Source organism: Microbacterium sp. LWO14-1.2 (genome assembly GCF_038397715.1).
In the GTDB taxonomy this organism is placed as follows: Bacteria; Actinomycetota; Actinomycetes; order Actinomycetales; family Microbacteriaceae; genus Microbacterium.
Genome location: NZ_CP151633.1, coordinates 728127 through 783912, shown reverse-complemented (window position 1 = coordinate 783912; position 55786 = coordinate 728127). Strand labels below are relative to the sequence as shown.

The 55786-nt window shown below is 70.7% G+C and carries 50 protein-coding genes (1 of these 50 running past the window's edge); 23 read left to right on the top strand and 27 right to left on the bottom strand.

All coding sequences use genetic code 11. From position 1 onward, the window contains the following. Positions 1-134: 134 nt before the first annotated feature. From paaB to MRBLWO14_RS03810, 3 genes are all read right to left on the bottom strand, one after another. Positions 135-440 (bottom strand): 1,2-phenylacetyl-CoA epoxidase subunit PaaB, encoded by a 306-nt coding sequence (gene paaB / locus MRBLWO14_RS03820; RefSeq protein ID WP_251586091.1) that lies wholly within the window; start codon positions 438-440, stop codon positions 135-137. After that, entirely contained in the window at positions 440-1414 is a 975-nt protein-coding gene (paaA, locus tag MRBLWO14_RS03815) for a 1,2-phenylacetyl-CoA epoxidase subunit PaaA (RefSeq protein WP_341935137.1), read from the bottom strand. Before paaA ends, paaB begins: the two co-directional genes overlap by 1 nt. A 118-nt stretch (positions 1415-1532) precedes the next feature. After that, a complete protein-coding gene (locus tag MRBLWO14_RS03810) occupies positions 1533-1952 on the bottom strand; it encodes a pilus assembly protein CpaE (protein WP_341935136.1) in 420 nt (139 codons plus the stop codon). A 155-nt stretch (positions 1953-2107) separates the two neighbouring features. On the opposite strand from MRBLWO14_RS03810, the gene MRBLWO14_RS03805 reads away from it, so the two are divergent. After that, on the top strand, positions 2108-4264 hold the full coding sequence (locus MRBLWO14_RS03805) for a DEAD/DEAH box helicase (protein WP_341935135.1): 2157 nt from the start codon (positions 2108-2110) through the stop codon (positions 4262-4264). A gap of 139 nt (positions 4265-4403) precedes the next feature. On the opposite strand, the gene MRBLWO14_RS03800 is transcribed toward MRBLWO14_RS03805, so the two are convergent. Further along, positions 4404-5171 (bottom strand): IclR family transcriptional regulator, encoded by a 768-nt coding sequence (locus MRBLWO14_RS03800; RefSeq protein ID WP_341935134.1) that lies wholly within the window; start codon positions 5169-5171, stop codon positions 4404-4406. 177 nt (positions 5172-5348) lie between these two features. Here MRBLWO14_RS03800 and dhaK point away from each other — a divergent pair, with 177 nt between their 5' ends. The 6 genes from dhaK (at position 5349) to MRBLWO14_RS03770 (ending at position 12201) form a co-directional block, all read left to right on the top strand. Continuing rightward, positions 5349-6350: a dihydroxyacetone kinase subunit DhaK gene (dhaK, locus tag MRBLWO14_RS03795; RefSeq protein ID WP_341935133.1), complete on the top strand. Its 1002-nt coding sequence runs from the start codon at positions 5349-5351 to the stop codon at positions 6348-6350. Continuing rightward, positions 6347-6991, top strand: a complete 645-nt coding sequence (gene dhaL, locus MRBLWO14_RS03790) for a dihydroxyacetone kinase subunit DhaL (protein ID WP_341935132.1) — start codon at positions 6347-6349, stop codon at positions 6989-6991. Before dhaK ends, dhaL begins: the two co-directional genes overlap by 4 nt. Next, a complete protein-coding gene (ptsP, locus tag MRBLWO14_RS03785) occupies positions 6991-9561 on the top strand; it encodes a phosphoenolpyruvate--protein phosphotransferase (protein WP_341935131.1) in 2571 nt (856 codons plus the stop codon). The genes dhaL and ptsP overlap by 1 nt, the downstream gene beginning before the upstream one ends. Before the next feature lie 145 nt (positions 9562-9706). Continuing rightward, on the top strand, positions 9707-10084 hold the full coding sequence (paaI, locus tag MRBLWO14_RS03780; RefSeq protein ID WP_341936157.1) for a hydroxyphenylacetyl-CoA thioesterase PaaI: 378 nt from the start codon (positions 9707-9709) through the stop codon (positions 10082-10084). A gap of 124 nt (positions 10085-10208) precedes the next feature. Next, on the top strand, positions 10209-11462 hold the full coding sequence (gene paaK / locus MRBLWO14_RS03775) for a phenylacetate--CoA ligase PaaK (protein WP_341935130.1): 1254 nt from the start codon (positions 10209-10211) through the stop codon (positions 11460-11462). A gap of 139 nt (positions 11463-11601) precedes the next feature. Continuing rightward, a complete protein-coding gene (locus MRBLWO14_RS03770; protein ID WP_341935129.1) occupies positions 11602-12201 on the top strand; it encodes a TetR/AcrR family transcriptional regulator in 600 nt (199 codons plus the stop codon). Between the two features lie 138 nt (positions 12202-12339). Here MRBLWO14_RS03770 and paaZ read toward each other — a convergent pair whose 3' ends face one another. From paaZ to pdhA, 8 genes are all read right to left on the bottom strand, one after another. Next, complete coding sequence (paaZ, locus tag MRBLWO14_RS03765; protein WP_341935128.1) at positions 12340-14421, bottom strand: phenylacetic acid degradation bifunctional protein PaaZ; 2082 nt, start codon at positions 14419-14421, stop codon at positions 12340-12342. 46 nt (positions 14422-14467) lie between these two features. After that, complete coding sequence (locus MRBLWO14_RS03760) at positions 14468-15334, bottom strand: 3-hydroxyacyl-CoA dehydrogenase family protein (RefSeq protein WP_341936156.1); 867 nt, start codon at positions 15332-15334, stop codon at positions 14468-14470. Between the two features lie 41 nt (positions 15335-15375). Further along, positions 15376-16152: an enoyl-CoA hydratase/isomerase family protein gene (locus MRBLWO14_RS03755; protein WP_341935127.1), complete on the bottom strand. Its 777-nt coding sequence runs from the start codon at positions 16150-16152 to the stop codon at positions 15376-15378. Next, positions 16152-17336, bottom strand: a complete 1185-nt coding sequence (locus tag MRBLWO14_RS03750; protein WP_341935126.1) for an acetyl-CoA C-acyltransferase — start codon at positions 17334-17336, stop codon at positions 16152-16154. The genes MRBLWO14_RS03755 and MRBLWO14_RS03750 overlap by 1 nt, the downstream gene beginning before the upstream one ends. A gap of 110 nt (positions 17337-17446) precedes the next feature. Next, positions 17447-18766: an MFS transporter gene (locus MRBLWO14_RS03745; protein ID WP_341935125.1), complete on the bottom strand. Its 1320-nt coding sequence runs from the start codon at positions 18764-18766 to the stop codon at positions 17447-17449. A 137-nt stretch (positions 18767-18903) separates the two neighbouring features. After that, positions 18904-20334 carry a dihydrolipoamide acetyltransferase family protein gene (locus MRBLWO14_RS03740; RefSeq protein ID WP_341935124.1) on the bottom strand — a complete coding sequence of 477 codons (1431 nt, stop codon included), beginning with the start codon at positions 20332-20334 and terminating at the stop codon, positions 18904-18906. Beyond that, positions 20331-21359 carry an alpha-ketoacid dehydrogenase subunit beta gene (locus MRBLWO14_RS03735; RefSeq protein WP_341935123.1) on the bottom strand — a complete coding sequence of 343 codons (1029 nt, stop codon included), beginning with the start codon at positions 21357-21359 and terminating at the stop codon, positions 20331-20333. Before MRBLWO14_RS03735 ends, MRBLWO14_RS03740 begins: the two co-directional genes overlap by 4 nt. After that, on the bottom strand, positions 21356-22477 hold the full coding sequence (pdhA, locus tag MRBLWO14_RS03730; protein ID WP_341935122.1) for a pyruvate dehydrogenase (acetyl-transferring) E1 component subunit alpha: 1122 nt from the start codon (positions 22475-22477) through the stop codon (positions 21356-21358). Before pdhA ends, MRBLWO14_RS03735 begins: the two co-directional genes overlap by 4 nt. A gap of 151 nt (positions 22478-22628) precedes the next feature. Here pdhA and MRBLWO14_RS03725 point away from each other — a divergent pair, with 151 nt between their 5' ends. After that, positions 22629-23066, top strand: a complete 438-nt coding sequence (locus tag MRBLWO14_RS03725; protein WP_341935121.1) for an Lrp/AsnC family transcriptional regulator — start codon at positions 22629-22631, stop codon at positions 23064-23066. 105 nt (positions 23067-23171) lie between these two features. Here MRBLWO14_RS03725 and MRBLWO14_RS03720 read toward each other — a convergent pair whose 3' ends face one another. Both MRBLWO14_RS03720 and MRBLWO14_RS03715 read right to left on the bottom strand, forming a co-directional pair. Further along, complete coding sequence (locus tag MRBLWO14_RS03720) at positions 23172-24722, bottom strand: DUF222 domain-containing protein (RefSeq protein WP_341935120.1); 1551 nt, start codon at positions 24720-24722, stop codon at positions 23172-23174. 126 nt (positions 24723-24848) lie between these two features. Beyond that, positions 24849-25502: an HAD-IA family hydrolase gene (locus MRBLWO14_RS03715; protein WP_341935119.1), complete on the bottom strand. Its 654-nt coding sequence runs from the start codon at positions 25500-25502 to the stop codon at positions 24849-24851. An 81-nt stretch (positions 25503-25583) separates the two neighbouring features. Between MRBLWO14_RS03715 and MRBLWO14_RS03710 the strand changes: the two genes are divergently transcribed. Next, on the top strand, positions 25584-26768 hold the full coding sequence (locus MRBLWO14_RS03710; RefSeq protein WP_341935118.1) for a DUF998 domain-containing protein: 1185 nt from the start codon (positions 25584-25586) through the stop codon (positions 26766-26768). Between the two features lie 69 nt (positions 26769-26837). Here MRBLWO14_RS03710 and MRBLWO14_RS03705 read toward each other — a convergent pair whose 3' ends face one another. Continuing rightward, on the bottom strand, positions 26838-27698 hold the full coding sequence (locus MRBLWO14_RS03705; protein WP_341935117.1) for a MurR/RpiR family transcriptional regulator: 861 nt from the start codon (positions 27696-27698) through the stop codon (positions 26838-26840). Positions 27699-27764: 66 nt separating this feature from the next. Between MRBLWO14_RS03705 and MRBLWO14_RS03700 the strand changes: the two genes are divergently transcribed. The 5 genes from MRBLWO14_RS03700 (at position 27765) to MRBLWO14_RS03680 (ending at position 33169) form a co-directional block, all read left to right on the top strand. Continuing rightward, positions 27765-28673 carry a BadF/BadG/BcrA/BcrD ATPase family protein gene (locus MRBLWO14_RS03700; protein ID WP_341935116.1) on the top strand — a complete coding sequence of 303 codons (909 nt, stop codon included), beginning with the start codon at positions 27765-27767 and terminating at the stop codon, positions 28671-28673. Positions 28674-28806: 133 nt separating this feature from the next. Continuing rightward, on the top strand, positions 28807-29745 hold the full coding sequence (gene murQ, locus MRBLWO14_RS03695; RefSeq protein ID WP_341935115.1) for an N-acetylmuramic acid 6-phosphate etherase: 939 nt from the start codon (positions 28807-28809) through the stop codon (positions 29743-29745). 62 nt (positions 29746-29807) lie between these two features. Further along, positions 29808-30350: a hypothetical protein gene (locus MRBLWO14_RS03690; RefSeq protein WP_341935114.1), complete on the top strand. Its 543-nt coding sequence runs from the start codon at positions 29808-29810 to the stop codon at positions 30348-30350. Positions 30351-30520: 170 nt separating this feature from the next. Beyond that, positions 30521-31969, top strand: coding sequence for a glyceraldehyde-3-phosphate dehydrogenase (locus MRBLWO14_RS03685; protein WP_341935113.1), 1449 nt, complete (start codon positions 30521-30523; stop codon positions 31967-31969). A 144-nt stretch (positions 31970-32113) separates the two neighbouring features. Continuing rightward, positions 32114-33169 carry a winged helix DNA-binding domain-containing protein gene (locus MRBLWO14_RS03680; RefSeq protein ID WP_341935112.1) on the top strand — a complete coding sequence of 352 codons (1056 nt, stop codon included), beginning with the start codon at positions 32114-32116 and terminating at the stop codon, positions 33167-33169. Between the two features lie 86 nt (positions 33170-33255). Here MRBLWO14_RS03680 and MRBLWO14_RS03675 read toward each other — a convergent pair whose 3' ends face one another. After that, entirely contained in the window at positions 33256-34698 is a 1443-nt protein-coding gene (locus MRBLWO14_RS03675) for a helix-turn-helix domain-containing protein (RefSeq protein ID WP_341935111.1), read from the bottom strand. A 110-nt stretch (positions 34699-34808) separates the two neighbouring features. Between MRBLWO14_RS03675 and MRBLWO14_RS03670 the strand changes: the two genes are divergently transcribed. Then, positions 34809-36671: a phosphoenolpyruvate carboxykinase (GTP) gene (locus MRBLWO14_RS03670; RefSeq protein WP_341935110.1), complete on the top strand. Its 1863-nt coding sequence runs from the start codon at positions 34809-34811 to the stop codon at positions 36669-36671. A 215-nt stretch (positions 36672-36886) separates the two neighbouring features. On the opposite strand, the gene MRBLWO14_RS03665 is transcribed toward MRBLWO14_RS03670, so the two are convergent. Both MRBLWO14_RS03665 and MRBLWO14_RS03660 read right to left on the bottom strand, forming a co-directional pair. After that, entirely contained in the window at positions 36887-38770 is a 1884-nt protein-coding gene (locus tag MRBLWO14_RS03665; protein ID WP_341935109.1) for an ABC transporter ATP-binding protein, read from the bottom strand. 86 nt (positions 38771-38856) lie between these two features. Beyond that, positions 38857-39063: an AsnC family protein gene (locus tag MRBLWO14_RS03660; protein ID WP_341935108.1), complete on the bottom strand. Its 207-nt coding sequence runs from the start codon at positions 39061-39063 to the stop codon at positions 38857-38859. 108 nt (positions 39064-39171) lie between these two features. On the opposite strand from MRBLWO14_RS03660, the gene MRBLWO14_RS03655 reads away from it, so the two are divergent. Both MRBLWO14_RS03655 and MRBLWO14_RS03650 read left to right on the top strand, forming a co-directional pair. Beyond that, on the top strand, positions 39172-39798 hold the full coding sequence (locus MRBLWO14_RS03655; protein ID WP_341935107.1) for an HAD-IA family hydrolase: 627 nt from the start codon (positions 39172-39174) through the stop codon (positions 39796-39798). A 52-nt stretch (positions 39799-39850) separates the two neighbouring features. Next, positions 39851-40882: a S66 peptidase family protein gene (locus tag MRBLWO14_RS03650; protein WP_341935106.1), complete on the top strand. Its 1032-nt coding sequence runs from the start codon at positions 39851-39853 to the stop codon at positions 40880-40882. Positions 40883-40947: 65 nt separating this feature from the next. Here MRBLWO14_RS03650 and MRBLWO14_RS03645 read toward each other — a convergent pair whose 3' ends face one another. Then, on the bottom strand, positions 40948-42408 hold the full coding sequence (locus MRBLWO14_RS03645) for an MFS transporter (protein WP_341935105.1): 1461 nt from the start codon (positions 42406-42408) through the stop codon (positions 40948-40950). 141 nt (positions 42409-42549) lie between these two features. Here MRBLWO14_RS03645 and MRBLWO14_RS03640 point away from each other — a divergent pair, with 141 nt between their 5' ends. Both MRBLWO14_RS03640 and MRBLWO14_RS03635 read left to right on the top strand, forming a co-directional pair. Next, positions 42550-43047, top strand: a complete 498-nt coding sequence (locus MRBLWO14_RS03640; protein WP_341935104.1) for a metallophosphoesterase — start codon at positions 42550-42552, stop codon at positions 43045-43047. Then, positions 43044-43538: a GAF domain-containing protein gene (locus MRBLWO14_RS03635; protein WP_341935103.1), complete on the top strand. Its 495-nt coding sequence runs from the start codon at positions 43044-43046 to the stop codon at positions 43536-43538. Before MRBLWO14_RS03640 ends, MRBLWO14_RS03635 begins: the two co-directional genes overlap by 4 nt. A 118-nt stretch (positions 43539-43656) precedes the next feature. Here MRBLWO14_RS03635 and MRBLWO14_RS03630 read toward each other — a convergent pair whose 3' ends face one another. The 7 genes from MRBLWO14_RS03630 to MRBLWO14_RS03600 form a co-directional block, all read right to left on the bottom strand. Beyond that, positions 43657-44010, bottom strand: coding sequence for a Fe-S protein (locus MRBLWO14_RS03630; protein ID WP_341935102.1), 354 nt, complete (start codon positions 44008-44010; stop codon positions 43657-43659). A 53-nt stretch (positions 44011-44063) separates the two neighbouring features. Further along, entirely contained in the window at positions 44064-44540 is a 477-nt protein-coding gene (gene ribH, locus MRBLWO14_RS03625; RefSeq protein WP_341935101.1) for a 6,7-dimethyl-8-ribityllumazine synthase, read from the bottom strand. Next, positions 44537-45805, bottom strand: a complete 1269-nt coding sequence (gene ribA, locus MRBLWO14_RS03620) for a GTP cyclohydrolase II (RefSeq protein WP_341935100.1) — start codon at positions 45803-45805, stop codon at positions 44537-44539. Before ribA ends, ribH begins: the two co-directional genes overlap by 4 nt. Then, on the bottom strand, positions 45802-46431 hold the full coding sequence (locus MRBLWO14_RS03615; protein ID WP_341935099.1) for a riboflavin synthase: 630 nt from the start codon (positions 46429-46431) through the stop codon (positions 45802-45804). Before MRBLWO14_RS03615 ends, ribA begins: the two co-directional genes overlap by 4 nt. Next, a complete protein-coding gene (gene ribD, locus MRBLWO14_RS03610) occupies positions 46431-47513 on the bottom strand; it encodes a bifunctional diaminohydroxyphosphoribosylaminopyrimidine deaminase/5-amino-6-(5-phosphoribosylamino)uracil reductase RibD (RefSeq protein ID WP_341935098.1) in 1083 nt (360 codons plus the stop codon). The genes MRBLWO14_RS03615 and ribD overlap by 1 nt, the downstream gene beginning before the upstream one ends. Before the next feature lie 417 nt (positions 47514-47930). Beyond that, positions 47931-48794, bottom strand: coding sequence for a DNA-formamidopyrimidine glycosylase family protein (locus MRBLWO14_RS03605; RefSeq protein ID WP_341935097.1), 864 nt, complete (start codon positions 48792-48794; stop codon positions 47931-47933). A 46-nt stretch (positions 48795-48840) separates the two neighbouring features. Continuing rightward, on the bottom strand, positions 48841-49407 hold the full coding sequence (locus MRBLWO14_RS03600; protein WP_341935096.1) for a GNAT family protein: 567 nt from the start codon (positions 49405-49407) through the stop codon (positions 48841-48843). Between the two features lie 188 nt (positions 49408-49595). Between MRBLWO14_RS03600 and mfd the strand changes: the two genes are divergently transcribed. Further along, a complete protein-coding gene (mfd, locus tag MRBLWO14_RS03595; protein ID WP_341935095.1) occupies positions 49596-53159 on the top strand; it encodes a transcription-repair coupling factor in 3564 nt (1187 codons plus the stop codon). Between the two features lie 36 nt (positions 53160-53195). On the opposite strand, the gene MRBLWO14_RS03590 is transcribed toward mfd, so the two are convergent. Next, positions 53196-54077, bottom strand: a complete 882-nt coding sequence (locus MRBLWO14_RS03590) for an SDR family oxidoreductase (RefSeq protein WP_341935094.1) — start codon at positions 54075-54077, stop codon at positions 53196-53198. 173 nt (positions 54078-54250) lie between these two features. On the opposite strand from MRBLWO14_RS03590, the gene MRBLWO14_RS03585 reads away from it, so the two are divergent. The 3 genes in view from MRBLWO14_RS03585 to MRBLWO14_RS03575 are tightly spaced (at most 39 nt apart) and all read left to right on the top strand, a layout consistent with a single transcriptional unit that may run on beyond the window. Next, entirely contained in the window at positions 54251-54412 is a 162-nt protein-coding gene (locus MRBLWO14_RS03585) for a hypothetical protein (RefSeq protein WP_341935093.1), read from the top strand. Between the two features lie 39 nt (positions 54413-54451). Beyond that, positions 54452-55072 carry a gamma carbonic anhydrase family protein gene (locus tag MRBLWO14_RS03580; RefSeq protein ID WP_341935092.1) on the top strand — a complete coding sequence of 207 codons (621 nt, stop codon included), beginning with the start codon at positions 54452-54454 and terminating at the stop codon, positions 55070-55072. Continuing rightward, a protein-coding gene (locus MRBLWO14_RS03575) for an aminotransferase (RefSeq protein ID WP_341935091.1) crosses the window boundary here: on the top strand, positions 55069-55786 show its 5' portion. 2228 nt of this gene lie beyond the right edge of the window; only the first 718 of its 2946 coding nucleotides appear in the window; the start codon lies at positions 55069-55071; its stop codon lies off the right edge, out of view. Before MRBLWO14_RS03580 ends, MRBLWO14_RS03575 begins: the two co-directional genes overlap by 4 nt.

Here is a 55786-nt window from a genome sequence, read left to right as displayed (position 1 = left end):
GTGGATGTCGTCGTGGTGCGCTTCGTCTCGCTCCGCTCGCTCGTCGACCGACACGTCTCCGTGGACGTCATCGTGGTGAGTTTCGTCTCTCTCCGCTCGCTCGACGACCGGGAGGGTGGCGTCCGGTTCCGTGCTCACAGGTGCGGCACCCCCTCGGACGCCGTGTAGTACACGGCGTGCCGGTAGTTCTTGCCCGCGGCGCTCTCGAAGTACGCGCCCTTCGCGTCGGGGTCGCTCGTGGTGATCGCGTCGGCGGGAACCGCCCAGATCGACACGCCCTCGCCGCGCCGCGTGTAGAGATCGCGCGCGTTGCGGATCGCCATGTCGGCATCGGGGGCGTGCAGCGAGCCGACGTGCACGTGGCTGAGTCCGCGGTTCGCCCGCACGAAGACCTCCCAGAGAGGCCAGGGCTCGTGCTCGTCGTGCCCGGGGGTCGCCATCATGCCACCGCGCGATCTGCTGCGGCCTGCTTGCGGGCGTACTCCGCTGCGGCCTCCCGCACCCACGCGCCCTCCTCGTGGGCGGTGCGGCGTCGTTCGAGACGCTCGGCGTTGCAGGGACCGTTACCGCGCAGGACCTCGAAGAACTCGTCCCAGTCGATCTCGCCCATGTCGTAGCGCCCCGCCTCCTCGTTCCACCGGAGCTCGGGGTCGGGCAGCGTGACGCCGAGGATCTCGGCCTGCGGCACCAGCATCCCGATGAATCGCTGCCGGAGCTCGTCGTTCGAGAAGCGCTTGATCTTCCACGCCATGGACTGCGCGGAGTTGGGGGACTGGTCGTCGGGCGGGCCGAACATGGCGAGGCTCGGCCAGTACCAGCGGTTCACGGCATCCTGCGCCATCCGGCGTTGCTCGTCGGTGCCGCGCATGAGCGACAGGAGGATCTCGAAGCCCTGGCGCTGGTGGAACGACTCCTCTTTGCAGATGCGCACCATGGCGCGGCCGTACGGGCCGTAGGACGCACGGCACAGCGGCACCTGGTTGCAGATGGCCGCTCCGTCGACGAGCCATCCGATGGCGCCCATGTCGGCCCAGGTCGGCGTGGGGTAGTTGAAGATCGAGGAGTACTTCGCCTTGCCGCTGATGAGCTGGTCCATCATGGCGTCGCGCGTGATGCCGAGCGTCTGCGCGGCGGAGTAGAGGTAGAGGCCGTGGCCGGCTTCGTCCTGCACCTTCGCCATGAGGATCGCCTTGCGCTTCAGGCTCGGGGCGCGGGTGATCCAGTTGCCCTCGGGCTGCATGCCGATGATCTCGGAGTGCGCGTGCTGGGAGATCTGACGGATGAGGGTCTTGCGATAGGCGTCCGGCATCCAGTCGCGGGGTTCGATGCGCTGCTCGTTCGCGATGAGCTCGTCGAACAGGCGCTGGTGATCGGACGTCTCCTCGATGAGGGAGAGGTCTGCGGGGCTGGTCATCATCGACTCCTCCGTGCGACGGGCCTGACGATCGCTCTTTACTGACCGATCGTTAGGTTATTCTGACACACGGTGGCGATGTCTTCAAGACGGCCGCTGTCCGAGCGCCCGGGTGCGCTCAGCGAGAGCGCGAGACGAGTTCGAGGAGCGCTCGCCCGTACGCCTCGGCCGGCTCGGGATGCTCGAACGACCGCGCCTCGCCGGCGATCTCGACGTCGACGCGGAACGAGTCCTCGAGACGCACCAGCGCACGGAAGGTCCCGCGCAGCAGCTGCCGGAGCTGATCCTCGCGCGGCAGCCAGACGGCGTCGGCGAGCGTCACGGCGTCGAGCGCCCACTCGGTCGTGCCGTTGAAGGCGAGGTCGGTGCCGCTCGGCGTCTGCCGCGCCTCGATCGTCATCGCGCTGACGGTGAAGACGTCGGCCTCGGCTTCGAGCTCGATCTCGTCTGGCAGATCGAGCTGGAAGCGGTCGCCCTCGGCGGGGTGCCAGCCCAGCCCGGCGTCTCGGAGGCGGACGGCGAGTTCGCGGGAGATCATGTCCTCACGCTACCGGCGTTGCCGGAGGCTGGCTCCGCTGTGGGCAGCTGCTGCCGGTCCGGGCAGCTGCTGCCGCTGCGGCCGGTGGACACCGGGATGGATCCCCTGTAGACGGACGGACGGCGGATGTCCGACGCCTCGGGCAGAGTGGAGGCATGACTTCCCCCGCCGACACCGCGTACCCGACCGTGTCGAGCGACGGCATCCGAGATCAGGCGCTCGCCGCGCTCCGCGAGCTGGTCGGTCGTTCCGACGCCGACTTCCACGACGGGCAGTTCGAGGCCGTCGAGGCGCTGGTCGACGGGCGTCGCCGCGCGCTGGTCGTGCAGCGGACGGGATGGGGCAAGTCGGCGGTGTACTTCGTCGCGACGCTGCTGCTGCGACGCCAGGGCGCCGGGCCGACCGTGCTGGTGTCGCCGCTGCTCGCGCTGATGCGCGACCAGATCGCCGCGGCGGAGCGCGCGGGGGTGCGGGCGGTCGCGATCAATTCGACCAACGCGCATGAGTGGAGCGACGTGCTCGCACAGCTCGACCGCGACGAGGTCGACGTGCTGCTGGTGTCGCCGGAACGGCTGAACAATCCGTCGTTCCGCGAGCAGCAGGTTCCGACGCTGGTGCAGCGCATCGGCATGCTCGTCGTCGACGAGGCGCACTGCATCAGCGACTGGGGTCATGACTTCCGTCCCGACTACCGGCGGCTGCGCGACCTCATCGCGCAGATGCCGACGGGAGTCCCCGTGCTGGCGACCACAGCGACGGCGAACAGTCGCGTCGTGGCCGACGTGGCCGAGCAGCTCGGCAGCCTGACGCACGGTTCTCTTCCCGACGCGTCTCCGTCCGAGCCGGTCCTGACGATCCGCGGGCCGCTCGCCCGCACCTCGCTGCGCCTGGGCGTGCTGCGGCTGCGCGACTCCGCGAGTCGGCTGGCGTGGCTGCTCAGCCATCTCGACGATCTGCCGGGGTCGGGCATCATCTACACGCTCACGGTCGCCGCGGCGGTCGACACCGCGCGACTCCTGCGTGAGCACGGGCACGACGTGCGCGCGTACACGGGACAGACGGATGCCGAGGAGCGCGAGGAGTCCGAGGGGATGCTGAAGCGCAACGAGGTGAAGGCCCTCGTCGCGACGAGCGCCCTGGGGATGGGCTTCGACAAGCCCGACCTCGGCTTCGTCGTGCATCTTGGAGCGCCCTCGTCGCCCGTGGCCTACTACCAGCAGGTCGGGCGCGCCGGACGAGCGAGTGACAGCGCCGACGTGCTGCTGCTGCCCGGTGTCGAGGACCGCGACATCTGGCATTATTTCGCGACGGCCTCGATGCCGGATCGCGAGCGTGCCGAGCGCGTGATCGGTGCGCTCGGCGACGTGCCGATCTCGACACCGGCGCTCGAGGCGATGGTCGACATCCGCCGTACGCCGCTCGAATTGCTGCTCAAGGTGCTCGACGTCGACGGGGCGGTGCGGAAGGTGCAGGGCGGCTGGATCGCCACGGGCGAGCCGTGGACGTACGACGCCGCCCGGTACGAGCGGATCGCGGCGGAGCGCGTGGCCGAGCAGCAGCACATGCTCGACTACGAGCAGACCGACGGGTGCCGCATGGAGTTCCTGCAGCGGGCGCTCGACGACGACACAGCGGCGCCGTGCGGCAGATGCGACAACTGCGCGGGGGTGTGGTTCCCGCAGGAGATCGCCACGCAGGCCGGGGCCCAGGCGGCCGAGTCGCTCGACCGAGTCGGGGTGCCGATCGAGCCGCGGCGCGCCTGGCCGACCGGCGCCGACCGGCTCGACGTCCCCGTGCGCGGGCGGATCGCCGCCGAGGAGCAGGCGGACGAAGGTCGAGCGCTCGCGCGCCTGACGGACCTCGGGTGGGGCGGTGCCCTGCGTCAGGTGTTCGCCGCCGGTGCTCCCGACGCCGCGGTCACGCCGCAGCTGCTCGACGCCTGCATCCGTGTGCTCGCCCGCTGGGAGTGGGGTGAGCGGCCGGTCGCCGTGGTGGCCATGCCGTCACGGTCGCGTCCGCTGCTCGTCGACTCGCTCGCTCGGGGCCTGGCCGAGGTCGGTCGTCTCCCGTATCTCGGCGCGCTCGAACCGGTCGGCGGTGGGCCGAGCGGCCAGGCCGGAGGGAACAGCGTGTTCCGCCTCGCCGGCCTCTGGGGCCGACTCAGCGCCGAGCATCTCGACATGCCGTCGGGCCCGGTCCTCCTCGTCGACGACCTCGTCGACAGCCGATGGACCGTGACCGTGGCGGCGCGTGAGCTGCGTCGCGCGGGTGCGACGGCGGTGCTTCCGTTCGCGTTGGCGCTGCGCGGTTGAGTCCGTGACGGTGGCGGCGCGTGAGCTGCGTCGCGCGGGTGCGACGGCGGTGCTTCCGTTCGCGTTGGCGCTGCGCGGTTGAACCCGAGCCGGTGCGGCGCACACGCCGGCATCCCTCGTCTTCTCTGCTCGACCGTCGCTATTCCTCGACGGGGGCGAGGCGCGGCGGCCAGTTGGTGGCGCCGAGCTCGCGGGAGATGTTGCGGGCGGTCTCGCGCAGCGCGTCGAGCACGCTGTCTGACGCCGGCGCCTGCGATGTCGGCATCACCACCGCCACCGCTGCGACGATCTCGTTCGACGCGTCGGCGACGGGCGCCGCGACTGACGCCTCGCCCAGGACTGCTTCGTCGGCCTCGACGGCGGACGCCCGTTCGGCGATCGCGGGCAGCTCCAGGGTGAGGCGTGCGATGTCGGTGATCGTGTCGCCGGTGAGGCTGCGGAGGGGCTGCTCGAAGACGGTGCGCTGGAATCCGGCGTCGTACGCGAGCAGCACCTTGCCCATGGCGGAGGCGTGCGCAGGGATGGCGACGCCTGTCTCGAGCATCTGTCGGCTGTCGTCGGGGCGCAGGTCGTGGTGGATCACCAGCACCTCGTGGAAGTGCGGGGCGCCGAGTCGTACCGGAAGGTTGGTGCGGCGTGCGAGCTCCTGCGTCCAGCGCATGGCCCGTGCGCGCACATCGAGGGTGTCGAGATACACGTTGCTGAGACGCAGCAGCGTCGGCCCGAGCATGTAGCGCTGGCCGCCGCGCTCCTTGGCGACGAGGCCGTGCTCCCGCAGCGACTTGACGATGCCGTGCACGGTCGACGGCGGCAGTTCGAGGGCCGCCGCGAGGTCGGTGATGCCGAGGTGTCGGGCGCCCTGCAGCAGCTCCAGCACCTTCGCGGCTCGATCGATCGCTTGGATCATCCCGTTCGCTCCGTTCCGCAGGCGACGTCCGTGTGTCGTCCTGTCGCGGGTTCTGCCTGGATCATCCGTCCTCCTCTCCCTTGACATGAGGACTCTGCCCGAGCATATTCGACATTGACGAATAACTTTCCGATTTTGTCGGGAAGATCGTGCGGCCGAGATCAAGGGAGATCCACCATGAAGAAGCTCATCAACGCTCCGGAAGACGTGCTCGTCGAGTCGCTGAGAGGAGTGGCGCTCGCGCATCCCGAACTCTCGGTCGATCTCGAGACGCACGTCATCACCCGCGCGACGCCCAAGGCGCAGGGCAAGGTCGCAGTGGTCTCGGGCGGTGGCTCCGGGCACGAACCGCTGCACGGAGGCTTCGTCGGCGAAGGCATGCTCGACGCCGCCGTCGCGGGCGAGATCTTCACCTCGCCGACACCCGACCGCGTGCAGGCGGCGACCAAGGCCGTTGACCGGGGCGCGGGAGTGCTGCACATCGTGAAGAACTACACCGGCGACGTGCTCAACTTCGAGATGGCAGCCGAGCTCGCGTCGATGGACGGCATCGAGGTCGGCACTGTGATCGTCGACGACGACGTCGCCGTGCAGGACTCGCTGTACACCGCCGGCCGGCGTGGCGTCGGTCTCACCGTGCTGCTCGAGAAGCTCGTCGGCGCTGCCGCCGAGGAGGGCCAGGATCTCGCGTCGGTCGTCGACCTCGCCCGGCGCATCAACGGTCAGGGGCGCTCGATGGGAATGGCGCTCACTAGTTGCACCGTCCCCGCCGCGGGCAAGCCGACGTTCGATCTGCCCGACGATCAGATGGAGATCGGCATCGGCATCCACGGCGAGCCCGGTCGTCACCGCGAGCCCCTCGCCCCGGCATCCGAAATCGCCCGTCAGCTGGTCGAGCCGATCGTCGCCGACCTCGACCGCACCGGGCCCGCGATCGTCATGGTGAACGGCATGGGGGCGACGCCGCAGATCGAGCTGTATCTGATGTACGCCGAGGTCGCCGCCCTGCTGGAGAAGGCGGGAGTGCAGATCGTGCGGAACCTCGTCGGCAACTACATCACCTCCCTCGACATGGCCGGGTGCTCCGTGACGGTGCTGGCCGCGGACGACGAGCTCCTGCGGCTCTGGGACGCTCCGGTGAACACCCCCGGACTCCGGTGGGGGGGTGTGACCCGATGACCGACACGATCGACACGGCGACGCTCGTCGACTGGATCACCCGCTTCCGCGACGCGGTCACTGAGAAGCGCGAGTGGCTCACGGAACTCGACTCGGCGATCGGCGACGCCGACCACGGGGCGAACATGGCACGGGGAATGGCAGCGGTGGTCGAGAAGCTCGACGCCGGTGCGCCCGCCACCGTGGATGAGCTGCTCAAGAGCGTGGGGATGACCCTCGTCAGCTCGGTCGGAGGGGCGAGCGGCCCGCTCTACGGCACGCTGTTCCTGCGGATGGGCATGACGGCGGGCGCCGTGACAGAGCTCGACGCCGCGGGTCTCGCTGCCGCACTGCGCGCGGGGCTCGACGGCATCGTCGCCCGTGGCAAGGCCGAAGCGGGCGACAAGACGCTGTTCGACGCGATGTCTCCGGCCGTGGATGCGCTCGACGCGGGTGTCGCGCGCGGTGCAGGACTCGCCGATGCCGCGGCTGCGGCGGCCACCGCCGCTGCTGCGGGTCGAGACGCCACACTCCCGCTCGTCGCACGCAAGGGGCGGGCGAGCTACCTGGGGGAGCGGAGCGCCGGTCACCTCGATCCGGGCGCCGCGTCGGTGACGCTCCTGTTCGACGCCCTGGCCGCCGCGATCGCCGGCTCGTCCTGATGATCGGCGTCGTCGCCGTCTCCCACAGCGCTCGGCTCGGGGAGGCGGCCCTCGAGCTTGCCCTGCAGATGGTCCCCTCGGGCGGCGCGCAGGTGCGCGTCGCAGCCGGAGCCGGGACGGATGCCGACGGCTCGCCCGTGCTCGGCACCGACGCCGTCGCTGTCGCGGCGGCGATCGACGAGCTCGCGGAGGACTGCGACGGCGTGCTCGTGCTCATGGATCTCGGCTCGGCCGTGCTGAGCGCGGAGCTCGCGCTCGAGCTCCGCGCCAGCGACGTTCCCGTCCGGTTGGCGCCCGCGCCTTTCGTCGAGGGTCTGCTCGCCGCGGTGGTGTCGGCGTCGGCCGGGGGCGAGTTGGATGCCGTCGCCGCCGAAGCCGCGGGGGCGCTCGCCGCCAAGACGGGGCAGCTGGGCGACGACCTCGCGTCGGCCGCCGACGCGGCCTCGGCCGCGGCCCCCGACGCGGCGCCGGGCCCAGCGCCGGGCGCGGACTCCGATGCGGCCCCGGGCGCGGACTCCCGACGCTCCGCATTCAGCCGCACTGTCCGGGTGCGCAACGCCCTCGGCATCCATGCGCGTCCCGCCGCGCTGATCGCCGAGGCGTCGGCCGGGGCGGTCGTGCGGCTGCGGCGGCTGCCCGACGGCCCCGAGGCCTCGGCGGCGAGTCTGTCGCGCCTGCTCGTGCTCGGGGCGCGTCATGGCGATGAGGTCGAGCTGACGGCGGACGGTCCGGGGGCCGAGGCCGCACTCGACCGGGTCGCTGCGCTGTTCGACGACGGGTTCGGGGAGGGCACTTCTTGCGCATCCGCATCCGAACCCGCCGAGCCGCCGGCGTCCACGAGGTCCGACCCCTCCGTCTCCGCCACCTCCGCGCCCGACCCGAGCTCCACGACCGTCGCTCCGGGGGCCGTGCTACGGGGTCGGGGTGTGAGTCCGGGCGTCGTCTCCGCGCCGGTCGTGCTGCTCGGCGCACCGCTCGTCGAACCCGACGGTGCGGTGACCGTCGCGCCGGCCGACCGGGCCGCCGCGGTGTCGGCGATCGAGTGGGCGGCGGTCGCCGTCGCCGACCAGCTGCGCCGTCGCACCGACGCTGCGAGCGGTGAGTCGCGGGCGATCCTCGACGCGTCGCGTCTGCTGGCCTCCGACCCCGAGCTGGTCGCCGAGGCGACCGCGCTCGTCCAGGCGAAGGGCCGCACCGCTCCCCGCGCTGTCTGGGAGGTGGGCAGTGCGCACGCGCGAAAGCTCGCGGCCCTCGGCGGCCGGATGGCCGAGCGGGTCGCGGACGTGCTCGACGTCCGCGACCGGATCATCGCCGAGATCCTCGACGTGGATCTGCCAGGCGTGCCGGAGCGCGACGAGCCGTTCGTGCTCGTCGCACGCGATCTCGCGCCGGCCGACACCGCTGCTCTCGATGGAGGCAACTGCGTCGCCCTCGTCACGGAGGACGGCGGTCCGACCTCCCACACAGCGATCATCGCGCGCTCGCTCGGACTGCCGGCGGTGGTCGCCGCAGCGGGAGCCACCGGCATCCCGGCGGACTCCGTCGTGCTCGTCGACGGCGACCGGGGGACGATCGAGGTCGAGCCGTCCGCCGAGGTGGTCGAAGCGGCGCGGGCGGCATCTGCGGTGATCGCCTTCGACGGTCGCGGCGCTCTCGCCGACGGGGAAGTGCTCCCGCTCCTCGCCAACGTGGGCGGCGCCGCCGACGCGGAGACCGCAGCCGCAGCCCGCGCTGAGGGGGTCGGGCTGTTCCGCACCGAGTTCTGCTTCCTCGACCGCGCTGACGCGCCGAGCGTCGACGAGCAGGTGGCCGCGTACCGCGCGGTGCTCCGGCCGTTCGCGGGGTGCCGAGTCGTGGTGCGCACGCTGGATGCCGGGAGCGACAAGCCCCTGCCGTTCACCGATCCACAGCCCGAGGAGAATCCCGCGCTCGGTGTGCGGGGGCTCCGTCTCGCCCGGCGTTCGCCGCAGCTGCTCGACGACCAGCTGCGGGCGCTTGCCGCCGCCGCTCGGCAGGAGTCCGCGCACGTCGAAGTGATGGCGCCCATGGTGGCGACCGTCGCCGAGGCGCGGGGCTTCGTCGAGCGCTGTCGCTCGGCCGGCCTCGAGCGGGTGGGCGTCATGATCGAGACGCCGTCGGCGGCTCTCCTCGCCGCCGAGCTGTTCGCCGTCGTCGATTTCGTGAGCATCGGCACGAACGACCTGGCGCAGTACACGATGGCCGCCGATCGTCTTCTCGGTGAGCTGGGTGATCTCAACGACCCGTGGCAGCCCGCCGTGCTGCGGCTCATCCACGCCGTGGGGCAGGCGGGCCGCGCCGCGGGCAAGCCGGTGGGCGTGTGCGGAGAGGCCGCGGGCGACCCGGCGCTGGCTCCGGTGCTCGTGGGATGCGGGGTGACGTCTCTCTCGATGTCGTCCCGCGGGCTGGGGCGTGTGGCGGCGGCGCTTGCGGCGGTCACGCACGAGGACTGCCGTCGGGCGGCGGAGGCCGCGTGCTCGGCATCCGGGGCGGAGGAGGCCCGGGCTGCGGCCCGCCGCGTGCTCGCGAATCCGGAGAATCCTCTTTACTAACCGATCGTTCAGTTAGTATGGTCGGGTCGGATGCTGCGGCATCCGGCTCGACGAGGAGGTCGACATGGCAGAGACGCGCACCGCTGAGCAGACCGTGGCAGGGGCACCGCCCGTCCCGGGACCCGATCTGCCGCCGAACCGGGCGATGATGCAGCGCGATCGCGCGTCGGCATCCCTCGGCCTGGTCGTCGTGCGAGACGATCCCGGTCACGCGGTCGTGTCGATGCTCGTGCGCGACGACATGACCAACGGATTCCGCATCACGCACGGCGGGTTCGTGTTCGCCCTCGCCGACACGGCGTTCGCGATCGCCTGCAACGAGGACGACCGGGTGACGGTCGCCGCGGGTGCCGACATCTCGTTCCTCAAGCCGACGGCGGCCGGTCAGACCCTGACCGCGACCGCCGTGCGACGCTCCCGATCGGGGCGCTCCGGCATCTACGACGTGACCGTCGTCGATGAGCTCGGCGACACGGTCGCCGAGTTCCGTGGGCGCTCGCGCACCACCTCGCAGGCCTTCTGACCCGTCCCTCTGATCCCCGCCCGGAGCACTCATGTCGATGACGACCGAACCCGCCACCGGATCATCCGCGTCCGCGACTTCCGTCCGTCCGCCATCCGCGGATGAGCTCGACGCCGAGGAGCGCATGAGCCGTCCCGAGATCGAGCAGCTGCAGCTGGCCAGGCTGCAGCAGACGGTTCGGCACGCCTACACCAACGTGCCGCTCTATCGGCGCACCTTCGACGAGGCGGGCGTGCATCCCGATGACATCCGCACGCTCGCGGACGTCCAGCGGCTGCCGTTCACGACGAAGGCGGATCTGCGCGAGACCTATCCCTTCGGCATGTTCGCGGTGCCGATGAGCGACGTCGCCCGCATCCACGCGTCCAGCGGAACGACGGGGCGTCCCACGGTGGTGGGGTACACGTCCGGCGACCTCGACCGCTGGGGCACGCTGGTGGCGCGGTCGCTGCGCGCGGCCGGTATCCGGCGCGGCATGAAGGTGCACAACGCCTACGGGTACGGGCTGTTCACGGGCGGCCTCGGCGCGCACGCCGGTATCGAGGCGCTCGGTGCGACCGTCATCCCGGTCTCGGGCGGGCAGACCGCGCGGCAGGTGCAGCTGATCCGCGACTTCGAGCCGGATGCGATCCTGTGCACGCCCAGCTACCTGCTGACCATCGCCGATGCGATGGTGGCGCAGGGCATCGATCCGCGGTCGACGTCGCTGAAGGTGGCGGTGCTGGGAGCCGAGCCGTGGACGAACGAGATGCGGCGCGAGCTCGAGCAGCGGCTCGACATCGACGCTCTCGACATCTACGGGCTGAGCGAGGTCATGGGTCCGGGGGTCGGCAGCGAGTGCCTGGAGGGCAAGGACGGACCGCACCTGTGGGAGGACCACTTCCTGCCCGAGGTCATCGATGCCGAGACCGGCGCCGTGCTGCCCGACGGCGAGCTCGGCGAACTCGTGTTCACGTCTCTGACGAAGGAGGCCTTCCCGGTCATCCGGTATCGCACGCGCGACCTCACCCGGCTGCTCCCCGGCACAGCGCGGCCGGGGATGCGGCGCATGGAGAAGGTCACCGGGCGCAACGACGACATGATCATCGTGCGGGGCGTCAATCTCTTCCCGACGCAGATCGAGGAGCTCGTGCTCGGCATCGAGCAGCTGACGCCGCACTTCATCCTCGAACTCACCAAGGACGGGCGGATGGATGCTCTCACGGTGCGCATCGAGCGTCATCCCGAGCTGTCGGTCGAGACGTGCGAGAGCGCCGCGGAGGTTCTCGCTCAGCGCATCAAGGTCTTCATCGGGTCGACGGTCGCCGTGCGCCTCGAAGAGCCTGGCGCGCTGCCGCGCAGCGAGGGGAAGTACAAGCGGGTCTACGACCTGCGCTGAGCGTCTGGATGTGTGCCCGGCGCGCTGCCGCGCAGCGAGGGGAAGTACAAGCGGGTCTACGATCTGCGCTGAACGTCTGGATGTGTGCCCGCCGTGCGCTTCGCGCCTGATCGGTCCGCGGGTGGGAGACTGAGTCGTGATGTCCGAGATGCAGAGTGCGCGACGCGGTCGCCCCGGTTATGACCAGCAGGGGATCCTCGCCGTCGCGGTGGCCGCGTTCAACGAGTACGGATACGACGCGACGTCGATCGGCATGCTCGCCGAGCGCCTCGGGCTGTCGAAGTCCGCGATCTACCACCACTTCGGTTCGAAGGACGAGATCCTCGATCGGGCGCTGGATTCGGCGCTGAGCAGTCTCGAGGCTGTGGTCGAGGAGCCGACGGCAGGGGCGAGCTCGGCGGCCGACCGACTGGAGCAGGTGCTGAGGGGCGCGGTGCACGTGCTCGTCGACCAGCTGCCTGCTGTGACCCTCCTGCTGCGAGTGCGGGGCAACACCGAGGTCGAGCGCACGGCGCTGTCACGTCGGCGCACTTTCGACCGTCGGATCACGGCGCTCGTGACGGCCGCGCAGGACGAGGGGGCTCTGCGCGACGACATCGATGCGAGCGTGGCGTCGCGCCTCACGTTCGGGATGATCAACTCGATCGTGGAGTGGTACCGCCCCGGCGGGCGGGAGGGCGCCGACCGCCTGGCCGACGACGTGGTCGCGATCGCGCTCGACGGTCTGCGCAAGCGCTGACCGGGAACCAGCGCCGGCGAGCGCTGACCGGGAACCAGCGCCGGCACGCGCTGACCGTCGACAGCGCCGGCGAGCGCTGACCGGAACCCAGCGCCGTCTCCGCAGAGACCGGCACTGCGTCTCGTACTCCGCCGCCGCTTACGCTGCGTCCCGCTCCTTCGCGACGAGGGTCAACACGTCGTAGGTGGCGACGATCTCGTCATCCTGGTTCTTGAGCACGGCGTCCCATCGCACCTCGCCGTACTCGTCGGTCTCGCGAGGGGTGATCTGCTTGGCGGTGAGCTCGACGCGGATCTCATCGCCCGGCGACACGGGCGTCACGAACCGCAGGTTCTCGAGGCCGGAGTTCGCGAGCACGGGGCCGGGTGCGGGGTCGACGAAGAGTCCGGCGGCCCACGACACCAGCAGGTATCCGTGCGCCACGCGTCCGGGGAAGAAGGGGTTGGCGGCGGCGGAGGCCTCGTCCATGTGGGCGTAGAAGGTGTCGCCGGTGAACGCCGCGAACGTCTCGATGTCGTCGAGCGTCACGGTGCGGGAAGCGCTGGCGACCTGGTCGCCGATGTGCAGCTCGGCGAGCGACTTGCGGAACGGATGCACGCCGTCGCTGTCCTGGTACGGACGCGCTGCCGCACCCTGGTGCCACACTCCGGTGAGGGCGGTCATCATCGCGGGCGACCCCTGCACGGCGGTGCGCTGCATGTGGTGCAGCACGGCACGGATGCCGCCCAGCTCCTCGCCGCCGCCGGCGCGGCCCGGCCCGCCGTGGACGAGGTTCGGCAGCGGGGAGCCATGACCGGTCGAGCTGCGGGCGTCGTCGCGGTCGAGGAACAGGACTCGGCCGTTGTACGCGGCGATGCCCGATGCCAGCGTCACGGCCACCTCGGGGTCGTGCGTGGCGACGCTGGTGACGAGCGAGCCGCCGCCGCGGGCGACCAGCGCGCTGGCCTCGTCGAGCGAGTCGTAGCCGATGATGCTCGACACCGGGCCGAACGCCTCGATCTCGTTCACGGCGTCGCTCTCGGCATCCGGGAAGCGCAGGAGCATGGGCGAGACGAACGCTCCGTCGGGAGCTGCGCCCTCACTGCCGTCGGCGCGGCGCACGGTCGGGGCGTCGGTCGACCCGACCACGAGCTCGCCGCCGCCCGCGCGCAGACGCTCGACCTGACGCAGCACCTCGTCACGCTGTGCGGTGGAGGCGAGCGGGCCCATGGTCACGCCCTCGGCACGGGGGTCGCCGATGACGATGCGCTCGGCGAGCCGGGTGCGCACGGCGCCGATCACGTCGTCGACGAGCTCCGTCGGAACGATCGCCCGGCGGATCGCGGTGCACTTCTGTCCGGCCTTGCTCGTCATCTCGGCGACGAGCTGACGCACGTAGGCCTCGAACTCGGGGGTGCCGCTGACGGCATCGGTTCCGAGGACCGAGGCGTTGATCGAGTCGGTCTCGCTGGTGAACCGCACGCCGCCCGTCTGCACGGCGTCGTGAGCGCGGAGGCGCTCGGCGGTCGAGGCGGAACCGGTGAAGGCGACGAGGTCGCCGAGCCGCAGATCGTCGAACAGGGTCGGCACGCTGCCGGAGACGAGCTGCAGCGATCCCTCGGGGAGCAGGCCGGACTCGACCATGATCCGCACCATGGCCTCGGTGAGGTAGCCGGTCGGCGTCGCGGGCTTCACGACCGTGGGCACTCCGGCGAGGAACGCGGGGGCGAACTTCTCGAGCGACCCCCAGACGGGGAAGTTGAAGGCATTGATCTGCACGGCCGCTCCACGCAGGCGCGTGTAGATGTGCCGCCCGATGAACGACCCGTCTCGGGAAAGGTTCTCGACCGGGCCGTCGACGTACACCTTCGCGTTCGGCAGCTCGCGGCGGCCCTTGCTGGAGTAGGCGAAGAGCACGCCGATACCGCCGTCGATGTCCACCCAGGAGTCCTGCGAGGTCGCGCCGGTGCGGCTGGAGATCTCGTACAGCTCGGACTTGCGCTCGGTGAGCGCGAGGGCGAGCTGCTTGAGCCGCACGGCGCGCTGGTGGAAGGTGAGCTCGCCGAGGGAGTCCTGGCCGGTGCTCCGCGCGTACGCGAGGGCGGCGCCGAGGTCGAGTCCGTCGGTCGAGACGCGGGTGACGACCTCGCCGGTCGACGCGTCGCGGACCTCTGCGGCGTCGGTCGCATCCGTGGGGGTCCACCACGCGCCCTGCACGTAGCTGGGCAGGATGTCGGTCATCTCTCGTCCTTCCGTCGGGTCTGTCGTCGTCCGTCGCGTCTGCTCATCACTCGTCCCACTCGTAGAAGCCGCGGCCGGTCTTGCGGCCGAGGTGCCCGTCGGCGACCAGACGGCGCAGCAGGGCGGGCGGTGCGAAGCGCTCGCCGAGGTGGGCGGCGAGGTATTCGGCGATGCCGAGGCGCACGTCGAGCCCGACGATGTCCGTGAGGCGCAATGGCCCGACCGGATGCTTGTAGCCGAGCGTCATGGCGGCGTCGATGTCGTCGGGGGAGGCGACGCCCTCCTCGACCATGCGGATCGCCTCGAGTCCCAGAGCGACGCCGAGGCGCGACGACGCGAAGCCGGGGGCGTCGGCGACGACGATGGGCGTCTTGCCGATCGACTGGACCCATTCGCGGGCCGCGTCGACGAGCGGGGGAGCGGTGGCCGCGCCTCGCACGATCTCGACGAGGGTGGAGGCGGGCACGGGGTTGAAGAAGTGCATCCCGAGGAAGCGCGCGGGGCGGTCGAGGGTCGCCGCCAGCTCGTCGATCGAGATCGACGAGGTGTTCGAGGCGATGGCCGCGTCCGGGGCGATCTGCGCTTCGACCCGGGTGAGGGCGTCGACCTTGAGAGAGATGTCCTCGGGCACGGCCTCGACGACGAGCTCGCACGTGGCGAATCCGGCGATGTCGGCCGTGGACGAGAACCGCGCGCGATACGCCTCGGAGGTCTCGCTCGCGGAGCCGCGCGCGATCGACGCCTCGAGTGAGGTCACGACGCGATCGGATGCCGCGCGCGCGGCCTCCTCGTCACGTTCGACGACGATCACGTGCGAGCCGGCGAGAAGAAACGCATGCGCGATACCTGCGCCCATGCGTCCGCCGCCGATCACTCCGACGTGTGCGGGGGCGTGCGTGCTGCCTGCTCTCATGCGTCCGTCGCCGAGCACTCCGACGTCTGCGCGTGCGGCGGTCATACCCGTTCTCCTTCGTGCGTCCTGCGTCTGCGTTCGAGGAAGTCGGTCATGCGCCGGAACTTCTCGGGGCTCTCGAACAGCTCCGCCTGCGCCTCGAGATCGACGGACGGATGCCGGTCGCGCGGTGCGCGGAACACACGTTTGGTCGCGATCGTCGCTGCGCGATCGTTCCGGGCGATGCGGTCGGCGATCGCGTGGGCCGCCGTGAGCAGGTCGCTGCTGTCGTGCAGCGACGAGACGAGGCCGATGCGCAGCGCTTCCTCGGCCGTGACGGTGCGGCCGGTGAGCAGCAGTTCGGTCGCGCGCGCGTCGCCGACGATCTCCTTGAGTCGCCAGCTCGCTCCGGCCGCCGCGAGGATGCCGAGTCCGGTCTCCGGGTTCCCGATCGCGAGGCTGGGCGTGCCGATGCGGATGTCTGCGGCGTACGCGAGCTCGGCGCCGCCGCCGAGGGCGTAGCCGTCGATCGCCGCGATCACCGGCATGGGCAGTTCGGCGACGCGGATGAAGGCGTATGCGTTGATGCCGCGCAACGCATCGGCGGCCCGTCGTTCGCGGAGTTCCGCGATATCGGCGCCCGCGGCGAAGACGCCGGCGGCGCCGGTGAGGATGAGCGTGCGCGGCTCCGCCTCCAGTTCCGCGCAGAGCTCGTGCAGGGCATCGATCGTCGCCTGGTCGATGGCGTTGCGCTTGTCGGGGCGGCTGAGCGTGGCGACGACCCGGCCGTCGGAGCGTTCGACGAGCAGAGGGGAGTCGCCGTCGGCGGTGGACGCCATCAGACCTTCTCCAGGATCATGGCCGCGCCCTGGCCGACGCCGACGCACATCGTGGCGAGGCCGTAGCGGGATCCCTCGCGCTCCATGCGACCGAGCAGGGTGACGAGCAGCCGCGATCCGGACGAGCCCAGCGGGTGGCCGAGGGCGATCGCGCCGCCGTCGGCGTTCACGACCGCCTCGTCGAGTCCGAGTCGGCGGATGCAGGCCAGTGACTGCGTGGCGAACGCCTCGTTCACCTCCACGGATCCGATGTCGTCGATCCGGAGTCCGGAGCGGCGCAGGGCCTTCTCGGTCGCCGGCACGGGGCCGAGGCCCATGACCTCGGGGGCGAGCGCCGCGCTCGTGCCGACGACGATGCGTGCGCGGGGCACCAGCCCGTAGCGCTCGACGGCGTCGCCGCTGGCGACGACGAGAGCAGACGCCCCGTCGTTGAGCGAGCTGGAGTTGCCGGCAGTGACGACGGTGCCGCCCGCCACGACGGGGCGCAGGCGGGCGAGCGCTTCGAGCGTCGTGTCGGGGCGCGGTCCTTCGTCGATGAGCACGCGGTCGTCTCCGACCTCCACTCCGACGATCTCGTCCGCGAACCGGCCGGCGGCGATCGCCGCCGCGGCGCGCTGCTGGGAGCGCACGGCGAACGCATCCGCCTCCTCCCGTCCGATGCGGTCGAGGCGCGCGACCTCCTCGGCGGTCTCGGGCATCGTGAACGTCGCCTTGTCGCGCGCGGCGAGACGCGGGTTCGGGAACCGCCACCCGATCGAGGTGTCGTAGGCGGCTCCGGGCTTGGCCCACGCCTTCTCGGGCTTGGCCTGCACCCAGGGCGCACGCGTCATCGACTCGACCCCGCCGGCGACGATCAGGTCGGCGTCGCCGGCGCGGATCGCCTGAGCCGCCATGGTCACCGCCGACATTCCCGACGCGCACAGGCGGTTCACGGTGATCCCGGGAACCGTGTCGGGAAGCCCGGCCAGCAGCACGGCCATGCGGGCGACGTTGCGGTTGTCCTCACCCGCCTGGTTCGCGGCACCGAGGATGACCTCGTCGATGTCGGCCGGGTCGATGCCCGCACGTCGCACGGCCTCGCCGACCACGATCGCCGCGAGGTCGTCGGGGCGGACCGTGGCCAGTGCGCCGCCGTAGCGACCCACCGGGGTGCGGGTTCCCCCGACGAGGTAGGCGTCCGTCATCTCGATCTCCTGACTGCGTCGTCGCGGCGGGCTCGGCGATCGGAACCGAATTACTGACCGATCGTATGGTAATTATGGCACACGGGGGCGTCGCCCGAGACGGCGTCGGATCAGCCGAGCAGGTCGACGCCCTTCGTCTCCTTGACCAGCGACACCGCGATGAGCGAGATCACCGCGGCGATGGCGATGTAGAGACCGATGGTCCATGCCGCCTGGAACTGGTTCAGCAGCGCTTCGGCGATCATGGGGGCGAAGGCTCCGCCGAGGATGGCGCCGAGAGCGTAGCCGATCGAGACGCCCGAGTAGCGCACGTTCGCGGGGAACATCTCCGCGTAGAGCGCGGCCTGCGGTCCGTAGGACAGTCCGAGCGCGAAGGTCATCACGAACAGGGCGACGAAGTACCAGAAGATGTTCGCCGTGTCGATGAGGAACCACATCGGCACGGCCCAGAGTGCGAGCGCCACGTAGCCGATCTGGAAGGTGCGCACGCGTCCGAGGCGATCGGACAGGTGCCCGCCCCACAGGGTGAAGATCAGCCATCCGAACGAGGCGAGGGTCGTGGCGAGCAGTACGGGAGCGCGTTCCATGCCGAGAGCCGTGACCGCGTACGTCGCGAAGAAGGCGATCAGGAGGTAGCCGGCGGCGTTGTTCGCGATGAAGATCAGCGCGGTGAGCACGACCTGCTTCGTGTTCTTGCGGAACAGGATGCCGAGGGGTGCTGACGCCTCCTTGCGACGCCGCTGGAGCTCCTCGAAGATCGGGCTCTCGTCGACGGCGCGGCGGATGAGGTAGCCGACGCCGATCAGCACGATCGAGAGGAGGAACGGGATGCGCCAGCCCCACTCGAGGAACGCTTCCGGCGACATCGAGGTCGTGAGCACCCACAGCGTCGCGGTGGCGAGGATCATGCCGACGGGGACGCCGATCTGCGGGAAGGCGCCGAAGAGCCCGCGGCGCCCGCGCGGCGCGTGCTCGACGGCCATGAGTGCGGCTCCGCCCCATTCGCCTCCCGCCGAGAAGCCCTGCAGGATGCGCAGGACGATGAGGAGGATCGGCGCGGCGACCCCGATCGCGGCGTAGGTCGGCAGAACGCCGATGAGGGAGGTCGAGAGGCCCATGAGGATGAGGGTGAAGACCAGCATCCTCTTGCGGCCGAGCTTGTCGCCGAGGTGTCCGGCGATGATCGCGCCGAGCGGGCGGAAGAGGAACGAGATCCCGATCGTCGCGAACGACAGCACCTGGGCGAGGCCGGGGCTGCTCTCGGCGATCGGGGCGAGGAAGAGGGGAGCGAGGACCAGACCCGCTGCCTGCGCGTAGATGAAGAAGTCGTACCACTCGATTGACGTGCCGACGAGCGTGCTCGCGAGCACGCGGCGTTCCTCGGCGGGCATCCGTCGGGTCGAGGTCGGTTCCGAGACTGCTGACGTCATGGCGAACTCCATTGTTCTGCATTTCCAACCGATCGATCGGTCAGTAATTGCCGAGCGTAGCGCATGGCGAGAGCGAAATCGAGGATCCGGGCGCACGTGCGGATGCCCGCGAGGGTCGCGTCGGGACTCTCCGCTGTTCACACCTGGCCGAAGGCGCGCAGCGGATGCTCGATCAGTTCCGTGACGCGGCGGAGGAAACTCGCCGCATAGCCGCCGTCGCAGACGCGGTGGTCGAAGACGAGCGAGAGCTGGGCGATGCGCCGGGGCACGATCTGGCCGTCGACCACCCAGGGGCGCTCGATGATCCGGCCGATTCCGAGGATCGCGACCTCGGGGTGATTGATGATCGCGGCCGATCCGTCGACGCCCAGGCCGCCGTAGTTGTTGAGCGTGAAGGTCGAGCCGCGGAGTCGCTCCGGGGGCATGCGTCCGTCGCGGGCCGTGGCCGACAGCTCGCGCAGTGCGGAGTCGAGCTCCTCGACGCTGCGCGTGTGCGCGCTCGGCACGACCGGAACGAGGAGTCCCCGGTCGGTGTCGACGGCGACGCCGAGGTTGACGCCCTCGAAGGAGAGCAGCTCCGATCCGTCGTCGCTGAGGCGCGAGGCCAGGACCGGATGCTCCGCGAGGGCCAGCAGCACGAAGCGGGCGAGGATCGCCGTGATCGACGGCGCCTTGCCACCCGCGGGTGCCATGTCGGCGCGGAGGTTCCAGAGGTCGGTCGCATCGACGTCGACCCAGACGGTCGCCTCCGGGATCTCCGAGCGGCTGCGCGAGAGTCGCGCGCTCACTGCTCTGCGGAGCGGTGACAGGCGTTCCCGCGAGCGGATGGCGAGGCCGTCGACGGTCGGGTGCTCGCGGTCGCCCGGTGTGCCGGTGGTGCCGGGACTCGCTCGATCCGGGTCCTTCCCGATCCCGTCCACGGCGCTGTCGACCGCCGCGGCGAGGACGTCGGCGCGGGTGATGGCGCCATCCGGACCTGTGGGGACGATCGCGTGCACATCGAGGCCGAGGTCGCGCGCGAGGCGTCGCACGAGAGGGGAGCGCACGGCGACGGGCCTGCGGGCGGGCGGCTCGGTCGGAGTGTCCACCTCGACGCTCGCGGTCTGTCGCCGCTCACTCGCCGTGGCCGGACGGCGCCGACGTCCCGACGTCGCGCGTCCCGACGTGCCGTAGCCGATCAGGACGTTCCCCGACCCGGCGCGCTCCTCCGCGCGGTACGTGTCGTGCTCTACGGAGGGGGCGGGGCGGGCGCCCTCGGCATCCGTCTTCTTCTCGCTCTGCTCGGCTGCGCCCTCTTCCGCGACGTCGAGCACGGGAGCGCCGACGTCGATGGTGTCGCCTGCTGCTCCGTGGAGGGCGGTCACGACTCCGGCGTAGGGCGAGGGCAGTTCGACGATGCTCTTCGCCGTCTCGACCTCGGCGATCGGCTGGTCGGTGACGATGGTGTCTCCGACGGAGACGAGCCACTGCACGAGTCCGGCTTCGGTGAGTCCTTCTCCGAGGTCGGGCAGACGGAAGGTCCGCGAGGCGGGGGCAGTCGTGGTCGGGGTGCGGGTGCCGGTGCTCACGGTCGGTCCTCCCAGTGCAGCGAGTCGACGGCATCCAGGATCCTGTCGACGTCCGGCAGATACCAGTGCTCGAGCTTCGGCGGTGCGTACGGGGTGTCGAAGCCGGTGACGCGGCGCACCGGGGCTTCGAGGTACTCGAAGCAGCGCTCGAACACGCGGGCCTGGATCTCGGAGGCGACGCTCGCGAAGCCGGGGGCCTCGGCGATCACGACAGCGCGTCCCGTCGAGCGCACGGCGGCGGTGACGGTCTCGTCGTCGAAGGGCGTGAGCGACCGCACGTCGACGACCTGGACGCTGCGTCCTTCCACGGCCGCGGCGTCGGCGGCGTCGAGGGCGAGCGGGACGGATGCGCCGTAGGCGATCAGCGTGACGTCGGTGCCGTCGCGCGCGATGCGGGCGGAGCCGATGTCGACGGTCGCGTCGGTGTCGACCTCGCCCTTGGTCCAGTACAGCTTCTTCGGTTCGAGGAAGACGACGGGGTCGGGCGACGCGATCGCGGCGCGGAGCAGCGAGTAGGCGTCCTGGGGTGTGGCGGGGCTCACCACCGTGAGTCCTGGCGTGTGCGCGTAATACGCCTCGGACGAGTCGCAGTGGTGCTCGACGCCGCCAATGCCTCCGCCGAAGGGGATGCGGATGACCATCGGCATGCGAATGGCACCGCGCGTGCGGTTGGAGAGCTTCGCGACGTGGCTGACGATCTGCTCGAAGGCGGGCAGCGCGAACGCGTCGAACTGCAGCTCGACGACCGGACGGAGGCCGTTCATGGCCATGCCGACCGCGGTGCCGACGATGCCGGACTCTGCGAGCGGGGTGTCGAAGCAGCGGTCTTCGCCAAAGCGGGCGGTCAGTCCGTCGGTGATGCGGAAGACTCCGCCGAGGGCGCCGACGTCTTCGCCGAACACGACCACTGCCGGATCCTCGGCGATGGCGTCGGCGAGGGCGAGGTTGAGGGCGGCCGCCATGCTGAGCGTCTGGACGGTCGATGCCGGGGTGTCGACGTCGATGCGGTCGTGGGTGATGGTCATCGCACGCCTCCTGCGGAGTGGGTCTCCTGGTCGTCTCCGAGCGCGTCGCGTTGGATCTCGTCGCGCAGCTGGTGCCACTGCTCCTGCAGCTGGGGCGAGCGTTCGGTGGTGACGAAGCGGAACAGGTCTTCGGGGTCGAGGTCGGTGTCGGTGTTGAGCGCGGAGCGCATGGCCGCGGCGATCTCCTCCGCTCCCGCCGCGATCTCGTTCTCGAGCTCGTCGGTCAGCGCTCCGCTCGCGGTGAGGTGGGTGTGCAGGCGGGTGAGCGGGTCTCGCGCGACCCAGGCCTGCACCTCCTCGCGCTCGCGGTAGCGGGTGTCGTCGTCGGCGTTGGTGTGGGCCTGCATCCGGTAGGTGTGCGCTTCGACGAGGGTGGGGCCGCCGCCGGTCCTGGCGCGGTCGACGGCCTCGCCGAGCACCGACAGGACGGCGGCGACGTCGTTGCCGTCGACGCGGCGCCCCGGCATCCCGTAGCCGATCGCCTTGTGCGCGAGCGAGGGCGCGGCGGTCTGGCGGCTGAGGGGCACGGAGATCGCGAACTCGTTGTTCTGCACGAAGAACACCACCGGCACGTGGAAGACGGCGGCGAAGTTCAGGGCTTCGTGGAAGTCGCCCTCGCTGGTCGCACCGTCGCCGCAGAGAGCGAGCACGACGGTGTCTTCGCCGCGCTGCGCGGCGGCGTAGGCGAAGCCGACCGCGTGCAGCAGCTGGGTGGCGAGCGGCGTGGCCTGGGGTGCGACGCGATGAGCGCGGACGTCATAGCCGGAATGCCAATCGCCCTTGAGCAGGACCATCGCTTCGGCGGGTGCCACGCCCCGAGCGATCACTGCCACGGAGTCGCGGTAGGTGGGGAAGAGCCAGTCGGTGTCGCGCAGGGCGAGTGCGGCGCCGATCTGGCAGGCCTCCTGCCCGTGTGAGGACGGGTACACGGCGAGCCGCCCCTGACGCACGAGGGCGCTGGCCTGGTCGTTGATGCGGCGGCCCTCGACCAGTCCGCGGTAGGCGGTGAGGAGCGCCCCGTCGTCGGGCAGCGGGTAACCGTCGTCGGCAACCGGTCGGCCGGTCGCGTCGATCAGCTGCACCGCTTCGTCGCGCGGGAGCAGTTCTGCGTGATTCATCCGTTCGCCCTCCTTGTCGAACCCGATGAAGAAAGGATGCATCGCGATGCGCAGTCGTCCAAGAGGATGAGGCCATTCGTGGATGACTGCTCGATGGTTGCCCTCCACGCGCGCGAAGTGTCAGAATTCGAGCACAGGATGAAGGGGTGCCATGATAACGCTGGACGACGTCGATCGCGCGATCCTCGATGAGCTGCGCCGTGACGCGCGGGCGTCGATGACGGCGATCGCCGACGCGGTGCACATCTCGCGGGCGGGCGCACACGCGCGGATCAAGCGGCTGACGGATGCCGGAGTCGTGACCGGTTACACGGTGCGGACCGATCCGGTGCTGCTCGGGCATCACGCCAGCGCGTACGTGACACTGGCGATCGAGCAGGCGACGTGGCAGGACGTCAGCGCGCGGCTGCGCGCCATCCCCGAGATCGAGCACATGGCGCTCGTCGGCGGCGACTTCGACGTGATCCTCCTGGTTCGCGCCAACGACGCGCGGGACCTGCGGCGGATCGTGCTCGAGGACATCCAGGCGATCCCGTCGATCCGGTCGACGAGGACGACGCTGATCTTCGAGGACTTCGCGCTGGTCTGAGGGCAGCGCGCGACGGACTGACACCGTTCGCAGCAGCACCATCACGTCGAGGTGTCAGAACGGTCGAGGTGTCAGAACGGTCGAGGCGTCAGAACGGTCGAGGCGTCAGAACGGAGGGGCTGCCCTCGGTGGTGCCGAGCCACGGGTGTTCGTGTTCGTGTCCGTGGCCGTGGCCGTGTCCACGCGCATGTCCGTGTCCGTGCGCGTGTCCGTGTTCGTCTGCGCTTCCAGGCGCGTGTCCGTGTTCTGTGCGGGAGGAGCGTCGAGGTAGGTGCGCCCGGTGGGGCTGGTCCACGCGTACACACCGTCGCCGAGGTGCTCGACGTGCCAGGGCGTGTGATGTTTGAGGCGGTGGTGACGGCGGCAGAGAGTGCCGAGGTTGCCCGCATCGGTGGAGCCGCCGAGCGCATGATCCTGCGTGTGGTCGACGTCGCACTCGCGAGGCAGCTGACCGCACCCGGGGAACCGACAGCGTTGATCGCGCGCTCTGAGATGCCGTCTCAGCTCCGCTGACGGACGGTACCGGTCGACGGCGAGGAGTCGACCGCTGATGGGGTGAGTGAGGATCCGATCCCATCCGCTCGCGCCGCCGGCGAGCTGTCGCGCGGTGGCGGTGTCGATCGGAACGCGTCCGTCGAGCTCCGCCGGCATCGTGCTCGTCCCCATCAACGTCTGCACGGGAACCGTGACACTCACCGATCCGGCGATCGCCGCGAGGATCCCGTCGGCGGAATCGTGACCGGCCGGCGCCCCCGTGAGGACGAGGTCGAGTGCCAGATCGCACCGGATCTGAGCGAGGGTCCTGGGCGCGGGCTCGGTGACCCGCGGGATCCCGAACGAATCGCGAACCGAGTCGAACGAGGACGGAGCGCTCGCGCCATCGCGCCCGGCGTCTGGAGCCGCGGTCGCCGGGGTCGTGTGCTCCGCAGCCGGCGTCGTGTGCCCCGCCGCCGGGGTCGTGCGCTTCGCCGCCGAGGTGGTGCGCTCCTTCTGCTCGCGTACGACGGACCTCGCCATCGCAGTGATGCGGTCGTAGGCGCCGTGAACGAGGGCGGCCGGCCCGAGGAGTCCGAGTTCGGCCATCCCGTCGGCCCGATCCTTCACCCAGACCGCGCGCTGTTCGCGGGCGCTCTGGTGACGCTCATCGATGGTGCGGCGCTGGATTCGGTCGGCCACGCGCCGAGCGCGGCGGGCCAGGCGGTTCGGTGACTCGGTCTGCGCCCACTCGAGCATCTCTGCGGTGTAGGCGTCGCGATCGTCGGCGTCGTCGAGGTGCAGCCCCGCGTCGATGATCACCCTCGAGTGTGCGGCGCTCACCCGCCCGTCTCCCTGTGCCTGCCACAGCACGGGGAACTGAAGAACGAGCAGCTCGGCGTCGGCCATGCGGCGCTGCACGGTGCGATCGCTGAGGTGCAGCGCGGCAGCGAACTCCGCTGCCACGGCGCGCACTGCCATCTCGCCGAGATCGTGGGCCCGGCTGTCATCGCGCTCCTCGGCGTCCTGAACGGTCTCGAGTGCGATCCGCCCACCAGAGGCGAGGAGCCCGTCGCGGCAGGCCATCAGGGAGCTGATCGCGCGGTCGACGGCCACGAGCGTTCCGGTGAGCGCGCCCACGGCTGCCACCTGCTCGACCGTCGCGTCCGCCAGTGCTGTCATACCCCCACTGAATCAGCGACCACTGACATTCGAGACCCAGATCAGCGCTGAAATCGGACGATCAGATGAAGTACTCCGGAACCCTGGAATGCAGCGCAGAGACCGTGCATCCGGACAGCCGCAGTCTCACTCCACGACGAGTTCGAACCCTCCGTCGGCTCCCGCTCGCACGGAGACCTGCGTGAGGTCGGCGACCTGGTACTCGGGGGCGTGGGCCGCGGCGTGCGCGCCGATCCCGATCACCCGCATGCCCGCCGCGTGCGCGGCCTGGATACCGGCGCCGGAATCCTCGAACACCACGCAGTCCGCCGGGTCGACGCCCAACAGCTTTGCGCCCAGGAGGAACCCCTCGGGATCGGGCTTCGAGGCCGAGACGCTCTCCGCCGTCACGACGAGCTGCGGGACCGTGAGCCCCGCTTCGCCCATTCGCGCGTTCATCAGGGGCACGTTGGCCGAGGTCACGATCGCGTGCGGCACCTCCGCGAGCGCCCTCAGCAGGTCGCCGGCCCCGCGAATCTCCACGACGCCGTCGACGTCGCTCGCCTCGGTCGCCAGCATCCGCTCGTTCTCGAGCAGGTTCACCGCGTGATCGCGCTCGGGAAGCATGATCGCCATGCTCTGATGACCCTGCCGCCCGTGGACGACGCTCAGCACGGTCGCCGGGTCGAGGCCGTGCGGCTCCGCCCACGCGAGCCAGAGCCTCTCCACGACCGCGGTCGAGTCGACGAGGGTGCCGTCCATGTCGAGCAGGACGGCGCGGGCGGGAACGATCTCGGTCACCTCCCCAGGCTACTGCGGCGCACACGGCCCAGCCTCGGGGGCGTGCCGCGACCCGGTCCTAAGCTGTCCGCAGGAGGCAGCATGCGAATCGCGGAGGGCGACGACGCAGCCGGCACGGCGCGCGGACACGCAGCAGGGACAGCCGACGGGAGGGACGGGACGGGCGCGCTCCGCCGGATCCGCGACGCGATCGCCGGGGTGCTGGGCCAGCTGCGCGGACCTGCCACCTCGGATGCCGTCTTCGAGGCCACCGCCCTCATCGTCGGTGCGGTCGTGCTCGCCGTCGGATTCCTCGTCGCCTTCCCGGTGTTCTGGGGGCGAGAGCTCCCCATCAGCGGCCCGGGCTCGATCGGGGCGTTCGCCGCTTACGGCGGAGCGATCACCGCTGCGCTCGCCTTCGCCGTAGGCCGCCTTGCGGTCCGCCCCGACGAGCCGAGCGTCGACGGCCTCCGCGACGGGTTCAGCGTGCCGGGTGACCGGCTGCGGTGGTACGACATCGCCGCGATCGCTTTCGCCCACGCGGCCATCGCCTACCTGGGCTGGCTGGGGATCGCCGAACTGCTCGAGCGGAGCTTCACCGACGCACCCGTCTTCGCCTTCCCCGGCGCGGTGCTCGTCGCCGTCGCTTTCGGGCTCACCGCCTATGTGGCCTTCCTCAGCGCCGTGGCCCTGACCCCGATGGTCCTGTCGCTCGTCCTCGCCGTGTTCCTCGTGGTCGGAGCGTTCGCCAGCATGCTCGCCTCCAGCGACGTGCACTGGTGGCGCGACAACCTCTCCGCGCTCGGGATGAGCACGAACAGCGCCTCGATCGCCTTCAACGTCACGCTGATCATCGCGGGAGTCATGGTCACGACGATCGCCCGCTACGCGACGGCCGGGCTGCCCGTCGACGATCCGATCGACCGACGGGGACGCCTCATCGTGCGCACCGGGCTGATCCTCCTCGGGATCTTCCTCGCGTGCGTGGGCATCTTCCCGGTCGACGAGTTCTTCCTCCTCCACAACACGGTCGCCACCGGGATGGCTGTGGTCTTCGCCGTGGTCGTGATCGGGCTGCCCTGGTTCCTTCGGAGCATCCCGCGAGTGTTCGTCGCCTTCGGCTGGGCCTACGTGCTCGTGATCGTGCTGCTCGCCGCCTTCTTCGCGGTCGGCTACTACAACCTCACGGCCGTCGAGCTGATCGCCGCCGTGCTCATCTTCAGCTGGATCATCGTGTTCCTCCGCACGGCCGGCTCCGTCGGCACGCATCGGCACGAGCGTCAGTGACAGAGCTGAGACCCCGCCGACGCGAGATCCGCGCGCGCGGGAGGACGCCGTGCCGTCGCGCCGCGCGGCTCACTCCGCGCGCAGCACCTGGGTCGCCTCGGCCGTTCGCTGCAGCGCCTCCACGGCATCCGCTCTGCGGCGACGAGCGACCCCGACGAAGAGGCAGTCGACGAGCGCGAGCTGCGCGATCCTGCTGACCATCGCTCCGGCGCGGAGGCGCGGCTCCCTCGCGTGCGTGAGCAGCACGACGTCGCCGGACGCCGCGACGGTCGAATCCGCGACACCGGTGATCGCGATGGTCTTCGTGCCGGCGCCGCGCGCGGCTTCCAGGAAGCGCTGGGTCTCGATCGTCGTGCCGGACTGCGAGATGCCCACCGCGACCGTGTCGTCGGCGGAGAGGGCGGCCGCCGCGCTCGCCACGTGTGCGTCGGTGAGGATGACCGCCGCGCGCCCGATACGCAGCAGCTTCTGCCCGAAGTCCGCGGCGACCAGTCCGCTGGCACCGATGCCGAAGAGGAGGATCCGCTGGGCGCCGTCGAGGGCGGCCACCGCCTCGTCCAGCCGCTCGTCGTCGAGCCCGGCGATCGTCTCCTCGATCGCCAGCACCTCGAGAGCGGCGACCTTCGCGGTCGCCTCCCGCAGCGAATCGTCGAGGGAGATCTCCGAGCCGAACCCCGTCGAGGCGCTGAACTGCACCGACTCGCGCCCGAGTTCGGCGGCCAGAGCCATGCGCAGCGCCGCGTATCCGTCGACGTCCACAGAGCGGCAGAATCGCACGACCGATGCGACGGAGGTCTCGCAGATCGCCGCGAGCTCGGTGATGGTGCTGTCGACGACGATCCCGGGATTGTCGCTCACGGCACGCGCGATGCGCGCGAGGGAAGGGGGCAGCGTCTCCGCCGCTCCCGCGATGCGCGTCTGAATGCTCATGTCTCCCCGACGTCCGATTCGTGAACAATTCTTTCACGACATAGTGCTTATGCGTACACTATTTTCATGCCTGACCCCTCCGTGCTCGCCGTCGACCTCGGCAAGTCGCGCTGCCGTGTCGTGGTCTCCGGCCCCGAGCGCCGCGCCGCGGTCGAAGGCATCGGCTCGCCGGGACTCGCTGCCGCCGGCGGGATCGACGCCGCGCTCGCCGCCATCCTCCCGCTGACCTCCGACATCGCCGGCTACGAAGCCGTCTCCGTCGGTGCCGCCGGTGCCTGGGCCGCACCCGCCGCGGCATCCGAGCTGGCGCAGCGACTGCATGCCCTGCTCGGCGTCCCGGTCGCCGTCACCTCCGACGTCGTCTCGGCGCACGTCGGCGCCCTCGACGGGGGAGAGGGCGTACTCCTGATCGCCGGCACGGGAGCTGCGGCCCTCGGCGTCGACGCAGACGGCATCCGGCTCGTCGACGGATGGGGACCGGAGGTCGGTGACTTCGGCAGCGGATCGTGGTTCGGCCGCGAAGCCCTGCGCGCCGTGCTCCGCGCGTCCGCCGGACTCGTCGCCCCCACCATCCTCTCCGCCCGCGTCGCCGCGGCGATCGGTCCGATCGACGCGATCCAGCAGTGGCTCGCGCAGGACTCGCCGCTCGCCCGCAGGCTCGCGACCCTCGCGCCCCTCGTCCTCGACGCCGCCGCCGACGGCGACCCCGTCGCACGCGCGGTCGCCGACGAGGGGGCGCGCCTCCTCGTCGACTCCGCCGTCGCGGCTGCCGCGCACACCACCGCCGTGGCCCTGCACGGCGGACTCACCCAGCACCCCTGGTTCGGAGAGCTCCTCGGCGGAGCCCTTCGCGACGCCGGTCGCGAACCCGTGGATGCCGCGGGCGACGCCCTCGACGGCGCGCTGCTCATCGCCCGACGCGCAGACCCCGGAGCCCCGCTCCCGCACGAGAGGTACGTGCACCGTGCCGGCTGAACGAGAACCGGCAGAACGAGAACCGGCAGAACGAGAACCGGCAGAACGAGAACCGGCAGAACCAGAGCGCGCGAGCGCCGCACCCGAGGCTCTCCGAGCCTCCCGCACCCCATCCCCGAGAGGTCCGCACACCGTGCCCACTGAAGACCAGCGACTGTCCGCTCTGCTCGATGAGCTGTCCACCCTCGGCACCGAGGCGTCGACGACCGAACGAGGCGACCTCGACCTCCTCGGCACCGCCGAGCTCGTGCGCCGCATGAATGCCGAAGACCGGCGGGTGGCGGATGCCGTCGCCGACCGCAGCGCCGAGATCGCCGCCGCCGTCGACGGCATCACCGCGCGGTTCCGCCGCGGGGGCCGCCTCATCTACATCGGCGCAGGCACCGCAGGACGCATCGGCGTGCTCGACGCGAGCGAGTGCCCGCCCACCTTCGGCACCGATCCCTCGATGGTGGTCGGCCTGATCGCCGGCGGCGAGACCGCGATCCGCTCCGCCGTCGAGAACGCGGAAGACGACGACCGCGCGGCCGGCGAATCGCTCCGCGACCTGCACCTGACCGAGCGCGACACCGTGGTCGGCATCTCCGCCTCGGGGCGCACCCCGTACGTCCTCGGCGGACTGGAGTACGCCCGCAGCATCGGTGCGCTGACCGTCGCGATCGCCTCCAACGCCGACTCGGCGATCGGTGCGGTCGCCGACATCGCGATCGAGGTCGTCACCGGCCCGGAGTTCATCTCCGGGTCAACCCGCCTCAAGTCGGGAACGGCGCAGAAGCTGGTCGTGAACATGCTCACGACCCTGTCGATGATCAACCTCGGCAAGACCTACCACGGCGTGATGGTCGACCTCCTCGCCACGAACGAGAAGCTGCACGCGCGGTCGATCCGCACCGTCACCGAGCTCACGGGGTCGGACGTCGGCCAGGCGTCGTCGGCGCTCGCCGCGGCCGACGGCTCCGTCAAGCTCGCCATCCTCATCCTCACCACGGGGGCGGAGCCGGATGCCGCGCGCGCCGCGCTCGCGGACGCGGACGGCACCCTGCGCGTGGCGATCGCGGCGCTCACGGCGTGAGATCGCCCCGTCGCCAGAGCGCGGGCCGAGGGCGCGGGAGAGGGTCCCACTAGGCTCTCCCCGTGGATCATCTCGTTCCCGCGGCACCGTGGTTGATGGCGCTCGCCGGCGTGATCTCCGGCGTGGCGTGCCTCGCAGCGGGCAGGGGCGTTCCCTGGCAGGCGCGGCAGATGGCCCTGCTGCGGTCGGCGTCGCTCCTCGCGCTCGCCGTCGCGGGCGGTGAGACGCTGCCGCGGCTGGTGATCGGCGTCGCCCTCCTGCTCTCGGCCATGGTCGGCACCATCGGGGTCCGCGGTTCGCGCTCCGCCCCGATGTGCTTCCATCGCGCCGTGGTGTCGCTCGTGCTCGCGATCTGCCTGTGGGACACGGTCGCGGCTCAGGCCGCCGCACCCGTGAGCGTCTCGGCGGGCGCGCACGACCACGGTCCCGCGTTCACCGGGGTGCTGTCGGTGCTCGGCATCGTGGGGGTCATCGGCGTCGTGCTCTGGACGATCGTGTCGGAGCGCGTGATCGAACCCTCGTCAGACCGGCGCACCGACACGCTGCTCGCCGTCGAGTCGTGGGCGATGGCCGCAGGGGTCGCCGTGCTGTGCCTCGCGGTCTGAGGCGGAGCCGGGCCACCGCTCCGGGGCCCGACGAGACCGTCGCCGCGCTCGGCGCCCTCCCGATTTCCCCGCGCCGTCGCGCGCCCCGTACCCTGGTGGCATCCCCCGAAGCTCACCCGGCAAACCCGCGCGCCGGCGACCTCGGCGCGCTCACACATGCAAGGACGCAGATGAACGACACCGCCGCACCCCACGACGCCTGGACGGCCCGCGAAGAGCTCGCCGAGCGGATGATCCCGCTCATCGGCGCACTCAAGCGCGACCGCGACGTGGTCACCTCGCTGCACGGCCACCGGCTCGTGGGGCTCTCGGCGACCGGCATCGTCGAGGTGCACGACCGCGTCGCCCAGCTCGGACACGAAGAACTCGCACTCGAGGACACGCTCGCCGTCATCGAGGCGATCCACGCGCTGGCGCCCGGCGCGTCCTCCCTCGACGTCGCGCGCCTCGTCGAGGGTCACCGCGACAGCGGCGCACCGCTCGCCGACCACCTCGCTCAGGCGCTCGCCCCCGCGTTCGGGGCGACGGCCGCCGAGCCCACCGACGTCGTGCTGTACGGCTTCGGCCGCATCGGTCGGCTGCTCGCCCGCATCCTCGTCGCCCACACCGGAGGCGGGAGCGGACTGCGGCTCCGGGCCATCGTCGTCCGCCGCGGCTCCGCGAACGACCTCGTCAAGCGCGCCTCGCTGCTGCTGCGCGACTCCGTGCACGGACGCTTCGCGGGATCCGTCACCGTCGACGAGGAGGCCGAGCAGATCGTCGCGAACGGCACCCGCATCCAGGTGATCTACTCCGACGACCCCGCATCGATCGACTACACCGCCTACGGCATCCGGGATGCGATCGTCGTCGACAACACGGGGCGCTGGCGCGACGAGGCCGGCCTCAGCCGCCACCTCGAGTCGACCGGCGTCGCACGGGTGCTGCTCACCGCGCCGGGCAAGGGCGCGCTGAAGAACATCGTGCACGGCATCAACGACCAGACGATCACGCCCGACGACCGGATCGTCACGGCGGCCTCCTGCACCACCAACGCCATCACCCCGGTGCTCAAGGCGGTCGACGAGGCCTACGGCATCGTCCGAGGACACGTCGAGACCGTGCACTCGTTCACCAACGACCAGAACCTCATCGACAACTTCCACAGCGGCGACCGCCGCGGACGCTCGGCCGTGCTCAACATGGTCATCACCGAGACCGGCGCGGCCAAGGCCGTGGCCCGTGCTCTGCCCGAGCTCGAGGGCAAGCTCACCGGATCGGCGATCCGCGTGCCCACGCCCGACGTCTCGCTCGCGGTGCTGCACCTCACGCTCGAACGCCCGGCAGTGAAGGACGAGCTCAACGACTACCTGCGCCGTGTCTCCCTGCACTCCAAGCTGCGTCAGCAGATCGACTACGTGGAGAGCCCCGAGGTCGTCTCGACGGACTTCGTCGGATCCCATCGGGCGGGCATCGTCGACGGACTCGCGACCATCGCGAACGACCAAGACGTCGTGCTGTACGTCTGGTACGACAACGAGTACGGCTACTCCTGCCAGGTCATCCGCGTGCTCGAGGTCATGGCGGGCTCGCACCCGATCGTGCTCCCCGAACGCCGTGAGGTCACTCTCCACAGCTGACCCCACCCCGTCCCTTTCCCCTTCTCTTCTGCACGCCGAGCCACCCCTCTGCGCGCGAGCCACCCCTCTCGTGACGGCGACAAAAGGGGTGGCTCGCACGGAAGGGGGTGGGTCGACGGGGGAGGTGCCCGCCATGATGGGGGCATGAAGACCGCGACCCTGCGGGCGGAGCGCCTCCGTTCGCACCGACTGTCGGCCCCGGCGCGTGCCGTGACGGACGCGGCCGCGTACATGCTGGCCGTGCAGAGCCAGGACTTCACGGCGGGACGCTGGGCGCTCGCCTGCCGCACCCGCGGGGAACCGACCCTCGCCGCGGTCGACCGGGCTTTCGACCGCGGTGACCTCGTGCGCGCGTGGACCATGCGCGGCACCCTGCACACCATCCCCGCGCGCGACCTCGGCTGGGTGCTGTCGGTCACGGGGGAGCGGCAGCGCCGACAGGCGGCGGGGCGCCGCCGCGATCTCGGCATCGACGACGCCATGATCAACGCCGTCACGGACTCCGTCGTGCCGAGGCTGCGCGACGGCGGGCTCACGAGGTCCGAGATGTTCGAGGTGTTCGCCGGCGTCGGGGTCGACCCCAGCGGGCAGCGCGGCATCCACCTGCTGAGCGAGCTGACCCTGACCGGTCTCCTCTGCCAGGGGCCGGTCGTCGCACGAGACGGCATCTCGCGTGAGCAGCGGTTCGTGCTCGTCGACGGTCACATCCGCGAGCACGCCCGACCGGACGATCCCCTCGCCGAGCTGTTCGTCCGCTACATCACCGGGCACGGACCGGCGACGGTCGCGGATTTCGCGTGGTGGTCCGGGCTCACCCTCGGGCAGTCACGACAGGCTCGGGAGCGCACGGACGGCCGGATCACCGAGGTTGAAGACGGCGTGTTCTCCGCGACCGAGCGACCGCGGCGCGCGTCGGACACGGCATCCGTCTTCGCGCTCGGCGCGTTCGACGAGTACTACATCTCCTACGCCGACCGCACAGCGGTGTGCGCCCCGAAGCACCTCGCGGCCGTGGGCCCCGGCAAGAACGGCATGGTGCGAGCCACCCTCGTCTCCGACGGGAGGGTGATCGGATGCTGGACGCACGCCGCGGCATCCCTCGGCGCCCCGCCCGAGCTCTTCGACCATCCGAGGCGGGAGCATGTGGACGAGGATGCCGTGCGCGCCGCGCTCGCCCGATTCACGAGGTTCCTGGACTGATCCGGAGGGGGAGAGGGTGGAACCGTCACTCGCTCGCGTGCCGCCCGAGGAACGAGTACCGGGGCTGCTCGTCGGAGGGGGAACCGTCACTCGCTCGCGTGCCGCCCCAGGAACGAGTACACCTCGTTGTCGTCCACGCCGGGGAACGCGCCGCGGGGGAGCGGCGAGAACATGTGGGTGTGCACGCGGGCGCTGGGCCACGCCTTGCCGTTCCAGCGCTCGGCCAGGTCGGCCGGAGGGCGCCGGCAGCACGCCTCGTCCGGGCAGCTCGACACGGCGCGGTCGGAGGTCTCGCGTCCACGCCACCACCGGGCGTCGTCGAACGGCACGCCGACCGTCACCGAGAACTCGCCGTCGGTCGACGACCCGGTCTGGGTCGAGCACCAGAACGTGCCGGACGGGGTGTCGGTGTACTGGTGGTGCTCCGTGGTGCGGTTCTGCTGGGTGAACGCGCTCCGCGCCTGGAACTTGCGGCACACCCGCTGCCCCTCGACCGCGCCGGTCACGTCCATCGGCAGCGGCAGGCCGTCGTTCTCGTACACGCGGGTGATGGCGCCCGTCGCGTCGACCCGCAGGAAGTGCAGCGACATGCCGAGGTGCTGCGTCATGAGGTTCGTCATCCGCATCCCTGCCGCCTCATGCGTCACACCGAACGCGTCGCGGAAGTCCTCGACCGCGAGGTTGCGGTCCTTCTTGGCCTGCTGCAGGAAGGCCACCGCCGCGGTCTCCGGCATCAGGCACGACGCGGCGAAGTAGTTGATCTCCAGCCGCTGCTGCAGGAAGTCGGCGTAGTCGGTCGGCGGGGTGTGGCCGAGCAGGCGGTGCGCCATCGCCTGCAGCGCCATCGAGCGCAGGCCGTGACCGCCGGGGATCGACGCCGGCGGCAGGTAGATCCGACCGTTCTCGAGATCGGTCACCGACCGGGTCGAGTGGGGGAGGTCGTTCACGTAGATGAGCTCGAAGCCGAGCTTCTCGGCCATGATGCTCACCGTGCGGTGCGTGAGCGCCCCCTGCACGTGCCCGGCCGAGCGGAGCTGCTTCTCCGCGAGCGTGTCGATGTCGCCGAGGTAGTTGTGCTGAGCGCGCATGCGCAGACGCAGCTCGGTGTTGGCGCGCCTGGCCTCCTCGGGAGTCGCGATGGCCTCGCGCTCTCGGCGCTGCAGTTCGCGGTGCAGACCGAGCACCGATTCGATCGTCTCGTCGCTCATGCTTTTGGTCACACGCACCGGCGCGACGCCGAGCTGCCGGAACACCGGACTCTCCTGCGCGCGCTCCAGCTCGATCTCCAGAGCGGCACGGCGGTTCGGCGGCTCCCCCGAGATGAGGTCGGTCACCTCGGTGCCCGTCGCCTGCGCGAGCGCCTGCAGCAGCGACAGCTTCGGCTCGCGCTTGCCGTTCTCGATGAGGCTCAGCTGCGAGCCGGCGACGCCGACCAGCGCGCCCAGCTCGTCGAGCGTGTAGCCGTTCGCGAGACGGTGGTGGCGGATGCGGTGGCCGAGGGTCGCCAGATGGATGCCGGAGGGTGCCATTCCTTGATCCTAGCGAAAGAAGCGCAATTCTTATCACCGGTTTTGGCGAAAAGTGGCGCTCAACCCACAAGAAGATGGATGCAACGGCCCCACTTCAAAGGAGAGCAGTCATGGCGATCGCCGAAGTCTTCACCCCTCGTGCAGCATCCGTCGCACCCGTGCGCACGTTCGGGGCGGCGCCGACCTATGACACCCCGGCGATGGCGGAGCTGGCGGCCTGGGTCGACGAGATCGCGGCGCTGACCCAGCCCGACTCGATCCACTGGGTCGACGGCTCCCGCGCTGAGAACGACTGGCTGCTGCGCGGCCTGGTCAGCGAGGGCAAGCTCATCAAGCTCAACCCCGAATGGCGTCCCGGCTCGTACCTCGCCCGCTCGCACCCCAGCGACGTCGCGCGCACCGAGGGGCGCACCTTCATCGCGTCCGAGCGCGAAGAGGACGCGGGCCCCACGAACAACTGGGCCGACCCGTCGCAGATGCGCGAGAAGATGACGGAGATCTTCGAGGGGTCGATGCGCGGCCGCACGATGTTCGTCGTGCCGTTCTCGATGGGCCCGGTCGGCGGACCCCTGTCGCACATCGGCGTCCAGGTCACCGACAGCGCCTACGCCGTCGCATCCATCGGCATCATGACGCGCGTCGGAGACGCCGTCACCCGTCGGATCGCCGACGGCGCTCCCTGGGTCAAGACGGTGCACTCGGTCGGTGCGCCGCTCGCAGCGGGCGAGCCGGACGTCGAGTGGCCGTGCAACGACGACAAGTACATCGTGCACTTCCCCGAGACGCTCGAGGTCTACTCGTTCGGCTCGGGGTACGGCGGCAACGCGATCCTCGCGAAGAAGTGCTTCGCGCTGCGCATCGCGTCGGTCATCGCCCGCGACGAGGGCTGGCTCGCCGAGCACATGCTGCTCATCCGCGTCATCGATCCGAGCGGCACGGCGTACCACGTCGCCGCGGCGTTCCCCTCGGCGTGCGGCAAGACGAACCTCGCGATGCTGCGTCCGACGATCCCCGGCTGGCGCGTGGAGACCCTCGGCGACGACATCGCGTGGATCCGCCCCGGCGAGGACGGACGCCTCTGGGCGATCAACCCCGAGGCCGGCTTCTTCGGCGTCGCGCCGGGCACCGGCGAGTCGACCAACGTCACCGCGGTCGAGACGCTGTGGGGCAACACGATCTTCACGAACGTGGCGCTGCGGCCCGACGGCGACGTCTGGTGGGAGGGGCTGACCGATAACGCGCCGGCCGAGCTCATCGACTGGGAGGGCAACCCCTGGACGCCCGACTCCGGACGCCCCGCCGCGCACCCCAACTCCCGCTTCACGGTCTCCGCAGCGCAGTGCCCGCAGATCTCGGAGGACTGGGAGGAAGCCGTTCCGCTCGACGTCATCCTCTTCGGGGGCCGTCGCGCGAGCAACGTGCCGCTCGTGGTAGAGGCCACCGACTGGACCCACGGCGTCTTCCTCGGATCGAACATCTCGTCGGAGCGCACCGCCGCCGCCGAGGGCACCGTCGGCGAGCTGCGCCGCGACCCGTTCGCGATGCTCCCGTTCTGCGGATACAACATGGCCGACTACTTCGGTCACTGGCTCAAGGTCGGTCGCTCGCTGCGCTTCGACCGCGCACCGCGCATCTTCCAGGTGAACTGGTTCCGCCGCGGTGCCGACGGCCGGTTCCTGTGGCCCGGATTCGGCGACAACTCGCGCGTCGTCGACTGGATCATCCGTCGTATCTCGGGAGACGTCGCCGCCGTCGACAGCCCCATCGGTCGTCTGCCGATCGTGTCGGACCTGAACCTCGACGGGATCGACGTGCCCGAGGCCGACCTCGACGAGCTGTTCTCGGTCGACCCGCAGGCGTGGAAGACCGAGGCCGACCTCACCGAGGAGTTCTACGACACCTTCGGAGACAGGGTGCCCGCCGCGCTGCGCGCCGAGCTCGCCTCGCTGCGCTACCGCCTCGACAAGGCGTGAGAGCCGGGCGCCGGTTCGGGGGAGCCGGCGCCCCACACACCTCCCCCAGGAGGACCCCAGACCCGCGAGGGCGGGAAGTCAGAGACGAACCCATGGCTGAGTGGTCTCCGGCATCCCGCCCTCGCGTTGCACTCGGTCGTTGAGCGACACTCCGACTCGCTTCGTTCGCTCAGTGCGGGTCTCCGCGAGACGAAACGCGTCGTACCCTGCAGAACCTACGCCAGCAGTTGGTGCCGCGCGAGGTCCCGGTACAGCGGCGTCGACTCCACGAGCTCGGAGTGCGTGCCCTGCCCCACGACCACGCCGTCCTGCAGGACGACGATGAGGTCGCTGTCGACGACGGTCGAGAGGCGGTGGGCGATCACGATGAGCGTGCGGTCGGTCGACACGGCGTCGATGGCCTCGCGCATGCGCTGCTCGTTGACGCCGTCGAGCGACGACGTCGATTCGTCGAGCAGCAGGATCGGCGCGTCGGTCAGCAGTGCTCTGGCGATCGCGAGCCGCTGACGCTCGCCGCCCGACAGCATCACGCCGTCCTCGCCGACCGGCGCCTGCAGTCCCAGCGGGCTGCGCTCGAGCACGTCGCCGAGGTTCACGGCCCGCAGCACCTGCTCGCACGCGGCATCCGAGGCGTCGGGGGAGGCGAGTCGCAGGTTGTCGGCGAGCGTGCCGGCGAGGGTCGGGGCGTCCTGCTCGACGTAGCCGAACTGGGCGCGCAGCTCGTCGCGCGGGTAGGTGCGCGCGTCGTGACCGTACAGGCGGATGGATCCGCCCGTGGGGTCGTAGAAACGCTCCACGAGCGAGAGGATCGTGCTCTTGCCAGCACCGCTCGGGCCGACGAGGGCCACACGGGCGCCGCGGGGCACGGCGAACGTCACTCCGCGGAGCACCTCGCGGTCGGCCTCCGGGGCGGTGTCGTCGCTCGGTTCGAGGTGCGCGTCCGCGAGCAGCGTGCGCGCCTCCCTCTCGGCGGCCGCCCGCGCCGCGACGACGTTCTCGGGGTACTGGAACCGCACGTCGCGGAACTCGATCGCGGGCGCGCCGGGGTCGGCCTCGTCGCGCGCCACGGCGGCGGCGATCTCGGCATCCCGCTGCGTCTCCGTCGGGAGGTTGAGGACCTCTTGGATGCGTCCGAGCGCACCCAGCGCCTGGTTCACCGAGGTGATCGCGCCGAAGGTCGTCGCCAGCGGCATGACGAGCATGAACAGGAACATGATGAACGTGATGAGCGAGGCGATCGTGAGGTCGCCCGCCGCGACGCGGAATCCGCCGACACCCAGCACCACGAGCAGGGAGACCTGCAGCGCGACTCCGGCGATCGGCACGACGAGCGAAGAGATCTTCGCGATCCGCACGCCGATGCCGTAGGCGTCCGAGGCGAGCGTCGACACCGCCTCGGTCTCGCGCTCGGTCGCGCCCGAGGCCCGCACGGTGCGAATCGAGCCGACCGCGCGCTCCACGCCGGACGCGAGTTCGCCGACCTTCTCCTGCTGCGCGGTCGAGGCGGTGCGGATGCGACCGCTCAACGCGGTGACCACGGCGACCGACGCTCCGATGACGATCACGATGAGCAGCAGCAGGACGGGGTCGATCAGCAGCATCGCGATCAGGGCGCCGAGGAACAGGATCGCGCTGCCCACGGCATCCGCGAGTCCCTGGGTGAGCACGGCGTAGAGCAGCGTCGTGTCGGTGCCGACGCGCGAGACGAGGTCGCCGGTGCGGCGGGCGTCGAACTCGCTGATCGGCAGGTGCAGGATGCGGGCGATGAGCTTGCGACGGCTCGAGTAGACGACTGCGGTGCCGGTGCGCTGCAGCAGGTAGTGCTGGTAGCCGGAGATGATCGAGGAGACGATCACGAACCCGACCAGGAGCCAGACGAGGATGCCGATGTCTCTTTCGGACTGCACGGCCTCGATGACCTGACCGACGAGCAGGGGCTGCACGAGCGACGTCGCTGCGCCGAACACGCTGAGGATCGCGACGACGATGAGCGTGCGCTTGTGTTCGAAGAGGAAGGGGAGGAGTTGGCGGAAGGTGGCGCGCGGACCGTCCTGCGATGCGCCCCGTCCGCGTCGGCGTGACGTCGCCGTGCTGGACATGCGTGACCTCGTTCTGAAGGGATACTCCGACCGTACTTCGTGTCCGGTCGGTTTCTATGGCTGGGCTGTATGTGCGCGGGCGACGATCAGCGGCGTCCGAAGCGTCGGTGCGCGGCCTGCTTGGTCACGCCGAGGGCCCCCGCGATCGCCTGCCAGGAGTAGCCGAGGTTGCGCGCGCGGCGCACCTCCGCCTCCTCGGCGCGGGCGATCTCGGTGCGCAGGCCGGCGAGGCGGTGGAGCTCGGCGATCGGCTCGCCGCGGTCCTCGAGCGCGTGTGCGGTCTTCAGGGTCATGGGACACCTCCTGCGTGATGGATATCGTCAATCCTTGTTGACGACGCCGCGGATGTCAACAGAAATTGACGCAGGAGGTCCCACAGCCGATTCGCATAGGGTGTGCGGATGCCGGAGAAGCCGTGGATCCTGTTCGACGTCGGCGGAGTGCTCGAGGTCGTCGACGACGACACCTGGCAGGAGCAGTGGTGGGAGCGCGTGCGCGCCGTCAGCGGGCTCGCGCAGGACGAGCTGGACGCGCGCATCGATGCCGCGGACTTGCCCCGTATCGACCTCACGGTCGGTACCGAGGGAGCGTTCTGGGCGGGACTCGCCGCGGGGCTCGAACTCGATGACGCGCAGCGTGCGGCGATCCGCGCGGACTTCTGGGACGCGTACTGCGGCACCGGCAACCACGAGCTGATCGAGTACGCGCGCTCGCTGCGCGGCAGGGCGCGGACGGCGATCCTCTCGAACTCGGCCGACGGTGCGCGCGAAGAGGAGGAGCGGCGCTTCGGATTCGCCGCGATCTTCGACCCCATCTGCTACAGCCATGAGCTCGGCGTCGCCAAGCCCGAGCCAGACGCCTACCTCTGCACGCTGGAGGCCCTCGGCGCCGAACCGGAAGACGTGCTCTTCATCGACGACCATGAGCTCGCGATCGACGGAGCGGCCGCCGTCGGCATCCGCGGTGTCCTGCACCGGAACAACACCTCGACGATCGCCGCGATCGAACGCTTTCTCGTCGATGGCTGATGTCTGCGCGCGTCACTCGTCGCACGATGGGGCGCCTTGACAGACTGAGCAGATGCTGTCGACACCCCGACCTGTGCCGGGCGACAAGGTCGCCATCCTCTCGCCCGCGTTCGCCGCGCCGGCCGTCGCGCCGGAGTTGCACGCACAGGCCCTCCGCCGGCTCGAAGACCTCACCGGACTCGTGCCGGTCGAGTTCCCGACGACGCGACAGCTCGGAGCGAGTCCCGAGGCGCGTGCCGCCGACGTCAACGCCGCATTCGCGGATCCTGGCATCCGCGCCATCGTCGCGACCATCGGAGGCGATGACCAGATCCTCGTCGTTCCGCATCTCGACGAGACGCTCGCGCTCGCCGATCCGAAACCGTTCCTCGGCTACAGCGACAACACCAACATCCTCAACTGGCTGTGGCGTCTCGGCATCCGCGGATATTACGGAGGGTCCACCGCGGTGCACCTCGGTCCCGGCCCGGCGGTCGACGACGTGCACCGGCGTTCGCTCCGTGCGGCGCTGCTCGAGGGCGGCGACCTCGCGCTCTCCGAGCCGGGCGAGTCCGAGGACGTCGGACGCCGCTGGGTCGATCCCCGGGCGCTGCACGAGTACGGCGAACGCGTGCCGACCGAGGAGTGGGTGTGGGCGGGACCGTCCACCCGCGTCGAAGGACGCACGTGGGGCGGCTGTCTCGAAGTCCTCGACCAGCTCGCGTTCGCCGACCGTCTTCCCGCAGTGGAGGAGCTGCGCGACGGCATCCTGCTGCTCGAGACGAGCGAGGAGCGCCCCGCCGCGAGCTGGGTGGGCCGTTGGGTGCGCGGGCTCGGCGAGCGGGGCGTCCTCGATGCGGTCGCCGGTGTCGTCGTGGCGCGCCCGCCAGTGAGCGACTTCGACGTGCATCCCTCTCCCGAGGAGGCGGACGCCCTCCGGGCCGCTCAGCGTGACATCGTGATCGAGACGGTGTCGCGGTACAACCCGAACGCGGTCATCTGCGTCGGCGTGCCGTTCGGGCACACGCGCCCGCAGTGGATCGTGCCCTACGGCGGCATGATGGCTCTCGACGCGCGAGCGCGCACGGTCACCGGCTCCTTTTGACGGGTGGCGGCAGATGCGGAACGGCCGCACCCCGTGCGGGATGCGGCCGTTCGCGGACGGACGCGTCAGAGCTCGACGGCGGCAGCCACCCCGAGGTCGGACTCGTAGTCGGTGTCCTTGGTCTCCTTCGACAGGAAGAGCGCGATGAACGTCAGCACGCCCATGACCGAGAGGTACAGTCCCACGAGCCAGGGCGCGCCGTCGCCGAGCTCCCACAGCCACACGGCGATGAGCGGTGCGACCGCAGCGCCGAGGATCGACGACACGTTGTACGAGATCGCGGATCCCGTGTAGCGGACGTTCGTCGGGAACAGCTCGGGCAGCAGCGCGCCCATCGGACCGAAAGTCGCACCCATGAGCATGAACCCGAACACGAGGAAGGCCTGCGCCAGCGCGCCGGTGAACTTGGGGTCCATCGCCGGCAGCAGGAACGCGTTGAACGTGAGGCCGAACACGATGATGAGCCCCGTGACCCACAGGAGCAGCTTGCGGCGTCCGATGGAATCGGCGATCGGACCCGACAGCAGGGTGAAGATGCCGAAGAACACGACGCCGACGATCTGCATGAGCACGAAGTCGGTGTAGCCGAAGCCCAGACCGGGGTAGAACTGCGCGGCGAACGCGGAGGCGTCGAAGTCCTTCCCGGCGGCTTCGGCGGCCGCCTGAGCGGCGGCGGACGCGGTCTCGAGAGAGGCCGGCTTGGTGCCGTACGCGAGCGTGAAGTTCGTCATCAGGTAGAACAGCACGTACGTGGCCAGCATGATGAAGGTGCCGAGGATCAGCGCCTTCCAGTGGTGGCGGAACACGGTCGCGAGCGGCAGCTTGCGGATCGCGCCGACCTTCTCGGCCTTCTTGAACGTGTCGGACTCGACGAGCTTGAGACGCACCCACAGGCCGATGATGACCATGACGGCCGAGAACAGGAACGGGATCCGCCAGCCCCACGACAGGAACGCCTCGGACTTCAGCGCCGGGTTCTCGGCGTGCGGGAGCAGCCAGTTGATCGCCAGGAAGAGGAAGTTCGCGATGATGAAGCCGAGCGGAGCGCCCAGCTGCGGGAAGGTGCCGTACCAGGCGCGCTTGCCCGCGGGGGCGTTCTCGGTGGCCACGAGCGCGGCGCCCGACCACTCGCCGCCCAGAGCGAAGCCCTGGAACAGACGCAGGATGAGGAGCAGCAGAGCCGCCCACCAGCCGATCTGCTGGAACGTGGGGAGCAGGCCGATCACGAAGGTCGCGATGCCCATCGTGAGCAGCGACGCCACGAGCGTGGCCTTGCGGCCGAACCGGTCACCGAAATGCCCGAACACGACGGCGCCGATCGGGCGGGCGACCATCGCAGCGCCGAACACGGCGAACGACGACAGGAGCGACGTGGTGTCGTTGCCCGTCGGGAAGAAGAGGACGGGGAAGACGAGCACGGCAGCGGTGGCGTACGCGTAGAAGTCGTAGAACTCGATCGTGGTGCCGACGAGGCTGGCGGTGATGACCCGCGAGCGCGGATTCGCGGGGGCGGTGGACGTACTCATGCTGCTCCTTAGATCCGTACGCCGGTATACCAGCGCACCGGCCGATCCTACGCCTTCCTGAGAGTTCGCTGGGCGCGGATGACGGTTCGCGAGGCCATCCGTCTGCGTAGAGTCGGGAGGACACCCCGCGGAAGGATGCCGATGACCACCCGGATGCTGCTGCTCGCCGACACGCACGTGCCGAAGCGCGCGCGGCGTCTGCCCGACCTCGTGCTGCGGGCGATCGACGACGCCGACGTCGTCGCGCACGCCGGCGACTGGGTCGACGTCGCGACCCTCGACCTGATCGAGGCGCGGTCGCGCGAGTTCCACGGGGTGTACGGGAACAACGACGGCGCCGAACTGCGCGAGCGACTCCCCGAGATCGCCGAGTTCGAGGTCGAGGACGTGCACGTCGCGATGATCCATGAGACCGGTCAGGCCGCGCGCCGCGAACAGCGCATGGACGAGGCGTTCCCCGGCATCGACCTGCTGATCTTCGGCCACTCCCACATCCCGTGGGCCACCGTCTCGCCCGCCGGGATGCGGCTGCTCAATCCCGGCTCGCCCACCGACCGTCGCCGTCAGCCGGTGTGCACCATGATGACCGTCACGATCGACGGTGCGGCGATCGACGCGAGTCTGGTGCCGGTCGCATGAGTGAGGAGACGCTCGTGTACCGCGCGCCCATGCGATCGCGCGACGACTCCGTGCCGGACGGGGCGGGGCCGGAGCGCGCGCTGACCCTCGGCCTCTGCGGCATCGGCGGGAGACTGCATCCGGCGCCCCGTTCTCTGGAGGATGCGCTCGCGAAGGCGGACGCGCAGTCCGGCATCCGCCTCGCCTGGCGCATCGAGAGGTTCGCGAAGGCGCCGATCGGCTCCTTCGTCTGGACGAGGGACGTCGACGGGCTGACCTACCTCGGCCGCCTCGTCGGGCCCTGGACGTACGACACCGACGACGAGGCCGATGCCGTCGACCTCGTGCACGTCCGCGCGTGCGACTGGCTCGCGGAGCCCATCGCCGACGCGGTGGTGCCGGCGGACGTGAAGGCGACGTTCGGCCGGGGCGGTCGCAACTGGCAGCGGATCCGTGCCGCGAGCGTCAGCGCACCGACGCAGGCGGTCTGGGACGCCGCCGCGGGTCGTTGAGCGAACCCCTCACGCGGGTCGTTGAGCGGACCCCTCACGCGGGTCGTTGAGCGGACCCCTCACGCGGGTCGTTGAGCGAGCGCAGCGAGACGAAACGCGCTGACGATCCCCGGAGGCCTCAGCGCCAGATCACGGCGATGGCCGCGTTCGCCGCGGTCAGGATGCCGACGAGCCAGAACATCGCGGCGGGGACGCCGGCGCCGCGCTTCTGCCGAGCCGTCCCGATGCCGAGCAGTGCCCCGATCACGAGCAGCACCACGAGCTTGACCCCGATCTTGACGTAGTTCAAGTCGTACTCGATGCCCCACGGCGCGGCCAGCGCGAGACCGGCGACGGCGGCGATCGTCATGCCGATGCTCATGAGGCGCGTGAACTCGCGCTTGCCGCCGAACGCCTGCACCGCCCATGCTCCGAAGAGAACGGCGAAGCCGATCAGGTGGACGAAGAGAACGATGTGGCGCAGGGTCTCCATGCCCTCACGCTAGTGACCGCTGCCGCTATCCCGCCAGCAAGGTCCGCCTCACCTCAGCCGCGGAGCTCCTTGACCACGAGTGCCGTGCGCAGCGCGGCATCCGCCGCCTCCGCACCCTTGTCCTCGTGCGAGCGTTCGAGGCCCGCGCGGTCGAGGCCCTGCTTCTCGTCGTCGAGCGTCAGCACGCCGAAGCCCACCGGCTTGCCCGCGTCGAGGGAGACCCGGGTGAGGCCGTCGGTCGTGGCCGCCGACACGTACTCGAAGTGCGGGGTGCCGCCGCGGATGATCACGCCGAGCGCCACGACCGCGTCCGCTCCGCCGGCGAACGCGGCCTGCGCTGCGACAGCGAGCTCGAACGATCCCGGAACGCGCACCACGCGGTACGAGGCGCCCGATCCGTCGAGCACGCGCTGCGCGCCGGCGATGAGCCCGTTCGTGATGACCTCATGCCACGTGCCGGCGATCACGACGACGTCGAGGCCCGATCCGTCGATCTTCTCCGTGCGGGGTGCTGCTCCTGCGCCGCTCATGCGTCGTCCTTCTTTCCGTCGGCGAGAGCCTGTGCGAGCTCCGCGTCTCCGATGATGTGACCCATGCGGTCACGCTTGGTCTCGAGGTACTGGTGGTTGTTCGGCCCGACGCCGACGATCAGCGGAACCTGCTCGACGACGTCGAGGCCGAGGCTGCGCAGCTGGTTCACCTTGTCGGTGTTGTTGGTCAGCAGGCGCACCTTCGACACTCCGAGGTCCGACAGGATGCCGGCTGCCGCGGCGTAGTCGCGGGCGTCCGCGGGCAGGCCGAGCGCGAGGTTGGCGTCGACCGTGTCGAGTCCCTCCTCCTGCAGGCTGTAGGCGCGCAGCTTGTTGATGAGTCCGATGCCGCGCCCCTCGTGGCCGCGCATGTAGATCACCACCCCGCCGTCCTGCTCGATCGCGTCGAGCGCCGCGTCCAGCTGGGGTCCGCACTCGCACTTCAGCGATCCGAACGCCTCGCCGGTCAGGCACTCCGAGTGCACGCGCACGAGCGCGGTCTCGCCGACCTCCCCCGAGACGACGGCGATGTGATCGGTGCCGGTGACGCGGTCCTTGTAGGCGAGGAAGCGGAACACTCCGTGCGTGGTGGGCACGGTCGCGTCGGCGCGGAGGCTCACCCGACGACTCCCGACGCCGGGGGCGGCGCCGGCGGGATCCGTCTCGTTCAGGTGGGCGATGAGCTGCTCGATCGTGATGACGGGCACGCCGTCGCGCTCGCCCAGCTCCAGCAGACCGGGGAGGCGCATCATGCTGCCGTCCTCGGCCACCACCTCGGCGATCGCGCCGACGGGGTGCAGGCCCGCGAGCTTCATGAGCTCGACCGCGGCCTCGGTGTGGCCGTTGCGTTCGCGCACGCCGCCGTCGACCGCGCGCAGCGGGAGCACGTGACCGGGGCGGATGATGCTCGTGGCCGTCGACTCGGGGTTCGCCAGCACGTTGAGCGTGTGCGCGCGATCGTGGGCGCTGATGCCGGTCGTCACGCCCTCGGCGGCATCCACACTGACCGTGTACGCGGTCGAGCGGGCGTCCTCGCTCGCGGCCACCATGGGCGGCAGATTCAGCGAGTCGGCGAGGTCGGCCGGCATCGGGGCGCAGATGAAACCCGACGACCAGCGCACGGTCCAGGCGACCCATTCCGGGGTCGCGAGCTGCGCCGACAGCACGACGTCGCCCTCGTTCTCACGGTTCTCGTCGTCGGCGACGAGGACGGGACGCCCCGCGCGCAGCGCGTCCAGCGCCTCGGGGATGGTGGACAGGCTCATCGCGAGCCTCCTTCCGCTGCGGCCCGGAACGCGAGCAGGCGCTCGACGTGCCGGGCGAGGATGTCGGTCTCGAGGTTGACGCGGTCGCCGACCGCGCGCGTGCCGAGGGTGGTGGCGGCGAGCGTCTCCGGGATGAGCGACACCTCGAACCAGGCCTCGACGGCATCGGGCGCGCTGACCGCGCTGACGGTGAGCGACGTGCCGTCGACCGAGATCGATCCCTTGTCGACGACGAGGGGAGCGAGGTCGGCGGGGAGCGAGATGCGCAGGACGCTCCACTCCTGGCCGGGGCGGACGTCGATCACGGCGCCGGTGCCGTCGACATGACCCTGGACGATGTGGCCGCCGAGGCGGGCCCCGACCGGCATGGCCTTCTCGATGTTGACGCGCGTGCCGACGGATGCCGTGCCCAGCGCCGCGACGTCGAGGGTCTGCTTCATGACATCGGCGTCGAAGGACTCAGGCGTCGATCCGACGACGGTGAGGCACACGCCGGAGACCGCGATGGACTCGCCGTGCACGGCATCCGCCGCTGCCTTCGGGGCGCGGACGGTGAGCCGCCACCCGTCGCCGGAGGGCTCGATGGCGGTGATCTCGCCGATCTCCTCGATGATTCCCGTGAACATCAGCGTGCTCCTTCGTGCGAGATGTCTGGTCCGTGTGCAGTCCTACGCCCGTGTGGCGTCGGTTCGCCGCCGACGGCAGGGCGGGCGATCGCGAGCAGGTCGGCGCCGAGCGGCAGCCACTCGTCGACGGTCAGGCGACGCGCTTCGCCGATCGAGGCGACGCCGATGTCGGTGAGCGCGAGCCGGTCGCCGCCGAGCAGCACCGGCGCGACGTAGGCGAGCACGCGGTCGGCGAGGCCCGCGGCCACGAACGCGCTGGCCAGGGTGGGGCCGCCCTCGACGAACACGCTCTGGACGCCGCGCGCCTGCAGATCGGCGAGCACGGCATGCAGATCGTGCGTGTCGTAGGCGAGGGGAGTGTGCGGATGCCGGCGGATGGCCGCATCGGCGGGTACCGGACGCGACCCGATCACGACCGGGATGGGCTGCGTCGGGTACAGGTCGTCGCCGTCGCGAGCCGTCAACGACGGGTCGTCGGCGAGCAGAGTCCCGGTGCCGACGACGATGGCGTCGGCCCCGGCGCGACGTCGGTGCACGTCGGCGCGTGCCTCCGCGCCGGTGATCCACTGGCTGGATCCATCGGATGCCGCGGCGCGGCCGTCGAGGCTCTGCGCCCACTTCACGGTGACGTGCGGGCGTCCGAGCCGCTGGGCGGTGAGCCAGCCGTCGATGATCCGGTGCGCGGCGTCGGCCTGCTCGCCGGAGTCGACGCTCACGCCCGCCGCCCGTAGCCGTTCGGCTCCGCCGCCCGAGACGGCCCCGGGGTCGTCGAGCGCGTAGACCACCCTGGCGACGCCGGCCTCGATCAGCGCGACAGCGCACGGGCCCGTGCGACCCGTGTGGTTGCAGGGCTCGAGAGTGACGACGGCCGTCGCGCCGGCGGCAGCGCCCGGCGCGAGCTTCGACAGCGCGTCGACCTCGGCGTGCGGCGTGCCGGCTCCTCGATGCCAGCCCTCGGCGAGCACATCGCCGTCGGGGGAGAGGATCACGGCACCCACCTGCGGGTTCACTCCGCGCGGGCCCAGGGTCGCGAGTTCGAGCGCGCGGGTCATCGCCCGGCGTTCCGCCTCGTTCACTGCCATCCGTGTTCCTCTCTGGACTCAGGGGTCGCAGGGAGGAGAGAGCGGAACGCGCATGCGGCGGCCCACCGTGCTGCCTCCCTTCCGGACTAGCGAGGCGGGGCCTCGCATCACCGTCGGTTCCGGATTTCCACCGGATCGGCACCTCGACGAATCGAGACGCTCGCGGACTGTCACCGCCGGTTCGGATTCCCACCGACCCCGGAGCACGTTGATGTTCTGAGTGTACAAGCCGCGTGACCGTCGGATTCATTCCCCGTAACACGACGAGAAGCAGACTCGGGTCACTGCAGCAGACGGGAGAGCCGCCGGTCGGCGAGGATCTTGCCGCCGGTCTGGCAGGTCGGGCACGTCATTTCAGCAGACGGGAGAGGCGGCGGTCGGCGAGGATCTTGCCGCCGGTCTGACACGTCGGGCAGGTCATTTCAGCAGACGGGAGAGCCGCCGGTCGGCGAGGATCTTGCCGCCGGTCTGGCAGGTCGGGCAGTACTCGAGGGAGCGATCGGCGAAGAACACGCTCCGCACGGTGTCCCCGCAGACGGGGCAGGTCTCACCGCGACGGGCGTGCACCTGCATCCCTCGCCGCTTCGCATCCTTGAGATCGGCCGGCGGTTTGCCCGACGCCTGCGCCACGGCATCCGTCAACGTCGACTGCATCGCCGCGTAGAGGCGATCGACCTCGTCGTCGGTGAGCTTGTCGGCGATCGCATACGGCGACATCTTCGCCGCGTGCAGGATCTCGTCGGAGTAGGCGTTGCCGATCCCGGCGATCACGCCCTGGTCGCGGAGGAGGCCCTTGATCTGCATCCGTCGCCCGGTGAGCACGTCGCCGAAGGCCTCACGGGTGAAGTCGGCATCGAGGGGGTCGGGCCCCAGCCGTTCGATGCCCGGGACCTGGTCGGGGTCGCGCACGACGTAGACGGCGAGCGACTTCTTCGTGCCCGCCTCGGTGAGGTCGAACCCGCTGTCGTCGTCGAACGCCACACGCAGGGCGATCGGCGACTTGCCCGGCTTGATGAGCGTCGTCGGAAGCAGCTCGTACCAGCGCAGCCATCCGGCCTTCGCGAGGTGGAAGACCAGATGCAGGTCGTCGCCCGCCGACAGCACGACGAATTTGCCCCGCCGCGTCGCCGCGGTGATCTCGGCACCGTGCAGCGCCGTGTTCGGCGGATCGTAGGTCTTGAGCGCGGCGATCGCCCCGACGCTCGTTCGCGTGATCGTGCGCCCCACCACGCGGTCGGCGAGGAAGGTCGTCAGGCCCTGTACTTCCGGCATCTCCGGCATGCGCCCATCCTGCCACCCGCCTCCGACACCGGGCCAGGGGAGGGGCTCAGTCCAGCATGGGCCACGGCACCGGGGTGCGGTCGTCGTCACGGAGGAGGCCCGCGATCCAGCTGTCCTCGCGCCGGTCGCCGCTCGCGAAGGCCTGTCGCAGGAGGCCCTCGTAACGGAAACCCAGTGCGCGCGCGGTCTTCGCCGAGGCCACGTTGCCGGCGACCGCGCGCCATTCGACGCGGGCCAGACCGAGCTCTCGGAAGCCCCAGTCCACGACGGCGGTCGCCGCCTCCGAGACGTAGCCTCTGCCCCGTGCCGCAGGCGTGGCCCAGAACCCGAGTTCGGCACGACCTCCTGCACGATGCGAGGCGATGTCGTGAAGACCGATCATCCCGACGAGGATGCCGTCGGCTCGCACCGCCCACACCGTCTCGCTCCCGTCAGCCCACCACGCGCTCACAAGACGGACGAACTCCTCGGCATCCGAGCGTGAATACGGGCTCGGCACCGTCGTCCACGTCTGGATGTCCGGATCCTGGCACGCGTCGGTGATCGCGTCGACGTCGGAGGCGTCCGGAGCGCGCAGCACGAGGCGATCGGTGGTGAGGGTGACCGGTTCCATCCCGAAAGCCTACTGATCGCCGAGCGGCCCCCTTGCTTCCGAGCGGCCCCCTTAGAGGCGGTCCCAAAGGGGGTGGGTCGCACGCACAGGGGTGGCTCGGCGAGGGCGCGCGCGTCGGCGAAGGCGAGCGCGTCGGCGAAGGCGAGGGTTCGCGCCGCAGTGTCGGACGCCGCGGCTAGGCTTGTCAGGTGACTGTTCCGGGGATTCTGCGCGCCTTGGAAGAGGCGTCTCTGTATCGTGACGCCCTCCGCTGGGCGCAGACCGACGCCGACCTCGGACTGGTCGACGGGCTCGACGCGCCCGCGCTCGCCGGGCTGCTCGACAAGCGCCGTGCCGCGGGGCAGCCGGCGTCGCTGCTCGCCGTCGTCCCGACGGGGCGCCGCGCCGAATCGCTGTCGCAGGCTGTCGCCGCCTACCTGCCCGAGGCCGAGGTCGTCACCTTCCCCGCGTGGGAGACGCTGCCGCATGAGCGGCTCAGCCCCAGCCCCGACACGGTCGGCCAGCGATTGCAGACCCTGCGCCGCATCGCCGAGTGGTCGGGGGAGCGCCCGCTCGTCGTCGTGGCGTCGGTGCGGGCGGCCCTGCAGCCCATCGCCGGCAACCTCGGCGACATCGTGCCGCTCGAGCTCTCCGTCGGCACCCGCGGGTACGAGCTCGACCACGTCGCCGAGCAGCTCGTCGAGCGCGCCTACTCCCGGGTCGACATGGTGTCGCGCCGCGGCGAGTTCGCGGTGCGCGGCGGCATCCTCGACGTCTTCCCGCCGACCTCCGAGCACCCGTTCCGCGTCGAGTTCTTCGGCGACGAGGTCGACCAGATCCGTGCGTTCTCGGTCGCCGACCAGCGTTCCCTCCCCGGCGACGTCGCCCTCGTCGACCTCCCGCCGAGCCGCGAGCTGCTGCTCACGCAGGACGTGCGCGACCGTGCGCGTGCTCTGATCGGCGGCTTCCCCGCGATCGCCGGGATGCTCGAGAAGATGGCGGAGGGCATCCCCGTCGAGGGGATGGAGTCGCTGCTGCCCGCCGTGGCCGGACCGCTGAAGTCGCTCGTCGAGTACCTGCCCGAGGGCACCGCGACCGCGGTCGTCGATCCCGAGCGCTCCAGCGCCCGCGCTATCACGCTCGGCGAGACGAACCGCGAGTTCCTCGATGCCGCGTGGAGCGCCGCGACGTCGGGCGCGTCCGCTCCCATCGACCTCGGAGCCGGCGACTTCCTCACGATCGCGCGGCTGCGCGAGGTCGTGCGCGAGCGCGGCGGCGTCTGGTGGCGCCTCAGTCCCTTCGCGATGGGGGGAGAGGATGCCGAGACGATCGATGCGGCTGTCATCCCGTCATTCCACGGCAACGTCGACGGCGCGATCTCGTTCGTCGAGGCGAAGGTGTCGGACGGCTGGCGCGTCGTCGTGATCGCGACCGGTCCCGGTCTCGTCGACCGGGCGCGCGACGTGCTGTCCGACCGGGGCATCGCCGCCCGGGTCGTCGAGCAGCTGACCGAGCTTCCCGACACCGGGGTCGCCACGCTCGTGACGGGATCCGTGGAGTCCGGGTTCCAGATCGCCGACGCCAAGCTCGCCGTCCTCACCGACAACGAGTTCTACGGACGCACGATCGGCGGCGACCAGCGCGTCGTGAAGAAGCTCGCCTCGCGGCGCAAGAACGTCGTCGATCCTCTTCAGCTCAAGCAGGGCGACTTCGTCGTGCACAACACGCACGGCATCGGCCGCTTCGTCGAGATGACCAAGCGCGAGGTGTCGACGGGCGGACGCAACGCGACCAAGTCGACGCGCGACTACCTCGTGCTCGAATACGCGCCGTCGAAGCGCGGCTACCCGGGCGACAAGCTGTTCGTGCCGACGGACCAGCTCGACCTGCTGTCGAAGTACGTGGGCGGCGAGGCGCCGACCCTGTCGAAGATGGGCGGCAGCGACTGGGCGCAGGCGAAGGGCAAGGCGCGCAAGGCCGTGCGCGACATCGCCGTCGAGCTCGTCAAGCTCTACTCGGCGCGCATGAGCGCCAAGGGCCACGCCTTCGGCCCCGACACCCCGTGGCAGCGGGAGCTCGAAGAGGCGTTCCCGTTCGCCGAGACGCACGACCAGCTGCAGACCATCGACGAGATCAAGGCCGACATGGAGCGGCCCATCCCCATGGACCGCCTGCTGTCGGGCGACGTCGGCTTCGGCAAGACCGAGGTCGCCGTACGAGCGGCGTTCAAGGCGATCCAGGACGGCAAGCAGGTCGCGATGCTCGTGCCGACCACCCTGCTCGTCAAGCAGCACCTCGAGACGTTCACGGAGCGGTTCGCGGGCTTCCCGGTCAAGGTGCGGCCGCTGTCGCGCTTCCAGACCGACAAGGAGGCGCGGCTGACGCTCGAGGGGCTGCTCGACGGCACGGTCGACATGGTCATCGGCACGCACCGCATCCTCACCGACCAGGTGATGTTCAAGGACCTCGGCCTCATGATCATCGACGAGGAGCAGCGGTTCGGTGTCGAGCACAAGGACGCGCTCAAGAAGATGAAGACGAACGTCGACATCCTCGCGATGAGCGCCACCCCGATCCCGCGCACCCTCGAGATGGCCGTCACGGGCATCCGCGAGATGTCGACCCTCGCGACGCCGCCGGAGGACCGGCATCCGATCCTCTCGTTCGTCGGCCCCCGCAGCGACAAGCAGATCGCCGCCGCCATCCGTCGCGAGATCCTGCGCGAGGGTCAGGTGTTCTTCGTGCACAACCGCGTGCAGTCGATCCAGCGGGTCGCCGCGCAGCTCGCGGAGCTCGTGCCGGAGGCTCGCTTCGCCGTCGCTCACGGGCAGATGGGAGAGCACCAGCTCGAGCAGGTCGTCGACGACTTCTGGGAGCGCAAGTTCGACGTGCTCGTGTCGACGACGATCATCGAGACCGGCCTCGACATCTCCAACGCGAACACGATCATCATCGACCGTGCCGACAAGTACGGCCTGAGCCAGCTGCACCAGCTCCGCGGACGCGTGGGCCGCGGACGTGAGCGCGCCTACGCGTACTTCCTCTACGACGACATGAAGCCGCTCTCCGAGACAGCGGCCGATCGGCTGCAGACCATCGCCGTGAACAACGATCTCGGTTCGGGTATGCAGGTCGCCCTGAAGGACCTCGAGCTGCGCGGAGCGGGCAACATGCTCGGCGCCGAGCAGGCCGGGCACATCGCCGGCGTCGGATTCGACCTCTACCTGCGGATGATCGGCGAGGCCGTCGCGACGTTCCGCGGCGACGAGGTCGAGAGCGGGCAGGAGCTGCGGCTGGAACTGCCGCTCGACGCCCGCATCCCCGAGCACTACATCGACAGCGAGCGCCTGCGGCTGGAGGCGTACCAGAAGCTCTCCGCCGCCTCTGCCGCGACCGCCAAGGACGACGCGATCGACCTCGTGATCGACGAGCTCACCGATCGCTACGGCACGCCTCCCGAGGAGGTCGAGGGTCTGATCGCCGTCGCCCGGCTGCGGCGCCGCGCCGCACGAGCCGGTCTCGCCGACGTCGTGGTCATGGGGTCGAACCTGCGCATCGCGCCGGCACGCCTCGAGGACTCGATCAAGGTGCGTCTGCAGCGGCTCTACCCCAAGGCCAAGCTCGTGGCGGGCGGCGAGGCGCTGGTCGTGCCGATGCCGACCGTGCCGGCCGCGGTCGGCGTGGGCCTCGAGTCCCTGCCCGACGCGGAACTGCTCGAGTGGGTCGGCCAGCTGTTCACGGCGATCTTCCCGGAGCCCGTCAAGGCCGAGTGAGGATGCTGAGCCGTAGCGGCCCCTCGCGACCACGGCTCAGAGCGAGAACCCGCCGTCCGATGTGAGCACCTGACCGACCACCCAGGAGCCGTCCGGGGTGCAGAGCCAGCCGATCAGGCTCGCGGGGTCGGAGGGGCGTCCCACTCGACCGAACGGCTGCGCGCTGATCCATTCGGCGACACCTGACAGATCGCGGTCGGTGGTGTCCGGATCGAGGTACCCCGTGTTCACCGGACCGGGGTTGACGGTGTTCAGCACGATGCCGACGTCGAGCAGCTCCCTCGCGACCGACCGGGTGATGCCGGCGAGCGCCGCCTTGCTCGTCGCATAGGCGATCTCGCCGACCATCGCGCCGTGTCCCTGACCGGAGGTCATCCAGATCACGTGGCCTGTCGGTGCGTCGAACGGTCCGAGGTCCGCAACGCGGTCGCCGGGCCGTGCGACATCGACGTGCGAGCCGCCCCGTTCGGTCCGCCGCCGCCGCGCGAGCCCCGCGGTCAGCAGGAGCGACGCGCGGGCGTTGGTCTGCCAGTGGGCGTCGAGCCGGTCGGGCGTCATGTCGAAGATCGAGCCGTCCCCTCCGGTCAGAGCCTGATTGCACACGAGGATGTCGAGACGACCCGTCAGGGCGGATGCTGCGTCGAGCAGTGGCTCGATCGTCGCCGGATCGCGCAGATCGGCGTGGTGATCGCTCATCGCGGCACCGGGAGCGAGGGCGTCGGCGATCTCCGCGCGCACAGCGTCGAGGTCGTCGGCGCCCCACGGCTGGTCGATGTCGTGCGGACGGTAATGGTGGGTCACGACGTTCGCGCCGAGAGACGCGAGGCGCACGGCGGTCGCGAAGCCGATGCCGCGGAGGCGCGAGACGCCGGTCACGAGGGCGGTCTTGCCGCGCAGGGGAAGAGGGGAAGCGTGCATGGGGTTGCCTTTCGATCGGAGGTGCCGAGGCGCGCGGGAACGCAGCCGAACGGCGGGGGAGAGGATCGAGTCAGAGGCCAGCCATGGGCGCCAGCGTAGCAGCGGGACTAGCGACAGGCGAGCCGCACGTCAACGGGGTGACCGGTGCCGCGCGCCCGCGGGATAGTGGATGCATGTGGGCACTGCTGATCATCCTCCTCGTCCTGTGGGCCGGTCTCGCGGTCTTCGGCTTCGTCATCAAGGGGCTGCTGTGGCTGGCGGTCCTGGGAGTCGTGCTGTTCCTTGCGACGCTCGTGATCGGGATGCTGCGCCGAGGCGCCGCCACCAGGAAGTAGGTCTCTCGTTCACGCATTCGTCGGCGCTACGCTGACGACATGCTGTACGAGCACCTCGGGGCTCGGCCCCGGATCCACGACACCGCCGTCATCGCTCCGACCGCCGTGATCTCCGGCGACGTGCAGATCGGGCCCGGCTGCCAGGTCCTGCACGGCGCGGTCATCACGGCCGAGGGCGGACCGATCACGATCGGCGAGCACGTCATCGTGATGGAGAACGCCCTGATCAGGGCGACGGCGGCGAACGCCGTGCACATCGGGCCGCACACGCTGATCGGCACGCTCGCGAGCATCGCGGGCGCGACGGTGGGCGAAGAAGTCTTCTTCGCCTCCGGTGCGCGGATCTTCAACGGCGCGATCGTCGGCGACCGCTGCGAGGTGCGGGTCAATGCGATCGTGCACCGGCGGGCGGTGCTGCCGTCGGGCACCGTGGTGCCGATCGGCTGGGTGGCCGTCGGCGACCCCGTGCAGCTGCTCTCCCCGGATCGCGAAGACGAGATCGCCGCCGCGCAGCCCGAGCTCGACTTCCCCGGCCATGTGTTCGGGGTCGACCGCGACACCCCCGACCTCATGGTGCAGCTCACCGAGCGCTACGGCAGCTCGCTGGCCAGGCACGCCCGGGACGTGCGTGTCGACGGTGCAGCGGCGGGTGGGGAGTGAGCGCTGGCACAGGCCTGGTGCGCCCGGACGTCACGACGGGGGATGCCGAGGCGATCGCCCGCGCGTGCTACGGCATCGAGGCGACGGCGACGGAGCTCGGCAGCAACCAGGACCGCAACTTCGTGCTGCACGAGGCCGACGGCGGACGCAGTGTGCTGCGGGTCGACAACCCCGTGTTCGGCGATGAGGCGCGCGATGCCCAGCACGCTGCGCTCGAGGCCTACCGCGCGGCGGGTGTGCGTGTGCCCGCGGTGCTCGCCGGGCTCGACGGTCGGCTGACCCAGCGCTGGCAGGGGTTCGCGGTGCGGCGCAGCGAGTACGCGGAGGGTGAGCCGATCGTCGATGAGGGCTACCTCGCCCCGGTCGTGCTCGCCGAGTTCGGCGCGCTCGCCGCGGCATCCGTCTCCGCGCTCGCCGATCTGCAGCATCCGGGACTCGACCGGGAGCAGATGTGGGACATGCGCGTCGCGTACGACCAGGTCCGCGCGCTCGCCGACGCGATCGACGACGACGACCTTCGGCGGCGCGTGCTGTCGGCGGCGGACGAGGCGCACACCGCGCTCGCCGCGGTGGCGTCCGACCTTCCTGTGCAGCCGATCCACGGCGACCTGACCGACGACAACGTGACAGGTGTCCGCGGAGCCGACTCCCGGCTGCATCCGCACGTCGTGCTCGACCTCGGCGACCTCGGACTCGGATGGCGGGTCGCGGAAC

What these genes read in the sequence shown, in the direction of transcription:
- paaB (WP_251586091.1), bottom strand. Translation starts at nt 440, where the DNA reads ATGGCGACCCCCGGGCACGACGAGCACGAGCCCTGGCCTCTCTGGGAG.
- paaA (WP_341935137.1), bottom strand. Translation starts at nt 1,414, where the DNA reads ATGACCAGCCCCGCAGACCTCTCCCTCATCGAGGAGACGTCCGATCAC.
- MRBLWO14_RS03810 (WP_341935136.1), bottom strand. Translation starts at nt 1,952, where the DNA reads ATGATCTCCCGCGAACTCGCCGTCCGCCTCCGAGACGCCGGGCTGGGC.
- MRBLWO14_RS03805 (WP_341935135.1), top strand. Translation starts at nt 2,108, where the DNA reads ATGACTTCCCCCGCCGACACCGCGTACCCGACCGTGTCGAGCGACGGC.
- MRBLWO14_RS03800 (WP_341935134.1), bottom strand. Translation starts at nt 5,171, where the DNA reads ATGATCCAAGCGATCGATCGAGCCGCGAAGGTGCTGGAGCTGCTGCAG.
- dhaK (WP_341935133.1), top strand. Translation starts at nt 5,349, where the DNA reads ATGAAGAAGCTCATCAACGCTCCGGAAGACGTGCTCGTCGAGTCGCTG.
- dhaL (WP_341935132.1), top strand. Translation starts at nt 6,347, where the DNA reads ATGACCGACACGATCGACACGGCGACGCTCGTCGACTGGATCACCCGC.
- ptsP (WP_341935131.1), top strand. Translation starts at nt 6,991, where the DNA reads ATGATCGGCGTCGTCGCCGTCTCCCACAGCGCTCGGCTCGGGGAGGCG.
- paaI (WP_341936157.1), top strand. Translation starts at nt 9,707, where the DNA reads ATGATGCAGCGCGATCGCGCGTCGGCATCCCTCGGCCTGGTCGTCGTG.
- paaK (WP_341935130.1), top strand. Translation starts at nt 10,209, where the DNA reads ATGAGCCGTCCCGAGATCGAGCAGCTGCAGCTGGCCAGGCTGCAGCAG.
- MRBLWO14_RS03770 (WP_341935129.1), top strand. Translation starts at nt 11,602, where the DNA reads ATGTCCGAGATGCAGAGTGCGCGACGCGGTCGCCCCGGTTATGACCAG.
- paaZ (WP_341935128.1), bottom strand. Translation starts at nt 14,421, where the DNA reads ATGACCGACATCCTGCCCAGCTACGTGCAGGGCGCGTGGTGGACCCCC.
- MRBLWO14_RS03760 (WP_341936156.1), bottom strand. Translation starts at nt 15,334, where the DNA reads ATGAGAGCAGGCAGCACGCACGCCCCCGCACACGTCGGAGTGATCGGC.
- MRBLWO14_RS03755 (WP_341935127.1), bottom strand. Translation starts at nt 16,152, where the DNA reads ATGGCGTCCACCGCCGACGGCGACTCCCCTCTGCTCGTCGAACGCTCC.
- MRBLWO14_RS03750 (WP_341935126.1), bottom strand. Translation starts at nt 17,336, where the DNA reads ATGACGGACGCCTACCTCGTCGGGGGAACCCGCACCCCGGTGGGTCGC.
- MRBLWO14_RS03745 (WP_341935125.1), bottom strand. Translation starts at nt 18,766, where the DNA reads ATGACGTCAGCAGTCTCGGAACCGACCTCGACCCGACGGATGCCCGCC.
- MRBLWO14_RS03735 (WP_341935123.1), bottom strand. Translation starts at nt 21,359, where the DNA reads ATGACCATCACCCACGACCGCATCGACGTCGACACCCCGGCATCGACC.
- pdhA (WP_341935122.1), bottom strand. Translation starts at nt 22,477, where the DNA reads ATGAATCACGCAGAACTGCTCCCGCGCGACGAAGCGGTGCAGCTGATC.
- MRBLWO14_RS03725 (WP_341935121.1), top strand. Translation starts at nt 22,629, where the DNA reads ATGATAACGCTGGACGACGTCGATCGCGCGATCCTCGATGAGCTGCGC.
- MRBLWO14_RS03720 (WP_341935120.1), bottom strand. Translation starts at nt 24,722, where the DNA reads ATGACAGCACTGGCGGACGCGACGGTCGAGCAGGTGGCAGCCGTGGGC.
- MRBLWO14_RS03710 (WP_341935118.1), top strand. Translation starts at nt 25,584, where the DNA reads ATGCGAATCGCGGAGGGCGACGACGCAGCCGGCACGGCGCGCGGACAC.
- MRBLWO14_RS03705 (WP_341935117.1), bottom strand. Translation starts at nt 27,698, where the DNA reads ATGAGCATTCAGACGCGCATCGCGGGAGCGGCGGAGACGCTGCCCCCT.
- MRBLWO14_RS03700 (WP_341935116.1), top strand. Translation starts at nt 27,765, where the DNA reads ATGCCTGACCCCTCCGTGCTCGCCGTCGACCTCGGCAAGTCGCGCTGC.
- MRBLWO14_RS03685 (WP_341935113.1), top strand. Translation starts at nt 30,521, where the DNA reads ATGAACGACACCGCCGCACCCCACGACGCCTGGACGGCCCGCGAAGAG.
- MRBLWO14_RS03680 (WP_341935112.1), top strand. Translation starts at nt 32,114, where the DNA reads ATGAAGACCGCGACCCTGCGGGCGGAGCGCCTCCGTTCGCACCGACTG.
- MRBLWO14_RS03675 (WP_341935111.1), bottom strand. Translation starts at nt 34,698, where the DNA reads ATGGCACCCTCCGGCATCCATCTGGCGACCCTCGGCCACCGCATCCGC.
- MRBLWO14_RS03670 (WP_341935110.1), top strand. Translation starts at nt 34,809, where the DNA reads ATGGCGATCGCCGAAGTCTTCACCCCTCGTGCAGCATCCGTCGCACCC.
- MRBLWO14_RS03665 (WP_341935109.1), bottom strand. Translation starts at nt 38,770, where the DNA reads ATGTCCAGCACGGCGACGTCACGCCGACGCGGACGGGGCGCATCGCAG.
- MRBLWO14_RS03660 (WP_341935108.1), bottom strand. Translation starts at nt 39,063, where the DNA reads ATGACCCTGAAGACCGCACACGCGCTCGAGGACCGCGGCGAGCCGATC.
- MRBLWO14_RS03655 (WP_341935107.1), top strand. Translation starts at nt 39,172, where the DNA reads ATGCCGGAGAAGCCGTGGATCCTGTTCGACGTCGGCGGAGTGCTCGAG.
- MRBLWO14_RS03650 (WP_341935106.1), top strand. Translation starts at nt 39,851, where the DNA reads ATGCTGTCGACACCCCGACCTGTGCCGGGCGACAAGGTCGCCATCCTC.
- MRBLWO14_RS03645 (WP_341935105.1), bottom strand. Translation starts at nt 42,408, where the DNA reads ATGAGTACGTCCACCGCCCCCGCGAATCCGCGCTCGCGGGTCATCACC.
- MRBLWO14_RS03640 (WP_341935104.1), top strand. Translation starts at nt 42,550, where the DNA reads ATGACCACCCGGATGCTGCTGCTCGCCGACACGCACGTGCCGAAGCGC.
- MRBLWO14_RS03635 (WP_341935103.1), top strand. Translation starts at nt 43,044, where the DNA reads ATGAGTGAGGAGACGCTCGTGTACCGCGCGCCCATGCGATCGCGCGAC.
- MRBLWO14_RS03630 (WP_341935102.1), bottom strand. Translation starts at nt 44,010, where the DNA reads ATGGAGACCCTGCGCCACATCGTTCTCTTCGTCCACCTGATCGGCTTC.
- ribH (WP_341935101.1), bottom strand. Translation starts at nt 44,540, where the DNA reads ATGAGCGGCGCAGGAGCAGCACCCCGCACGGAGAAGATCGACGGATCG.
- ribA (WP_341935100.1), bottom strand. Translation starts at nt 45,805, where the DNA reads ATGAGCCTGTCCACCATCCCCGAGGCGCTGGACGCGCTGCGCGCGGGG.
- MRBLWO14_RS03615 (WP_341935099.1), bottom strand. Translation starts at nt 46,431, where the DNA reads ATGTTCACGGGAATCATCGAGGAGATCGGCGAGATCACCGCCATCGAG.
- ribD (WP_341935098.1), bottom strand. Translation starts at nt 47,513, where the DNA reads ATGGCAGTGAACGAGGCGGAACGCCGGGCGATGACCCGCGCGCTCGAA.
- MRBLWO14_RS03605 (WP_341935097.1), bottom strand. Translation starts at nt 48,794, where the DNA reads ATGCCGGAGATGCCGGAAGTACAGGGCCTGACGACCTTCCTCGCCGAC.
- MRBLWO14_RS03600 (WP_341935096.1), bottom strand. Translation starts at nt 49,407, where the DNA reads ATGGAACCGGTCACCCTCACCACCGATCGCCTCGTGCTGCGCGCTCCG.
- MRBLWO14_RS03590 (WP_341935094.1), bottom strand. Translation starts at nt 54,077, where the DNA reads ATGCACGCTTCCCCTCTTCCCCTGCGCGGCAAGACCGCCCTCGTGACC.
- MRBLWO14_RS03585 (WP_341935093.1), top strand. Translation starts at nt 54,251, where the DNA reads ATGTGGGCACTGCTGATCATCCTCCTCGTCCTGTGGGCCGGTCTCGCG.
- MRBLWO14_RS03580 (WP_341935092.1), top strand. Translation starts at nt 54,452, where the DNA reads ATGCTGTACGAGCACCTCGGGGCTCGGCCCCGGATCCACGACACCGCC.